Origin of the sequence: Vreelandella sp. F11 (genome assembly GCF_042466685.1) — a bacterium.
Classification (GTDB): Bacteria; Pseudomonadota; Gammaproteobacteria; order Pseudomonadales; family Halomonadaceae; genus Vreelandella.
On sequence record NZ_CP170448.1, the window covers coordinates 4,285,943 to 4,343,613 of the forward strand.

51 protein-coding genes (2 of these 51 running past the window's edge) are annotated in these 57,671 nt (G+C 56.1%); 26 read left to right on the forward strand and 25 right to left on the reverse strand.

Annotation, left to right across the window (positions count from 1 at the left end; all coding sequences use genetic code 11):
- The 4 genes in view from ACFIOZ_RS19605 to ACFIOZ_RS19620 are tightly spaced (at most 54 nt apart) and all read right to left on the reverse strand, a layout consistent with a single transcriptional unit that may run on beyond the window.
- Window positions 1-532 carry the 5' portion of a TIM barrel protein gene (locus tag ACFIOZ_RS19605; RefSeq protein WP_386080623.1) on the reverse strand. It extends 266 nt beyond the left edge of the window, so only the first 532 of its 798 coding nucleotides appear in the window; the start codon lies at window positions 530-532; its stop codon lies off the left edge, out of view.
- Between the two features lie 9 nt (window positions 533-541).
- Window positions 542-1,432, reverse strand: a complete 891-nt coding sequence (locus tag ACFIOZ_RS19610; protein WP_386080625.1) for an ATP-binding cassette domain-containing protein — start codon at window positions 1,430-1,432, stop codon at window positions 542-544.
- A gap of 1 nt (window position 1,433) precedes the next feature.
- Complete coding sequence (locus ACFIOZ_RS19615) at window positions 1,434-2,564, reverse strand: ABC transporter permease (RefSeq protein WP_386080626.1); 1,131 nt, start codon at window positions 2,562-2,564, stop codon at window positions 1,434-1,436.
- Between the two features lie 54 nt (window positions 2,565-2,618).
- Entirely contained in the window at window positions 2,619-3,569 is a 951-nt protein-coding gene (locus ACFIOZ_RS19620) for a sugar ABC transporter substrate-binding protein (protein ID WP_386080627.1), read from the reverse strand.
- A gap of 238 nt (window positions 3,570-3,807) precedes the next feature.
- On the opposite strand from ACFIOZ_RS19620, the gene ACFIOZ_RS19625 reads away from it, so the two are divergent.
- From ACFIOZ_RS19625 to ACFIOZ_RS19640, 4 genes are all read left to right on the forward strand, one after another.
- Window positions 3,808-4,677, forward strand: coding sequence for a MurR/RpiR family transcriptional regulator (locus tag ACFIOZ_RS19625; protein WP_386080628.1), 870 nt, complete (start codon window positions 3,808-3,810; stop codon window positions 4,675-4,677).
- A gap of 37 nt (window positions 4,678-4,714) precedes the next feature.
- Complete coding sequence (gene iolG, locus ACFIOZ_RS19630; RefSeq protein ID WP_386080630.1) at window positions 4,715-5,710, forward strand: inositol 2-dehydrogenase; 996 nt, start codon at window positions 4,715-4,717, stop codon at window positions 5,708-5,710.
- Between the two features lie 86 nt (window positions 5,711-5,796).
- Window positions 5,797-6,600, forward strand: a complete 804-nt coding sequence (gene iolB / locus ACFIOZ_RS19635) for a 5-deoxy-glucuronate isomerase (RefSeq protein WP_386080631.1) — start codon at window positions 5,797-5,799, stop codon at window positions 6,598-6,600.
- Window positions 6,601-6,707: 107 nt separating this feature from the next.
- A complete protein-coding gene (locus ACFIOZ_RS19640) occupies window positions 6,708-7,451 on the forward strand; it encodes a sulfite exporter TauE/SafE family protein (protein ID WP_386080632.1) in 744 nt (247 codons plus the stop codon).
- Between the two features lie 11 nt (window positions 7,452-7,462).
- Here ACFIOZ_RS19640 and ACFIOZ_RS19645 read toward each other — a convergent pair whose 3' ends face one another.
- From ACFIOZ_RS19645 to ACFIOZ_RS19655, 3 genes are all read right to left on the reverse strand, one after another.
- Window positions 7,463-8,356, reverse strand: coding sequence for an EamA family transporter (locus ACFIOZ_RS19645; protein WP_386080634.1), 894 nt, complete (start codon window positions 8,354-8,356; stop codon window positions 7,463-7,465).
- A 129-nt stretch (window positions 8,357-8,485) separates the two neighbouring features.
- Window positions 8,486-9,211, reverse strand: a complete 726-nt coding sequence (locus ACFIOZ_RS19650; RefSeq protein WP_386080636.1) for an HAD family hydrolase — start codon at window positions 9,209-9,211, stop codon at window positions 8,486-8,488.
- A gap of 130 nt (window positions 9,212-9,341) precedes the next feature.
- Window positions 9,342-12,017 carry an EAL domain-containing protein gene (locus ACFIOZ_RS19655; protein ID WP_386080638.1) on the reverse strand — a complete coding sequence of 892 codons (2,676 nt, stop codon included), beginning with the start codon at window positions 12,015-12,017 and terminating at the stop codon, window positions 9,342-9,344.
- A gap of 200 nt (window positions 12,018-12,217) precedes the next feature.
- On the opposite strand from ACFIOZ_RS19655, the gene ACFIOZ_RS19660 reads away from it, so the two are divergent.
- Window positions 12,218-13,324, forward strand: coding sequence for an HDOD domain-containing protein (locus ACFIOZ_RS19660; protein WP_386080639.1), 1,107 nt, complete (start codon window positions 12,218-12,220; stop codon window positions 13,322-13,324).
- A 73-nt stretch (window positions 13,325-13,397) separates the two neighbouring features.
- On the opposite strand, the gene ACFIOZ_RS19665 is transcribed toward ACFIOZ_RS19660, so the two are convergent.
- The 4 genes from ACFIOZ_RS19665 to ACFIOZ_RS19680 form a co-directional block, all read right to left on the reverse strand.
- Complete coding sequence (locus ACFIOZ_RS19665; RefSeq protein WP_386080641.1) at window positions 13,398-14,702, reverse strand: TRAP transporter large permease; 1,305 nt, start codon at window positions 14,700-14,702, stop codon at window positions 13,398-13,400.
- Between the two features lie 78 nt (window positions 14,703-14,780).
- On the reverse strand, window positions 14,781-15,344 hold the full coding sequence (locus tag ACFIOZ_RS19670; protein ID WP_386080643.1) for a TRAP transporter small permease: 564 nt from the start codon (window positions 15,342-15,344) through the stop codon (window positions 14,781-14,783).
- A 106-nt stretch (window positions 15,345-15,450) separates the two neighbouring features.
- Entirely contained in the window at window positions 15,451-16,434 is a 984-nt protein-coding gene (locus tag ACFIOZ_RS19675) for a TRAP transporter substrate-binding protein (protein WP_386080644.1), read from the reverse strand.
- 36 nt (window positions 16,435-16,470) lie between these two features.
- Window positions 16,471-17,454 carry a LysR family transcriptional regulator gene (locus tag ACFIOZ_RS19680; protein ID WP_386080646.1) on the reverse strand — a complete coding sequence of 328 codons (984 nt, stop codon included), beginning with the start codon at window positions 17,452-17,454 and terminating at the stop codon, window positions 16,471-16,473.
- 346 nt (window positions 17,455-17,800) lie between these two features.
- Here ACFIOZ_RS19680 and ACFIOZ_RS19685 point away from each other — a divergent pair, with 346 nt between their 5' ends.
- From ACFIOZ_RS19685 to ACFIOZ_RS19695, 3 genes are read left to right on the forward strand one after another with little or no spacing between them, the layout of a single operon-like run.
- Complete coding sequence (locus ACFIOZ_RS19685; protein ID WP_386080648.1) at window positions 17,801-18,553, forward strand: 5-oxoprolinase subunit PxpA; 753 nt, start codon at window positions 17,801-17,803, stop codon at window positions 18,551-18,553.
- Window positions 18,550-19,278 carry a 5-oxoprolinase subunit B family protein gene (locus tag ACFIOZ_RS19690; RefSeq protein ID WP_386080650.1) on the forward strand — a complete coding sequence of 243 codons (729 nt, stop codon included), beginning with the start codon at window positions 18,550-18,552 and terminating at the stop codon, window positions 19,276-19,278. Before ACFIOZ_RS19685 ends, ACFIOZ_RS19690 begins: the two co-directional genes overlap by 4 nt.
- The gene (locus ACFIOZ_RS19695) at window positions 19,275-20,225 is read left to right on the forward strand and encodes a biotin-dependent carboxyltransferase family protein (protein WP_386080651.1); all 951 of its coding nucleotides are present in this window, start codon (window positions 19,275-19,277) and stop codon (window positions 20,223-20,225) included. The genes ACFIOZ_RS19690 and ACFIOZ_RS19695 overlap by 4 nt, the downstream gene beginning before the upstream one ends.
- Before the next feature lie 53 nt (window positions 20,226-20,278).
- On the opposite strand, the gene ACFIOZ_RS19700 is transcribed toward ACFIOZ_RS19695, so the two are convergent.
- The 5 genes from ACFIOZ_RS19700 to ACFIOZ_RS19720 form a co-directional block, all read right to left on the reverse strand.
- Window positions 20,279-21,310: a leucyl aminopeptidase gene (locus ACFIOZ_RS19700; RefSeq protein WP_039857426.1), complete on the reverse strand. Its 1,032-nt coding sequence runs from the start codon at window positions 21,308-21,310 to the stop codon at window positions 20,279-20,281.
- A 128-nt stretch (window positions 21,311-21,438) separates the two neighbouring features.
- A complete protein-coding gene (locus tag ACFIOZ_RS19705; RefSeq protein WP_386080653.1) occupies window positions 21,439-22,947 on the reverse strand; it encodes a sodium:solute symporter family protein in 1,509 nt (502 codons plus the stop codon).
- Window positions 22,940-23,128, reverse strand: coding sequence for a hypothetical protein (locus ACFIOZ_RS19710; RefSeq protein ID WP_088699225.1), 189 nt, complete (start codon window positions 23,126-23,128; stop codon window positions 22,940-22,942). Before ACFIOZ_RS19710 ends, ACFIOZ_RS19705 begins: the two co-directional genes overlap by 8 nt.
- A 21-nt stretch (window positions 23,129-23,149) precedes the next feature.
- Window positions 23,150-26,161, reverse strand: a complete 3,012-nt coding sequence (locus tag ACFIOZ_RS19715; RefSeq protein WP_386080655.1) for a c-type cytochrome — start codon at window positions 26,159-26,161, stop codon at window positions 23,150-23,152.
- Complete coding sequence (locus tag ACFIOZ_RS19720) at window positions 26,154-26,642, reverse strand: (2Fe-2S)-binding protein (RefSeq protein ID WP_386080656.1); 489 nt, start codon at window positions 26,640-26,642, stop codon at window positions 26,154-26,156. The genes ACFIOZ_RS19715 and ACFIOZ_RS19720 overlap by 8 nt, the downstream gene beginning before the upstream one ends.
- A gap of 463 nt (window positions 26,643-27,105) precedes the next feature.
- Here ACFIOZ_RS19720 and ACFIOZ_RS19725 point away from each other — a divergent pair, with 463 nt between their 5' ends.
- The 4 genes from ACFIOZ_RS19725 to ACFIOZ_RS19740 are packed head-to-tail and all read left to right on the forward strand — an operon-like array spanning window position 27,106 to window position 30,571.
- Window positions 27,106-28,266, forward strand: coding sequence for an FAD-dependent monooxygenase (locus tag ACFIOZ_RS19725; RefSeq protein ID WP_386080658.1), 1,161 nt, complete (start codon window positions 27,106-27,108; stop codon window positions 28,264-28,266).
- Entirely contained in the window at window positions 28,263-29,081 is an 819-nt protein-coding gene (locus ACFIOZ_RS19730) for an alpha/beta fold hydrolase (protein WP_386080660.1), read from the forward strand. Before ACFIOZ_RS19725 ends, ACFIOZ_RS19730 begins: the two co-directional genes overlap by 4 nt.
- Before the next feature lie 15 nt (window positions 29,082-29,096).
- Window positions 29,097-29,879 carry an Asp/Glu racemase gene (locus ACFIOZ_RS19735; protein WP_386080661.1) on the forward strand — a complete coding sequence of 261 codons (783 nt, stop codon included), beginning with the start codon at window positions 29,097-29,099 and terminating at the stop codon, window positions 29,877-29,879.
- Between the two features lie 11 nt (window positions 29,880-29,890).
- Entirely contained in the window at window positions 29,891-30,571 is a 681-nt protein-coding gene (locus ACFIOZ_RS19740) for an N-carbamoylsarcosine amidohydrolase (protein WP_386080663.1), read from the forward strand.
- Window positions 30,572-30,614: 43 nt separating this feature from the next.
- Here ACFIOZ_RS19740 and ACFIOZ_RS19745 read toward each other — a convergent pair whose 3' ends face one another.
- A complete protein-coding gene (locus ACFIOZ_RS19745; protein WP_386080664.1) occupies window positions 30,615-31,097 on the reverse strand; it encodes a MarR family winged helix-turn-helix transcriptional regulator in 483 nt (160 codons plus the stop codon).
- A 209-nt stretch (window positions 31,098-31,306) separates the two neighbouring features.
- On the opposite strand from ACFIOZ_RS19745, the gene ACFIOZ_RS19750 reads away from it, so the two are divergent.
- From ACFIOZ_RS19750 to htc1, 4 genes are all read left to right on the forward strand, one after another.
- On the forward strand, window positions 31,307-33,577 hold the full coding sequence (locus ACFIOZ_RS19750) for a xanthine dehydrogenase family protein molybdopterin-binding subunit (RefSeq protein ID WP_386080666.1): 2,271 nt from the start codon (window positions 31,307-31,309) through the stop codon (window positions 33,575-33,577).
- On the forward strand, window positions 33,577-34,545 hold the full coding sequence (locus tag ACFIOZ_RS19755; protein ID WP_386080668.1) for an XdhC family protein: 969 nt from the start codon (window positions 33,577-33,579) through the stop codon (window positions 34,543-34,545). Before ACFIOZ_RS19750 ends, ACFIOZ_RS19755 begins: the two co-directional genes overlap by 1 nt.
- On the forward strand, window positions 34,535-34,990 hold the full coding sequence (locus tag ACFIOZ_RS19760; RefSeq protein ID WP_386080669.1) for an NTP transferase domain-containing protein: 456 nt from the start codon (window positions 34,535-34,537) through the stop codon (window positions 34,988-34,990). Before ACFIOZ_RS19755 ends, ACFIOZ_RS19760 begins: the two co-directional genes overlap by 11 nt.
- A 382-nt stretch (window positions 34,991-35,372) precedes the next feature.
- Window positions 35,373-37,364 (forward strand): methyl-accepting chemotaxis protein Htc1, encoded by a 1,992-nt coding sequence (gene htc1, locus ACFIOZ_RS19765; protein ID WP_386080671.1) that lies wholly within the window; start codon window positions 35,373-35,375, stop codon window positions 37,362-37,364.
- A gap of 117 nt (window positions 37,365-37,481) precedes the next feature.
- Here htc1 and katG read toward each other — a convergent pair whose 3' ends face one another.
- From katG to ACFIOZ_RS19790, 5 genes are all read right to left on the reverse strand, one after another.
- Window positions 37,482-39,635, reverse strand: coding sequence for a catalase/peroxidase HPI (gene katG, locus ACFIOZ_RS19770; RefSeq protein ID WP_386080673.1), 2,154 nt, complete (start codon window positions 39,633-39,635; stop codon window positions 37,482-37,484).
- A gap of 245 nt (window positions 39,636-39,880) precedes the next feature.
- Window positions 39,881-40,888 (reverse strand): aldo/keto reductase, encoded by a 1,008-nt coding sequence (locus tag ACFIOZ_RS19775; RefSeq protein ID WP_386080674.1) that lies wholly within the window; start codon window positions 40,886-40,888, stop codon window positions 39,881-39,883.
- A 31-nt stretch (window positions 40,889-40,919) separates the two neighbouring features.
- The gene (locus ACFIOZ_RS19780; protein WP_386080676.1) at window positions 40,920-42,683 is read right to left on the reverse strand and encodes an ABC transporter transmembrane domain-containing protein; all 1,764 of its coding nucleotides are present in this window, start codon (window positions 42,681-42,683) and stop codon (window positions 40,920-40,922) included.
- A 163-nt stretch (window positions 42,684-42,846) separates the two neighbouring features.
- The gene (locus ACFIOZ_RS19785) at window positions 42,847-44,289 is read right to left on the reverse strand and encodes an NAD(P)(+) transhydrogenase (Re/Si-specific) subunit beta (protein ID WP_386080678.1); all 1,443 of its coding nucleotides are present in this window, start codon (window positions 44,287-44,289) and stop codon (window positions 42,847-42,849) included.
- A 16-nt stretch (window positions 44,290-44,305) separates the two neighbouring features.
- Window positions 44,306-45,877: a Re/Si-specific NAD(P)(+) transhydrogenase subunit alpha gene (locus tag ACFIOZ_RS19790; RefSeq protein ID WP_386080680.1), complete on the reverse strand. Its 1,572-nt coding sequence runs from the start codon at window positions 45,875-45,877 to the stop codon at window positions 44,306-44,308.
- 395 nt (window positions 45,878-46,272) lie between these two features.
- Between ACFIOZ_RS19790 and pqqA the strand changes: the two genes are divergently transcribed.
- The 5 genes from pqqA to pqqE all read left to right on the forward strand — a co-directional run bounded on the left by pqqA (window position 46,273) and on the right by pqqE (window position 49,710).
- A complete protein-coding gene (pqqA, locus tag ACFIOZ_RS19795; RefSeq protein WP_009722990.1) occupies window positions 46,273-46,344 on the forward strand; it encodes a pyrroloquinoline quinone precursor peptide PqqA in 72 nt (23 codons plus the stop codon).
- A gap of 92 nt (window positions 46,345-46,436) precedes the next feature.
- Entirely contained in the window at window positions 46,437-47,360 is a 924-nt protein-coding gene (gene pqqB / locus ACFIOZ_RS19800) for a pyrroloquinoline quinone biosynthesis protein PqqB (RefSeq protein ID WP_386080682.1), read from the forward strand.
- Window positions 47,361-47,388: 28 nt separating this feature from the next.
- Window positions 47,389-48,177, forward strand: coding sequence for a pyrroloquinoline-quinone synthase PqqC (gene pqqC / locus ACFIOZ_RS19805; protein WP_386080683.1), 789 nt, complete (start codon window positions 47,389-47,391; stop codon window positions 48,175-48,177).
- Window positions 48,178-48,209: 32 nt separating this feature from the next.
- Window positions 48,210-48,494 carry a pyrroloquinoline quinone biosynthesis peptide chaperone PqqD gene (gene pqqD / locus ACFIOZ_RS19810; protein WP_386080685.1) on the forward strand — a complete coding sequence of 95 codons (285 nt, stop codon included), beginning with the start codon at window positions 48,210-48,212 and terminating at the stop codon, window positions 48,492-48,494.
- Window positions 48,487-49,710, forward strand: a complete 1,224-nt coding sequence (pqqE, locus tag ACFIOZ_RS19815; protein WP_386080687.1) for a pyrroloquinoline quinone biosynthesis protein PqqE — start codon at window positions 48,487-48,489, stop codon at window positions 49,708-49,710. The genes pqqD and pqqE overlap by 8 nt, the downstream gene beginning before the upstream one ends.
- A 24-nt stretch (window positions 49,711-49,734) precedes the next feature.
- Here the strand turns inward: pqqE and ACFIOZ_RS19820 are convergent, their stop codons facing one another.
- The 3 genes from ACFIOZ_RS19820 to ACFIOZ_RS19830 form a co-directional block, all read right to left on the reverse strand.
- A complete protein-coding gene (locus ACFIOZ_RS19820; RefSeq protein WP_386080689.1) occupies window positions 49,735-50,331 on the reverse strand; it encodes a rhodanese-like domain-containing protein in 597 nt (198 codons plus the stop codon).
- Window positions 50,332-50,338: 7 nt separating this feature from the next.
- Window positions 50,339-51,025, reverse strand: coding sequence for a pentapeptide repeat-containing protein (locus ACFIOZ_RS19825; RefSeq protein ID WP_386080691.1), 687 nt, complete (start codon window positions 51,023-51,025; stop codon window positions 50,339-50,341).
- Between the two features lie 72 nt (window positions 51,026-51,097).
- Window positions 51,098-52,999: a methanol/ethanol family PQQ-dependent dehydrogenase gene (locus ACFIOZ_RS19830; protein WP_386080692.1), complete on the reverse strand. Its 1,902-nt coding sequence runs from the start codon at window positions 52,997-52,999 to the stop codon at window positions 51,098-51,100.
- A gap of 374 nt (window positions 53,000-53,373) precedes the next feature.
- Between ACFIOZ_RS19830 and pedF the strand changes: the two genes are divergently transcribed.
- From pedF to ercA, 5 genes are all read left to right on the forward strand, one after another.
- The gene (gene pedF / locus ACFIOZ_RS19835; RefSeq protein ID WP_170938506.1) at window positions 53,374-53,778 is read left to right on the forward strand and encodes a cytochrome c-550 PedF; all 405 of its coding nucleotides are present in this window, start codon (window positions 53,374-53,376) and stop codon (window positions 53,776-53,778) included.
- A 19-nt stretch (window positions 53,779-53,797) separates the two neighbouring features.
- Window positions 53,798-54,625 carry a quinoprotein dehydrogenase-associated SoxYZ-like carrier gene (locus ACFIOZ_RS19840; protein WP_386080694.1) on the forward strand — a complete coding sequence of 276 codons (828 nt, stop codon included), beginning with the start codon at window positions 53,798-53,800 and terminating at the stop codon, window positions 54,623-54,625.
- Window positions 54,622-55,566, forward strand: coding sequence for a quinoprotein relay system zinc metallohydrolase 1 (locus ACFIOZ_RS19845; protein WP_386080695.1), 945 nt, complete (start codon window positions 54,622-54,624; stop codon window positions 55,564-55,566). The genes ACFIOZ_RS19840 and ACFIOZ_RS19845 overlap by 4 nt, the downstream gene beginning before the upstream one ends.
- Window positions 55,567-55,579: 13 nt before the next feature.
- A complete protein-coding gene (locus ACFIOZ_RS19850; protein ID WP_386080697.1) occupies window positions 55,580-57,355 on the forward strand; it encodes an alpha/beta hydrolase family protein in 1,776 nt (591 codons plus the stop codon).
- A 97-nt stretch (window positions 57,356-57,452) separates the two neighbouring features.
- Window positions 57,453-57,671 carry the 5' end (the start) of an alcohol dehydrogenase-like regulatory protein ErcA gene (gene ercA / locus ACFIOZ_RS19855; RefSeq protein WP_386080699.1) on the forward strand. It continues 945 nt past the right edge of the window, so 219 of the gene's 1,164 nt are visible here — the first part of the coding sequence; its start codon is at window positions 57,453-57,455; its stop codon lies off the right edge, out of view.

Below are 57,671 nucleotides of genomic sequence, written 5' to 3' on the forward strand. Positions count from 1 at the left end.
GGCTAGGCCGGTCGATACTCTCCACCAGCGCTAGTACGTCCTCCGCTCTGGCAAACGGCACGCCGGGGTGGTCAACCTCGGTATTAAGGTTTTCAAGCACGAAGGTGACACCGTGCTGCTCGCCGAGATCTGCCAGCCGATTCAGTGTGTCTCGTGCTTTGAGCCACATAGCACCGGTCATTTGTTGGCAAGTTTTCACGGGAAGGCCTTGCCCATCCAACCCCGTGCCGTGCAGGTTAAGGCGTGGAATGCCCAAGCGCTTGGCAACTTCAACCGACTCTGCAGCGGTTTGCAGTAACTCATCGGCCCCAGCGGCATCCGCCAGGGTGCCGGTGACATAGCCGGTCATAGACGAAAATGTTGCACCACTATTGGCCAGTGCCTCGATATCGTGCTTAGTCCAGTCCCAGATTTCGACCTGAAAACCTAAATCAGAAATACGCTTAACGCGTTCCAGGACGGGTAAATCACGGAACACCATTTCAGCGCATACGGCCAATGTGAATGGAGACGACGAGATTGGTCTATTCATCATGGCTCCTTAGTAGCCGCTCGCAGTTCGCGGTGAAGGTTGCTCGCTGCTGCTTGTTGCATCGGCAGGCTGAGTGTCTTGAGCGGCTAAGTTGGCCTTTTTGGCTTTATCGTCCCGCTGGAATTCCGCAAGCTCCGCATCCAGGCTTTCAAGCTCAGCGCCACCCGCCATCATATTGAGCACTTCTTCGCGGCTGACTTCTTCTTTGCGGAAGGAGCCCAAACTGCCGCCGCGTGACAGTAGAGTGAATGCATCAGCCACGGGGTAAGCGTGGTGGACGTTGTGGGTGATAAAAATGACCGCAAGGCCATCGGCGCGGGCTTTGGCGATGTAGCGCAGTACAACGGAGGCTTGCTTGACCCCTAGGGCTGATGTTGGCTCATCCAAAATCAGTACTTTGGCGCCAAAGTAGACGGCACGGGCAATGGCCACACACTGACGTTCGCCACCGGAAAGCGTGCCCACCGGCTGGCTTGGGTCGCGTACATCAATGCCGATTTTGGCCATTTCCTCTTTGGCAACCCGGTCGGCATACTTCCAATCAATCCGCTTTAAAGGCCCCCAGCCCACTGTCGGCTCGCGGCCCATAAAAAAGTTACGGGTAATCGACATCAACGGCACCATCGCCAGATCCTGAAAAACGGTGGCGATACCGGCGTCGAGTGCGTAAGCAGGGGACTTGAAACGGGCGGGTTTGCCATCCAGTAGCATCTCGCCATGGGTGGGCTGGTGAACACCAGAAAGAGTTTTAATCAATGTTGACTTGCCAGCACCGTTATCCCCCAGCAGGCACATGACCTCACCGGAATAGACCTGCATTGAGATATCACTTAAGGCGATTACACTGCCGAAGTGTTTGCTGACACTGCGCATTTCAATCATTGGCGTACGAGTGGTCATGTTATTTAGCCTCCATCGCCTTCTTGCGCATGTAATTGTTGAACAGCACGGCCACCAGCAGCATCACGCCCAGGAAGACCTGGAACCAATCGGTGTTAACACCGGTGTAAAAGATGCCCATTTGCACCATGCCGAAGATCAGCGCACCCAACGCCGCGCCAATGGCGGAACCGTAGCCACCGGTTAGCAAAGCGCCGCCAATCACCACTGCGATAATGGCCTCCAACTCTTTTAGCAGGCCACGAATGGTGTCCGCCGAACCAGTATCCATCACCTGTATGCAGGCAAAGATGGTGGCGGAGAAAGCGGTAAACATGAAAAGCGATATCTTGACGCGCTGAACGGGGACACCCGAATTTCGCGCCGCATTGGCATCGCCACCGCTGGCGAAAATCCAGTTGCCGTAAGGCGTACATAGCAGCACCCAAGTCGCTACAGCCGTTAAACCCAGCCACCAGACAATCGAGACGGGAATACCAGTGACCGTGGGGTTGCCAGCAAAGTTGGTCGCCATCCAGCCATTTTCCGCCATCCAACTAAATAGTCCCGTAGCGACTTCTCCAGAGAAAAGCGCTGCGAACCAATCGCCGGGAATATGATCCTGCACTCCCCCCACCTGAGTACGTCCCGTCAACAACCGGCTAGTACCGATAGCTAAGCCACGCAAAATAAACAGGAAACCCAGGGTCACGATAAATGATGGCAACCCCGTTTTATTGACCAGATTACCGTTAATCCAGCCCACCAGCCCCGCACAGGCGAACGCCAATAAAATGGCAGCCCACAGTGGCCAGCCATACTCCACCGCGGGGATGGCGATCAGAATGCCTGCCAAACCGATCATTGAACCAATCGAAAGATCAAACTCACCACCAATCATTAGCAGCGCAGCTGCCGTGGCGATAATGCCGAGCTGGGCGGCGACTTCAAGAAAATTGATAATGCCTGCTGGGGTAAACATTCCAGTGCCGCTAGAAGCCGCTATAAAGAAGGCAAGCACCAATACCGCACCGGCTAACGCCCCCAACTCCGGGCGATTAAGCGCTTTTTTCCAGAAAGAGACTCTCTGGATACGCTCATCTTGATCAGCCGCTGCTGGCGCAACCGATGGTTTCGTTTCAGTGGAACTCATGACGATCGACTCCCAAGGCTCGACACCGCCGAGCCTTTTCCGATTAGCTCGTTATCAACGGATGCCCTGGCTACTCAGCTCAATGACCTGTGCTGCGTTTTCCTGAGTGACAAACCCAGGGCCGGTAGCCACATCCCCTGCGGGTAGCAGTCCGTTCTTAACGAACTGATCCAGGAACATAACGGGCAAGTAGCCCTGCATGTACTGCTGTTGATCGATCGCGAAGTCCAGCTCACCCGCATCCAAGGCTTCCAGAATGCCGGGTGAAAGATCAAAGGTACCGAGGGTGAACATATCGGTAGCGCCCTGCTCGCGCATGGCTTGAATCATTGGCTCAGCGGCTAATGCTCCCAAGGTCAGCACACCACGTACATCGCTGTTCTCATTGAGGTAAGCGATAATGGCATTGCGAATATTGGTGGGGTCGTAGGTGGTCGCTAGCTGCTCAGCATTGCCGTCAAAGCCCTCGACAAAGCCATCACAGCGCTGATCAAGTCCCTGGTTGCCTTGTTCATGGTTAACGCAGACGCCTTTCTCGACGCCCATTTCTTGCATGCGTTCAGCAGCCTGCTTGCCCGCTTCGTACTCACTCTGCCCGATGTGCAACCGAGCACCATAATCTCTTGCAACGTCGCCACCGGAGTTAATGGTGATGACAGGAATGCCGTTATCGACTGCATTCTGAACCACGCTGCCCAAGGCATTTTCGTCAGTAAAAGAGAGGATTAAACCGTCGGGGTTAGAGGCTACCGCTGCCTGAACGAGTTGCTGCATCTTGGCCATATCGAAGGTAGACGGTGCACGGTATTCAAGCTCGGCACCTACAAGATCAGCGGCTGCCTCGGCGCCGTTCTTCACTACTGACCAGAAAGGATCAGAGGGGACGCCATGGGTCACCATGACAAAGCGGCTCGCGTCTTGCTGCGGTTCTTGTGCTTGTGCGGCACCTGCCATTAATGCCGTAGCGGCGGCAGAGGCTAGAAGCCATTGAGTTAGACGTGCCATAAATAATTCCTCTTAACGTTATCGTTGTTGGTAGGGAAGTGGCATTAAATGCCTTGGCGCTATGGAATATAGATTCCAAATAGCAATTACTGCAAATTATTTATTCTATACTTTGGTATAAATGGAATATTTATTCCAATCAACTAGACTGCATAACAGCCAGCCACTTTGCTTAGTGCTACTGCCCAGTCGTGCATGAGTGAATGAGTGGTACATGAGTTAACGCTAAGGAATTTGTATGCCGCAGCCACCCCAAAGCTACCGTGAGCTGGAAACGCTGATCACCGCCGAGTACGCCACTTTAAGCAAACGTTTGCAGCAAACAGCACGCTTTATGCTTGATCACCCTCAAGAAGTTGCTTTAGCGACCGTGGCTAAAATTGCCGAGCAGGCGGATGTCACTCCATCCACCTTAATTCGCTTGGCCAATAGCCTGGGCTTTAAGGGTTTTTCCGAAATGCAGCAGCTGTTTCGCAGCCGCCTGGTCGACGAACTACCTAATTACACCGAGCGCATTCGCGCGGTGCGCAGCGCTACTGGGGAAACCCCGGATAGCACCCAGCTGTTGTGGGAGTTCGCCGATGCCAATCGCGCTGTTTTGGAGCAGCTTCCCAGCCGTATCAATCCAGAGAGCCTAGAGAAGGCGCTCGATATTTTTGAGCAGGCCCATGCGATTCATGTGATGGGCGCACGACGTAGCTTCATGGTCGCCAGCTACATGACCTATGCCCTGGCGCATGTGGATAAACCTGCGCTGCTGGTCAGTGGTTTGGGGGGAATGTACGGCGAGCAACTGCGCGCGATGAGCCAACACGACGCCCTGCTGACCATCAGCTTCTCTCCCTATGCCGAAGAGAGCCAAAAAGCCTGCGAAGACGCCCATCAGCGCGGTCTACCCATTGTGGTGATTACCGATTCAAGCCTTAGCCCACTGGCGCGTTTCGCGGATGTTGCTTTCGTGGTTAACGAAGCTGAAGTGAAAAGTTTTCGCGGCTTGACCGCATCGCTCTGCTTAACCCAAGCCTTGGCAATTGCCCTGGGCGTGCGGCAAGACAAATCCCGGGACAAAGCCCTGGAAAAAGCCTCAACTAAAAAACGTAAGACATAAACACCAAGCCAACAGCAACAACAAAATAGGAGTGCTTATGAAACTCGCGCTTATCGGCGCTGGACGCATCGGCAAGGTGCATGCCCAGGCCATTTATTCACACCCCAACGTGACACTGGTTGCCGTGGCTGATTTTCATCAGCCTGCCGCAGAAGCTCTGGCCAAGCAGTACGCTAGCCGAGCAGCCTCTGTGGATGAAATCTTCGCAGATGATGAGATTGATGCCGTGTTGATCGCCTCAAGCACGCCTACTCATGCGGAGTATCTGGAGCGTGCCGCCCGTGCAGGCAAGGCGGTTCTATGCGAAAAACCTATCGCCCTGGATTTAGCGCGCACGCGCGATGCCCTGCAGGTACTTAGCGAACACCCGGTGACCTGCGCGTTAGGCTTTAACCGTCGCCACGACCCACAGTTTGCGGCATTGAAAAAAGCGATTATCGAAGGGCGTATTGGCGCACTTGAAACGCTGACGATTATTAGCCGCGACCCCTCTCCCCCGCCTGCTGAGTATGTGGCTGAGTCCGGCGGTCTGTTCCGCGACATGATGATTCATGATCTTGATATGGCTCGCTGGTTGCTTGATGAGCCTATTGAAAGTGTCTTTGCCGTCGGCAGTAGCATCATCGACCCAGCGATTGGTGAAGCAGGTGATGTGGATACCGCCATGGTCACCCTGACCACCGCCAGTGGCAAGCTGTGCCAAATCAGCAACTCACGGCGCGCCAGCTACGGCTACGATCAGCGTATCGAAGCCTTTGGCAGCCTGGGCATGCTGCAAGCTCAGAACGAGAGCGATACCCGGCTGCGTTTTACGGGTGAAGCCGGCCAAGTGGAGGATAAACCCAAGTGGTTCTTCCTGGAGCGCTACGCCCAAGCCTACCAACTTGAAATTGGCGACTTTGTCGCCGCCTGGCAAGAGAAGAGTGCGCCACTCGCAGGTGCCCAAGATGGCCTAGAGGCGTTGCGCTTAGCCGATGCAGCGGAGCGTTCACTGCGTGAAGGTCGCAAAATCCTGCTCGACGCCTCGGTCTAAACAGACGCAGACGGGTCTGTGTAGACCTTTCATATCAACAACGACTAGCTGCCAACCGAGCAGCTAGCCATCAGAAGGAGCGATATATGGCTTCACTACTGGTACGCCCCACCGCCCCAGATGCCCAAGGCACCGTGATTGACGTTACCCCTGAATCGGCTGGCTGGACGCACGTTGGCTTTCGGGTGCATAAACTCGCCAAGGGCCAGCGCCTGGAGGCCAGCAGCGATAACCAGGAAGTCTGTCTGGTGCTGCTCACCGGGCGCGCCACGGTGAGCTGCGGCGAGCACCGCTTTGATGATATCGGCGAGCGCATGGATATCTTTGAGCAAATCCCGCCCTACGCGGTTTATCTGCCCAATGGGGTTAGCTACGCGGTGGAAGCGGCAACGGATTTAGAACTAGCGGTGTGCGCCGCCCCTGGGCATGGTAATCACGCCCCCAGGCTAATCGCGCCTGACCATATTAAGCAGAGCACCCGTGGCCAGGGCACCAATACCCGCCATGTGCACGACATCCTGCCGGAGACGGAGCCCGCCGATAGCCTGCTAGTCGTCGAAGTATTCACACCCGCGGGCAACTGGTCGAGCTACCCACCCCACAAACACGATGTGGATAACTTACCCCACGAAACACTACTGGAAGAGACTTACTACCACCGCATTAACCCTGCCCAAGGTTTCGCCTTCCAGCGCGTTTACACCGATGACCGCAGCCTTGATGAAACCATGGCGGTAGAGAACGGTTGCTGTGTGTTGGTGCCCAAAGGCTACCACCCAGTGGGCGCGGCGCATGGCTACTCACTCTACTACTTAAATGTGATGGCAGGGCCCAAGCGGGCGTGGCAATTCCACAACGACCCCGACCACGAGTGGCTGATGAACGCTTGATAGATCGACACTTCGCCCGCTAACGGTTATCTAATGCTATGCTAACTGGCCCCGCTAATGCGGGGCTTTTTTGTGCATCACCTTTAATACAAGACCATAGAGGCCCTATGCTCCCCGACTACTCCGTCATCGCCTGGTTGTTAATTGCCTTTTCCGTTTACCTAACCGGCGTTTCAAAAGGTGGCTTTGCGGGTGGTTTTGGTACGCTATCGGTACCGCTAATGGCGCTGGCAATCAGCCCCGCCCAGGCAGCCGGGCTACTATTGCCACTACTATTGGTGATGGATGTGTTTGCGGTGAAGGCATGGTGGGGCAAGCAGGACGTCACTGAGGTCTGGCGCTTTGTGCCGGGACTATTTATCGGCGTAACGGTAGGGACGCTGCTGTTTGGTAGTTTGAGCGAACAGGGCTTGCGCCTAACGCTCGGCGTGATCACCCTGTTGTTCGCCGCTTACATGCTCCTCAAACCCGTTGCCAAGAAACCGATCTCCACCCGCTGGGCATTGCCAGCGGCAAGCGTATGCGGCTTTACCAGCTTTATGGCCCATGCCGGCGCGCCGCCGCTAAACGTGTATCTACTGCCGCGCAAACTATCGAAAGAGACCTTTATAGCCACCTGCGCAGTGACCTTTGCCGTAGTCAACGTCATCAAGCTAGCGCCCTATATGTGGCTTGGCGAGATCAACGTCACCAGCGCCTGGGCGTCGCTGCTGCTGGTGCCCATCGCCTGGATCGGCGTGCGCAACGGCCTCTGGCTGCAAAGCCGCGTCAACGAAACGCTGTTTTACCGTTTGGTGATACTGGCCATGTTCTTGGTCGGCTTTAATCTGATTTGGCAGGCGCTGAAATAATTATCGCTGACCTAAAGTGCCACCAGCACCAGCCCCGCCAACATCACCAGCGTGCCTAAAGCTTTCGCTCTAGAGGCTGGTTCTTTTAGCCATAGCACGCCCATCAATACACCCACCGGGATAGAGAGTTGGCGTAGTGCCACCACGTAACTCACCTCGTCGGTGAGCGCCAGGGCGATTAATACCAGGCCGTAAGTGCAGGTCATCATCAGTCCGGTGGCGACTAGCATGGCAAGTCCCTGCTGGCGCAGTGCAGGCAGGCGGCGGCGCTCTGCCGGGAGCATTGCCAACAGGGGTATCGCCCAGGTTAGCGTCATCAACGCTTGCAGCACCATGAATACCGCCCCGGCGGTTAACCCGCTATGCCCTGCTCCCTGCATCAGCCCCAGTGCCTGCTTATCGATTAGCGAATAACCCACCGTGCCCGCCGCGGCCAGCAGCGCAAACCCCATGGCCGGGGTGAGATAAGTAGAGAGCCTGCGCGCCTCTGGGTGGCTAAGCGGCAGGCAGAGGGCGCCTGCCACCACTAGCACCATGCCAAGGCCGTCCCAGCGATCCAGCACGCGGCTGCCCAAGAGCGCAATAGATACCAGCGGCACCAGCACCACCGGCAGTGCCCGGGCGATGGGGTAAAGCACACTAACGTCACCCCGCGCATAGGCCCAGGCCAGGCCGCCCATATAGAGCATTTGGCATAATCCCGAAAGCGCCAGCCAGCCCCAGAAGGCACTTGGTAACGCTGTGAGCGGCGGCCCAAGCAACACCAGCGGCAGCATCACCGCCCCGCCGGCGCCATAAGCCAAGGCAAAAGCGGCCAACGACGGCGCGTTACGCTTGCCCAACACGTTCCATCCAGCATGCATGCACACCGAGACCAGTACGAGAGCGAGAGCAGTGGAACTCAATGCGCTTCCTTGCAGGCGTTACTGTCCAGCGCCCAGCAAGGACGGCTTTCGGACGATGGTCGGAGAGTAACTTCCAAACCATCGCAAGTTTGCGAGGCGAGCTGAAACAGGGTTAACTTAATATTCACATCAGACATGCGCCGATTTTCCTGGCAGAGCGTTAGGCGACGAAGCGCTTGAGGACGTCCGCCAGTCTAAGCGCCGCCACCCTTCAACGCTAGCCACCTCGGCCAGTACCGGGTCAGGGTTAACTGCCACGGGGCAATCGACATATTGCAGTAGCGGTAAATCATTGCGGGAGTCTGAGTAGAAGGTAGTGTGGCTAGGGGTGATCTGCTGCTCGGCCAGCCACTGTTTCAAGCGCAGCACCTTACCGCCACGATAGGAAAAGATGCCTTCGCTGCCGCCGGTATAGCGCGTGTCTTCATTGATGCCGTGCTCCACGCTGAGCTCAACCGCCAGCACGTGTTCAATCCCCAGGGTGGTGGCAATCGGCTCGACCAGGTGACGCGACGAGGCGGAAATCAGCAACAGGGTATCCCCTGCCTGGCGGTGTTCTTCCAGACAGGCCCAGGCCTGTTCAAAAATACGCGGCTGCAGGTGGGTGGCGACAAACCGCTCAACCTCTTTTTGCACATCTTTCACCCGGCGCCCGCGCAGCGGCGCCAGGGTCATGGCCAGATACTCTTCAAGTTTCAGCTTGCCCGCGTGATAGGCCAGATGCATCTTTTCGGCACGAGTCACAAAGGCTTCGGCATCGCTGATCCAACCTTGCTCTATCATCCATAAATTCCAGCGGTCGCTGCAGTCTCCATCCAGGAGTGTATCGTCAAGATCAAACAGGGCCAGGCGCATTGGGCACTCCTTTCATCGCGGGTTGGCGGCGCGTAGGGTATGCCAAAGGTGATGACAAGACGATGACGCTGGTATCACGACGCGGTTCTTTTGGTACACAGCGCGATAACAGCCTAGCAATAATAGAGGACTAAGTAGTCAACCACTGCGCCGCAAACTCATCCGCCGGTAGCGGGCGGCCAAACCAGTACCCTTGGGCTTCATTACAGCCCATCTCAGCCAGTAAATTTGCTTGGTCGCGGGTTTCAACACCTTCGGCCACGGTTTTCATCTCTAGCGCTTTTGCCATGGCGATGATGGTCTGCACAATGGCACGATCATTTTTGTTTTCGAGCATTTCGCGCACAAAGGAGATATCAATTTTCAGCGCGTCGGCGGCGAAGCGCCGTAGGTAGGAGAGCGATGAGTAGCCGGTGCCAAAATCATCGATAGAGAGTGCATAGCCCGCTTGGCGCATAGTGTGGGTAATCTCAACGGCCTGATCTGGATCGCGCATAAAATCGCTTTCGGTCAGCTCAAGGGCGATAGCACTCGGTGAAACGCCCGCGGTGAGTTGCGCAATGTGGCTGGTGAGTTCTGGGTCGGCAAACTGTTGCGCGGAAATATTGATCGATAGCCTCCCAGGCAGCCCGCCTCCAGGCTGATTATGCCACTCCATTAACTGCCTAGCTGACTCCTCCAGCACCCAATCACCAAGGGCGCGAATCAAGCCGCGCTCTTCGGCCAGGGGAATAAATTCACCGGGACTCACCCAGCCCCACTCGGCGTCGTACCAACGGCACAGAGCTTCTGCGCCGGTCAACCGACCACTGGCAAGCTCCACCTGGGGCTGAAAGTAGAGCGCTAACTGGTGTTCACTGATAGCGGCGTTGAGTCGCTCCGTCATCCGTTGGCGCCGATGCAATGCATGGTGCATAGTTTGGGTATAGGGGCAGATACTTTTTTCACAACGCTTAGCGTGATGTAAGGCGATGCTGGCCGCATTAAATAGTTCGCCCGCCTCGGCCACATCCTGAGGGTAATGAGCAAAACCGATGCTGACATCAAGGTGGAAGACCCGCCGCTCCAGATCAAGTGGCGGCTTTACCGCTAAGCGTAGCTGCTCGACAAGGTGACCGATATCACTCGCGACGGGATGAACCACCAGCAGGGCAAACTCATCACCTGATAAACGCGCCAGCGAGCCGTATGATCGGCTAACCTGCTCTAGACGTTCAGCCACTTTCACCAGCAGTTGATCCCCCACCTGGTGGCCATGAAGATCATTAACTTCTTTAAAACGGCGAATATCCAATAGCAACAGCGAAAGCCCATGCGCACCTTGCTGTGCCTCTTTCCACATCTGCGCTAACAACTCCATGAAACGGACGCGGTTTGGTAAACCGGTGGTGCCGTCGGTATACGCTAGCTGATGCATGTGACGATGGTCGCGGCGGCGCTCTAGTTCTGCCGCAGCTCCGGTAGAGAGGATTTGTAGCACCGAGGTGGCGAACGCATTCGTTGTCAGTGGCTGGCGGTAAAACACCATCATTACGCCGATGGCTTCGCCATTGGCGTTATCCAAGCTCCGCCCAATCCATGCCCTGGTCGGTAGCAATGTGCCTGGCAACATCAGCGGCGGGCCGTCATGCATGACCGCTTCACGCTCCAGCACTACCTGCTCGCAGGGTGAGCCTCGCAGTGCAAAGGTATGCTTATCTCGCTGCACGCCTTCAACGACCATGCTCACGGTCGTCGCCTGCCCATAGACACTTTCATCGCCCTGGGGGGAGGTATGCAGCAGCGCAATGAAGCCAGCGTCAGCTTCCAGCACTTTCACCAAGGTAGCAATCAACTGCTGAAAATAGCCATCTCCCACCTGGGTAGTGACCGTAGAAGCCACTTCTACCACAGCGTTTTGCACCCGCTGAGACTCTTGCTGGTCGGTCACATCAGAGATAAAGCCTTCTAAGCAAACGATTTCTCCCGCCTCATCCAAAACGGCCTGGCCTTGCTCCCACATCCAGCGGTAGCCACCGTTGCGGTGGCGCAGCTGGTAGATCACACGGTAAGGGCGCCTATTGGCAATAGCCGACTGCACCTCATGAAAGAGCTTATCCTGTTCCTCAGGATGAATCAGGTCGGCAAAACTGATCAGCCGATTATCCTGCAATTCATCAGGCCGGTAGCCCGTCAGCGTTTCGGCCCCTTGGCTCACCAGTTGCATCGTCCAGTTGCGGTCATTCAGACAGCGATAGGCCATACCCGGTAGATGATTGAGCAGGGTGTCCAAGCGGCGCTCGCTTTCCCGTGCAGCCTCTTCGCTTTTTCTTAATGCCTGCTCCGCCTTTTGCCTATCCAGCTCGGCTCCCGCCTGGGCGGCGGCGATGTGGAGTATTTCATTGGCTAATCCCCCCAACTGCATGGGCGAGTTTTTGAGTACCGCCAGCAGACCTATCAGCGCGCCATCCGACGCATAGAGCGCTCGCCCCAAATAACTCTCGGCGCCCAGTTCACAAAGCAGTTTATCTTCAGGAAAGCGTGACTGAACATCACGCGCATAGAGGCAGCACTCGCGCCCCAACGCGGTCTCGCAAGGGGTACCTGTCAGCGAATAGGTAATATTGCTGAGTAAGCCCCCATTTGACCAGACAGCCAGCGTCTCAGCCCGATGCAATTGAGTGACATCGGCGACTATCACATGATCGACGCCTAATATTGTTGCTAAGCGCTCCACCAGCGTTGCATAAAAGCGGGGGCTCCCGCTGTTCCCTACACCTTCTGCCAACTGGCGAAATATATCGGCCGCGTCGTTCTTTGTGTGCATTGTTGCACTCACTTTTTTAATTCTGGAGCAGTTAGGGCACCTGCCTCTCACCTCATAAAGTATATCTAGCGACCTACATACAACGCATAAACCGCGCTTTTCCAACTATAACAACGTCAAGACTCGCTGGGTATATGGTAAAATTAGGACATCACCTCATGATGACTGGCGGCTACGCTATAAAGTGCGCAGGAGATAACGTGACTAAAACATCGACCAAGGATGAAGCACTGTATGTAATGCTAACGGAAGCACTGCCTGGTTTCCTAATCAGCGACTTTCTCAAGTGCCAGCGCTTACCTTCGCTTCCCTCAATCGCACTGCGCATCCTCAGGTTAACGCAATCTTCAAAAGCGACTATCAACGATGTTGCCGACACCATTGAGCATGATCCAGCCTTAACCGCTCGTTTAATATCGCTCGCCAATAGCGTTCACCACACACGCTCCGCCAATTCGACACAAACGTGCCTGGAGGCTATCCAGCGTTTAGGGCTAGATGCCACATTAACGGTGGTATTGAGCTTCAATCTTTTTCAGCACCCCAGCAAAGGGCCGCAGCATGCGCATATTTGGCAGCGATCGATCATGTCTGCACTCATAGCGCGCCAGCTTGCTGAACAAGTGTGTCCTCAACAGGCAGGTAGTGCGTTTACGGCAGCGCTGTTACAGGATATTGGTATATTGGCGCTGAGTGCGACATACCCTGAACAAGTAGACGAGCTATACATCGATAGTGCGATTCCACATGCCCACCTTGTTGTGGAAGAGCAGCGCTACTTTGGCTGTGACCACACTATTATAGGGGCTTGGCTAGCCGCTAAATGGGGGCTCCCGGCTACGCTGATCAACACCATACGCTTTAGTCATGCCCCCTATAGAAGCACGAGAACAAGCGATAATACCGGCGATAGTTTGATGGAAATGTGTGTCCGCCTATCCGGCCCCACGGCGGATGCCTGCCTATCAAGCACACCCGAAGAGCATCTTGCCGCCCTCTTATACGATTTGAGTACAACAGCGGACATACCCTCTCTCTCCTTTGAAAGCGTACTACAGGAAGTTCAACCCAAAATGGCGTTGATCGCCAAAACACTAATGATAGACACCCCTGCGGCTATTGACCCTAAAGAGCTGCTGGAAAATGCTCAGCAACTCTTGCTAAACCATACGCTGGTACTCAGTAGCCGAAGGGAAGCTCAATCCAAAGCACTCACAATGCTACGCAAAGGGTATAGCGCCCCGGATGGTTTCAACAAAGACATCTCTTTCAAAAAGCTCAATAAACAATCCCGTACCAAATCTTAACCCGCTGACCATGCTTGCCATTAAGCGCTCGGCCAGCGCGTTTTCCGTTTGAGCTTCCGCTTATATAAGCGCCTTAACGGGTCATTGCCTCAGGTAGATAGAGTGCGATTCCCGGGAAAATATGCATTAAGGCAATCGCTAACAGCATCAATAGAAAGAACGGTAGTGTGGCTTTGGTAATGGTCAATATGTCTTTTCCGGTCAGTCCTTGGATCACGAACAGGTTGAAGCCCACAGGCGGGGTAATCTGCGACATTTCGACCACCACGACCAGATAAATACCAAACCAAATCAGGTCGAAACCGGCAGCACTCACCAACGGCATGATAATCGCGGTGACGAGTAGAATCAGCGAGATACCGTCGAGAAAACAGCCCATCACCAGTAGCAGTAAGGTAAGTGCGATCAGCAGCATGGTGGGCGATAGCCCCATTTCACCAATCGCCTGGGCTAGCTTCATGGGCACCTGGGTAAACCCCATGGCAGAGGTCAAAAACGAGGCACCGGCGATAATAAAAGCGATCATGCAGGCGGTGCGCACGGCGGCAAACAGCGAGCTTTTAAAAATGTCGCGATCAAAGTGGCCATTAAAACGCGCAATGACAATCGACAGCACCACGCCGACCGCCGCGGCCTCGGTGGGCGACGCCAACCCGCCATAGATCGAAAAGATAATCCCGCCAATTAACAGCAGAATAGGCACTAACGACCAGGTGTTACGCAGCTTTTCGGCAAAGCTCATGCCGGATTCATCTTCGCCGGTCAGCCCTTCGCGGTTGCCTTTGAGCAACGCCCACAAAATGAGATAGCTCATAAACATGGCCAGAATCATCAGTCCCGGACCAATACCGGCCATAAACAGCCTGGAGATCGATTGCTCGGTGACTACGCCGTAGACGATCAAAACAATGGAGGGTGGTATCAAAAGCCCCAAAGTGGAGGCGCTGGCTAAAGTGCCAATCGCCATATTACTGTCATAGCCCCGCCGCTCAAGCTCTGGCAAGGTCATTTTGCCCACCGTGGCACAGGTAGCAGCCGAAGAGCCGCAAACCGCAGCAAACATGCCGCTGCCAATAATATTGGTATGTAGTAAGCGACCCGGCAGGCGGTTTAACCAGGGCGACAGGCCACGAAACATATTATCCGCTAGCCCGGAGCGAAACAGAATCTCCCCCATCCAGATAAACATGGGTAGCGCAGTGAGATCCCAACCGTAGCTGGCTCCCCAGAAATCGGAAGCTAAAATAGAGACTGGCGAGAAAGAGCTAAAGAATTCCAATGCTACCCAGGCAGTACCGATCAGCGCGAAGGCGATCCACACCCCGCTACCCAGCAGCAACACGAGGGTAAATATAGTGGCGAGACTTAGTAGCAGCACGAGGATCTCTCCGATTTAGGGGGCAGATGCGCTGTTAACAGAGATGTCGTTACAACTGATGGGGTGAAGATTGTCATATTAGTGGCCCTCGCTTTCATCTGGGGCCGTCGCTTCGCGAAAGCTCCCTGGATCACGAATGGCAATGCGAACCGCCATAAACAAGGCTTCAGCCAGCGCCAAGCACAGCAGCCCTACGCTGGTCACAAGCACAAGCTGAGGAATCCAAAGTGGAATCGACACAAACCCTGAGGAGACATCGTTATATTGCAGGCTCTCCCTCGCCAACCCGATTAGGCCGTAACTGAGCATTAGGCTGAGCGCCAGGGCGATGATGAGACAAAACACTTCAAACCACACACGGATGGCCGACGGTAGCCGGGTAATCAACAGCGTTACACGGATGTGGGCGTGATGCACAAAGGTGTAGGCCAAGCCCAGAAAGGTCGCTCCCACCAATAGATACGACGCAATTTCTGAAACGCCGGTAATACTCAGCCCCAGGCGGCTCAGGCCCACGAGCACCAGCAGGGCATCAATCAGACGAAAGGTCACCTGAAGCGCTATCAGCGCGCAAATGGCAACCATGCAGGTCGCTGCACCCCAGGCACCCAGGCGATAGAGCTTGTCGAATTTAAACGTCATGTTCGCAGCCTCACGAAGCACGTGGGAAAAAGGACATGGGAAAAAGCACGCGAGAAAAGCAGCGGAGGCGTTGCCACCCCCGCTATAAGAGCCATGACAGCAGCGTTTAGCTGTCGCGTTGCTCGCGGTAGCTTTCCAGCGCCTGTTTGGCTTCGTCGTCAGCACGCGACTGCCAATCTTCAAACAACTCATCACCGGCTGCTTGAAGCGCCGCTGAAACGGCTTCATTAGGCTCAGAAACCGAGATACCGTTCTCTTGCAGTGCAGCCAGGCTGGCATCGTTATCTTCGCGGCTCATCTCCCAACCACGTTTTTCAGCCTCAGCGGCGGCTTCCATCAGGGCTTCTTGGGTCGCTTCATCCAGGCCATCGAAACTGCGTTGGCTAATGAAGACGATATTTTTGGGCAGCCATAGGTTAGCGTCGGTGTAATCAGTCACGTAATCCCACGCCGCCATGGAGTTACCCGTGGAGCTTGAAGTGATCATGGCATCCACACGCCCTGTGCTAAATGCGGTAGGGATGTCTGACTCTTCGGTTTCGGTGGGGCTGCCGCCCAGGTTATCGACAAAACGCTGGGTATTGATGTTAGGTGCGCGAACGCGCAAGCCTTCAAACTGCTCGGGGTCGGTAAGGGGTTCCGAGGTATAGATACCTTGCGCAGGCCAAGCGACGGCATAGAGCGGAATCAGCCCTTCATAGGCAAACAGCTCGGTGATCATCGGCTTGGTGGCTTCCCACAGCGCGTAGGCGTCGTCGTAGCTGCCCGCCACACCGGGCAGGGTATCCACTTCGAAAATGGGATCATCGTTAGAAAGAACGGAGAGGAATACTTCACCCGCATCGATGGTGCCACGGCGAACCGACGGCTTGATTTCACCATGCGATACCAACGAACCACCGCTATGTACGGTAATGGTTAACTCGCCATCGGTCGCTTCGGCCACGTCCTCAGCGAACTGCTTGTTGTTTTGAGTATGAAAGCTGGCATCACCGTAAGGCGTGGCCATCGTCCATTCCGCAGCATGAGCCGTCACCGTTAAACCGCAGGCGGTCGCTAGGAGCAATGAAGTCGTTATTGTCTTGCGCATCGTGAGAACCCTCTTATTTCTATTAATAGTATGGTGCTAATAGTGTGTTGCTTCGGTGGTACCAGAGGAGGCGCTGGCGGTAACCCAGCGCCCGGAGAAAAGTGTTGTTGTCATATCGGCACGGCGCGCCTGGGCATAGCTGCAGGCACACTGCTGGGCCAAGCGGGCAACGCCGCGACAAAAGCGCGGGTGGTTAGCGTTGCGCCATATCACATCATAGTGCATGGCCGGTAACGGCACCGGTAGCGAGAGACGGTAGAGCTCCCCCCGCTGCCACTCATCCAGCACGGTGGCAACGGGCAGCGCGCCAATCCCCAGCCCTTCGGTGGTCATGCGTACAATGGTCATTAACGTACTGACGCTATGGATACGAGGATTAGCGACTCCCTGCTCTGCCAAATAACTCACCAACTCTGCATAGGGGCGAGCCTGCTTACCAAATGAAATAAACGGCAACTGCTTGCCCCAAGTGTCGGCACTCTCGCTCAGCACCTTGACGTGCCGGGGAGAGACAAACATGCCCATTTCATAAGGACTCAAGGCCTCGTACTCGATCTGCTTTTGCGGTGAATAACCATTCATCGCCAATACAATGTCCAGTTCGTTGCCCAGTAGCCGCTCATTGAGCACCGGCGAGTAATCCACTGTGAGCTCGATGGTCAAACGCGGATACCGCTCGGTTAAACGGCGCATAAATTCGGGAAACCAGCTATGGGCGATGGTTTCAATCGTGCCGAGCCGCAATGGTGCAGAAAACGCCTCTTCGTCATCGAAAAGCTTCATCGCCTCGTCACGCTGGTGCAGCATCCGCTCTGCATGTACAAAGAACTCGCGGCCTCGCATAGTCGGCTGAACAGGCCGGGCGGCACGCTCCAGCAGCAGCTCTCCTACCGTGGCTTCCAAACGCGAGATACGCTCAGACACAGAGGGCTGAGTAAGGTGTAGTCGGGTCGCCGCCTTACGGAAGGAGCCGAGCCTCACAGCCCACACGAACGCCTCAAGTTCCTTAAAATCGAGCATAGTGACTCGCCTGCCAATGACTTAATTGGGGTAAAAAAGCTGTTGTAATGACACTGACAAGGGGCCTGCCCAGTGCTAACGCTCATGCCTACTATGCAACTTTAAGACCACTTCCAGCAGCGCTATGTCACCAACGCTATTATCACGCCACGCTCTTAATGTGATAAGCGTATCGTGCCCAAGCGTCAACCCTTTTTCCAATAAATAACAACATGATAGGAGTGCCCGATAGTTAGTATCGCCAAAAACGATTGGCACTGAGCAAGCCATGTTCATATATTGGTGGTGAACGACAATTCAGCGCTAACCAATCAAAGATACCCACTGCATCGACACAGGAGTCGCTATGGCCATCCCCCTGCTTAATTGCGATATGGGCGAAAGTTTCGGCAACTGGCACCTCGGCCTGGATGCCGACGCGATGCCTTACGTCGACTGCGCCAACATCGCCTGCGGCTTCCATGCCTCCGACCCCCATGTCATGCGCCGCACCGTCAAGTTAGCGGTTCAAAATGGTGTTCGCATTGGCGCGCACCCGGGTTACCCGGATTTGATGGGCTTTGGCCGCCGCTCAATGGCCTGCTCGCCGGAAGAAGCGGAAGATATGGTGCTCTACCAAGTGGGTGCATTAGCGGGCATATGCCAAGCCGAAGGCACCCAGCTGAGCTATATCAAACCGCACGGTGCGCTGTACAACGACATGGCCGCCAATCCGGCGCTGCTGGAGGGCGTGATGCGCGCGGTGCGGGCTTACGATGCCAGCCTGCCGTTAATGATTATGTCCACCGCCGACCCCGAGCCGCACCGCGAGCTGGCCACCAAAATGGGCATTACCCTCTGGTTCGAGACCTTTGCCGATCGCGCTTATGATGGCAACGGCCACTTGGCCTCACGACGCCTGCCTAACGCTGTGCACCACGACCAGCACACCATCGTCAATCAAGCCATCAAGCTGGCCAAAGGCGAACCGCTCACTGCACTCGACGGCACAACGCTGCATTTACCCTGCGATACGCTGTGCGTTCACGGCGACAACCCCGAGTCAGTAGCCGCCGTACGCGCTATTCGCGAGGCCTTTCAGGCGCTGGAGCCGGCGTGAAAGCCACTATTGAGAGACGCACTAAAGTACGTGTTGAAACCGCCGCCATGGATGCCCTGATGGTGCGTCTGTTCGACGCCATCGACGAAACCAATATGGCCTGGGTGATTGCCGCCGATCAAAAGTTGCGCAGTGCGTTCGGTTCAGTCCTCATTGATCTAGTGCCCTCTTACACCACGCTTTTACTCCATTACGACTGCCAGCAGTTGAACCACGCTGAGGCCCTGCAACTTATTAACAAGGCGCTTTCAGGCCTTACCCCTGTGGATACTCAAGCCGGTGAACTGCACGATATTCCGGTGTGGTACGACGAAAGCGTAGGCCCCGAGTTGCCCCTGGTCGCCAAGCGCGCTGGCATCCGTGTGGAAGAGCTAATCAAGCAGCACTGCAACCACGACTACTGCGTATTCGCGCTGGGCTTTGCCCCCGGCTACGGCTTTATGGGCTTGGTAGACGAATCTCTCGCTACGCCACGCTTGAAGACCCCACGCCGCAAAGTCGCCGCCGGTAGCGTGGGCATTGCCGATCGCCAAACCGCGATTTATCCGCTGCTCTCGCCAGGAGGCTGGAATATTCTGGGTCGCACCAACGTGCCACTATTCGAGCATGCCAAACGTGGTGAGCCTCTTTTCCGCCCTGGCGATAAGGTACGCTTTAGAGCGATCTCCCGGGAAGAGTTTGAAGCCGATGGTGGCGATACCACGCCCTTGGAGGAGCGGCCATGAGCCACGTCGCGACGAAGGAAGCGCAAAAAGGCATGGTGGTTAAACAAGCAGGCCCGCTGGCACTGATCCAAGATGCCGGGCGATTCGGCGTTGGCCACTTAGGCGTTACCCAAGGAGGGGCTGCCGACTGGATCGCGTTTCGCTGGGCCAACTGGCTGCTGGGCAACGCCTTAAACAGCGCCGCGCTGGAAATCGTCATGGGCGGCGGCCTGAGCTTTGAAACCGAGTGCGAAGTGCGCCTAGCGCTAACGGGCGCCGATTTAGATGCCCAACTGGATGACAAGCCACTCACGCCCAATACCAGCTTTAAGCTACTGCCCGGCCAGCGCTTGGTGTTTCGCCAGCCGCGCCAAGGCCTGCGCGCCTATTTGGCCTTTCCAGGCGGGTTGAATGCCCCGGAAGTGCTGGGCAGCCGCGCCTGCACTGCCCGCGAGCAGTTGGGCGGCCTGCATGAAGATGGCAAGCCGTTGCAAGTCGGTGACCGCTTGACCTGGACAAGCATCGCCCCCGCGCTACGCCGTATTCCTGAAGGCCAAGGCCCGCAGATGCCCGCTTCGGGCTGTCGCTTACCTATCGTGCTCGGTTCTCAAATCGCCTCGTTTAGCGGTCGCGCGCTGTTTCAGGCATTCAACCAGCCGTGGACAGTGGATAACCGCGCTGACCGCATGGGCGTTCGGCTCACCGGCCCAGCCCTACACGGCTCACTCACAGGAATTATTTCCGAAGGGATCCCTTTTGGAGCGGTACAGGTTCCGCCAGACGGTCAACCCATCGTGCTAATGAATGACCGCCAGACCATTGGCGGTTATCCACGCTTAGGCGCCCTCACACCCACCGCCTGCGCTACGCTAGCCCAGTGTTTGCCTGGCACCAAGGTTTGGTTAACCCCTGCCAGCGCCAGCCAAGCGCAGGATGATTACCGTAAGCAGTTAATGGTTTGGCGTTAAAGTAAAAAAGCCCCGAATCTGGGGCTTTAGCAGTATCTCTTGCCTCAAGCGCGTTAGTTTCTAGCCATCTGCAGCTCTTTAACGACGATATCGCCATCAATCACGATAGGCTCGTCATCGAGAAACAGCGAGCAGTTGCGCATGGGGATATCCAGGTGGCAGGCGGTATCGTTAGACCCGCCCAGTTCGCTGTTCGGGCCGGTTGAGAACATCACATTGCCGTAGAAACTGCGCGGCTCCATCCCCATACCCCCAGGGAACTCGCCCGGCACCATACGGTGCCACTTGGCATTGGGGTTCATGCCCCAGCCCACGTGGCTCATCCCCATGCCGCGCGGGTCGTTAAAGCTATCCATATAGGATTTCACCAGCTCTGCATCCAGCCCACCCCGTATGTCAGTAATCCAGCCCTTCTCAATGGTGTAGGTAATCGGTTCTCTGACATACATGTTCTGGGGTAGCAGAATATCGCCCGGTGCCACCACGATAGTGCCATCAACACCATCGTCATCACCGCCGGTGAACACAAAGCCAGAGGGCCAGTGATCCCAGCGCCCCGGTTCGTCGGTACAGGCATATTCTGCAACCGTCTCATACGTATTCAGTTGGTAGGTGACATCCGTGCCGTGGGGCGAGGTGATGCGCATCACTTTGGCTTTTTCGAGCAGCGCGGCGGCCAGTTCGACCTTTTCCCTTAACTCCTTAGTGGGCAGCATTCTGGCCAGCAGTTCCGGCGGCTCAACCGCCGTTAGTATGCGCGTACCTGCGGCTTGAATCGCCATTTGTTCGGGAGAGAACAGCAGAAAAATACAATCGATCAGCATATCGCAGTTTTTAAGCGCTTCCACCGCATCGGGCATACTGGCAAGCCCCGTTGCCCCCACGGCCCAGCCACCTGTGGGTAGCGGAGCGGGTAAGCGCATGTGGTACATATTGGCGCCTAAACGCTGCCCCGCCGCCATAAAGGCATCCGCATAATCGAGGCGTTCGCTGCCCTGGGTCAGCACGACGAGTTTTTCGCCTTCGTGTACGCCGGACATTTTTAGCTGGTGGAGGCAAATTTCAGCAAAGCTTGCGTGGTCCATAAAGTCTCCTAACTCCCCAGGCGAAAGCACAGCCATAACGTACCGGGAAGTGTTAGCTGAGAGCGCTCGTGCTCGCCGGTGGGCACACCAAGCGCTCTATGGTGTTATCGGTCAAAGCGGAACATCAATTAGACAGCCGCCTCTTTCGTCGCTTGATCGGTGGTAGTACGGCGCTTTTTACCCAGCTCTTCAGTGATGGCGGTAAAGAAGGCGTCCGAAGAGGCTTGATGAGGTTTGGTCATAAGGCTAACGCCAACAAACAGCACACTAGCGACCACAATGCCCCATACGCCAGCGGGCAGGCCCAACAGCGAGTTACCGGTGGCATACATCAACAGCACAAAGGCGCTGGTGCCCACCACGCTGACCAGTGCACCGACGCCAGTACCGCGCTTCCAATAGAAGGCACCGATAAGCGCAGGCACCATGGCAACCAGCCCCGAAGAGGCAGCCACCGACAGCACCGCAATAAGGTCAAGCTGCAGTTCGGCAAAGGCCAGCGCCATTAGCGCTATCACTGGCACGACAAACTTACCCACCAGCAGTTGGCGCTTTTCACTAACGTTAGGTTTAACGTTGGCATAGACATCACGGGAGACCATGGAGGCCAGGGTGAGCATGATCGAATCGATAGTGGAAACGGCGGCCGCCATAATGCCGATCATCACAATCACCCCGAGTACCGGCGGCACAAACTCCGAGGCCAACAGGGTGGGCGTGGCTAAATCCGCGCGTTCAAGGCTCGGGAAAGCGGCCAAGGCGGAGAAGCCCCACAGTACTGAGACCATGGTGTAGATGAAACCAAACACCAGGAAGCCAATCAGCATATGGCGCATGGAGCGCAACGAAGAGGGCATAAACAAGCGCTGGCTCACTTGCGGATTTGAGAGGCTAAAGAAGAACCAGGGAATCGTAAGCCCTAGGAAAGTGACAAAGCTGAACAGCCCAGAACCAGGCACCGTTAGCGACTGCGGATGTTCCGTTGCCAGCGTATCGAATAGCGCGCCAAAGCCCCCCAACCCCTGGATCACCAGGAAAGCCACCAGCGTTGAGGCGACAATCATCATGATCGCCTGAAGAGAGTCGGTCCACATTACCGAACGAATACCGGCAATATAGGAGAAGAAGATAGCAATCACGGTTGCCAGCACCACACCGGTGGTAAAGGTTATCGCCCCATCGGTAATGCCTTGCAACAGGTAACCAACGCCGGCGAGCTGAACCGCTGAATAAGGAATCAGGAAGATACAGCTGGCAATGGAAACGGCCATGGCCACATGCTTGCTATTGTAGCGGTGGCCGAGCATTTCGCTTGGCGTCACAAAGCCAAATTTCTTGCCGACGGCCCAAAACTTGGGCCCGAAAATAGCCACCAGCGAAACACCGGCAAAGTAGATAATTTCAAAGCCCAGCGCACCAACGCCGCCTGCATAGGTAAGGCCTGCCAAGCCCACCATCATAAAGGCGCTATAGGTAGTGGCACTGTAACTCAGCGCCGAGACAAAGCCGTTCATTTGTCGGTTGCCCAAAAAGTAGCCGGACATGCTTTCTGAAGGGCCTTGGCGGGACATAATCGCAATTCCAATCGCGATTAATAAGTAGATGGCAATCGACCACCAGATGAGTGACTCAGTCATTGCTGTGCTCCTCAAAATCTTTAGTGATAAACACGTTCAGCGCAATGACGACTAGTCCGGCAACTGCCCAAAACAGGAAGCTGCCATACCAAAGTGTCACCCCGCTCAATAGGGTGTAAGGCACTAAATAGCTCAGCAAGACAACTGCCCATACTAGCCATATCCATTTACTGCGTTTCATAGTCCACCTCGTTTTATTCCGTCAGGGAGAAGAGTGTGAGTTGTTGTGGTGAGGCTGGCGTAAATCTTCGCTTCGTTGTTTTACTTGTTGCCAAGGCGCTTTGTCCGGTGCAAAACGCGCTCGGAGATAGGTCGCTAAATCAGCGATCTGGGTATTGCTAAAGCTGTCAGCAAAGCCCGGCATACTGCCAATGCCAGGCACATGATCTGCATGAACACCGCCAAGAATTGACTGAAGGACGTTATCGGGATGATCACTATGCAGGTTGGTATTCAACGCCAGATTGGTACTGGCACGTGAAAAACTCGGCACGCCGGTCTCCACATGACAAGCCGCACAGGCGCCCTCGAATAGTCGCTCGCCTGCTTCCATCCCCGGTGAGCTGACCGCGGCACTGGCCACTCGCTGCTCAGCGCCCGCCATGGTTGCCTCGCTATTACCCGTGGGTGCCTGCATCTGTGCAGCAACATAGTGAGCAATGGCCCGCACATCGTATTCAGGTAGCTCTGCCAGCCCCGCTACCACTGGGGCCATAGGCCCAGAGGCAACGCCGTGAAGCTCAGATTCGCCGTGGCGCAGATAGTCGTAAAGCGATGTTTCACTCCATGGGATGGGCGCACGCGACAGGTTGTTGAGCGGTGGTGCTTCCCAACCATCTACAAAGGCACCAGCAAAATACGCCTCGCCATTTTTCTCAGCCCCCATGGCATTGCGGGGGCTATGGCAGGCGCTGCAGTGGCCTAACCCTTCGGCAAGGTAGGCTCCCCGGTTATACAGCTCGCTTTGCATGGGGTCAGGCTGGAATGGCGTTGCATCGTGATAAAGCGTATTCCAGCCTGCCATTAAGCTGCGCACACTGAAGGGAAAAGTGAGCGCATTGGCTTTTTTTTCAGTCGACACGGGGGGCTGAGCCATTAAGTAGGCGTAAAGCGCCTGTAAATCAGCATCACTGGTCTTGGCAAACGCTGTGTAGGGGAACGCGGGATAAAGGTGGCTGCCATCACGGCTAATACCGTGGCGCATGGCGCGCTCAAAGGCTGCGTAAGACCACTGACCAATTCCCGTCGCCTCATCCGGCGTAATGTTAGTGCTGTAGAGCGTACCGAAAGGGGTCTCAAACCCACGCCCACCGGCATTGGTCACGCCACCTTCTGTGGTATGACACGCCGCGCAGTCACCTGCAGCCGCAACGAGTCGCCCGCGCTCAATGGTCTCGGCGGAGTAAAGATTGGCGGCTGGCCGAGAGACAGGTGCAATGGCCCCTTTCCACGGCCATGCAATGGCCGCTGTGCCCGCAATGGTGGTGAACGCTGCAGCGGCTAACCAGCGACGCTTCAGGGGTCGCGTCTGTTTAAATTTAATTGGGAGCCTGGCTTCCTCTGAGGACGAGGCTTCGAGTGCCTGGCGCACGCGCTTGGCGGTAAACGGTGGTTGGCGAAAACGCAGGCCGGTGGCATCAAAAAGCGCATTGGCTATTACCGCAACACCCGGCGATAGCTCCGCACCGGTTAATACGTCTTCACCGACGGTTTGATTAACACCTTCCTCAACAGGGCTTGGCGAAGAAGCGGTGGTTGGTAATCCTGCTGAAGATTCACTTTTAGTCAGCGTACGACTGCCGTCACCCCACTCGTCGAAACTGGGCGCCCGCCCCAAAAGGGGGCGCGCTTCACCCAAGACCCGGGCCTGTAGCGTTTGCTGAAGACGATCAGTATCCACATCAGAGCCGACGTCTTGACCAACTACCAAACGGGTAAGCTGAACATCGCCGGTAACACGATTGACCTCCACATCGGCAATCCAGGCAGAGCGCACTCCCGACTCTACGCGCTGATTCCGATCAGGCAGTTGAGAATAGGCAAAGCCCCGGCCACGCAATAGATCCTGGGGTAAAGAGTTTGCTGATGGATTGAATGCCCCTTGCCACTCGGCCCGTTTAGCAACGGACTCAATCAGCTCAATACCACGCGGATCGTCAAGATGGCGAAGTCGCAGCGCGACAGGGTCTTGATCACTCTCGCGGGCAACCTCATCTAAAAAGGATTCCCGCGCAAACGTCTGCTGTATCCCCATCAAGGTGGAATTGGTGGAGAGCGAGGCTGGCTGGGAGCGTGCAGCAAGGTATTGATCGCGAAATACATAGGGCGAGAACGGCGTTGCGCCTTGCTCGTCGACGGTGGCCTCAGCGCTAGACGTCGTTATCGTGACCCTGCCGCTTAACAACAACCCGACGGCAGCCACCTCACCCGTGAGATTGGTCTGCTGATAGTGATAACGGGCTATCTCACCACTACTGGCAATATCAGCGTTTAGGCTAATTCGCTGCGCTTGGCCCAATGCCTGAACATCCTTAGCGTAGAGGGCATCCAGCCACACGGCGACGGGGCCGCCCACAGCCCGAGACATCAAGGCTGCATCCACGGCAGCATCATCGCCGCAATGGCGCCCCAGCCCCGAGGCCTGATTTGAGGCGTGTTCACCATCGGCGCTGTAAAGCTCAATCAGGCTAATATCCAGCGAGGTTAACCGGCTTAGATCCTGTTTAAGCGCCGCTGGGGTGACGGTTTGCCCCCACACACTCAATTGTTGATCGCGGCAATCGGCAATTACCCAGCTAGGGTTATTGCCCCAGCGCATGCGACTCGGCCATCCATACGCATGGTTCGAATGCGTGTATGACGGGCTAGACTTAACAAGAGGCGATTCAAAGGGCGCTTGATCGCTATCAGGCGCTTTTTCAGGCGCTTGGTGAACGGCCTGCCACTCAACCTTCAGCTGCTTAGCGGCATCGGTCGCCAAGGCCAAACTATCGGCCACCACCCCCACAAAATTCCCTTCCACCACTACTTCAATAGATCCTGATAGTGAGGCAATGCTGCTGCTATCGACGCCAACTAAGCGATCACTCTCAAAACACTCACCATTCCACCGGTAGTAAGGAGGACGCACAACGACACCAAAACGTGCCTGCGCTAGCAGCGCGGGGATGCCGGCCTGTTTTTGCTGGCCATGGAGCATCGACCCTTCACTCATGAGAAGCCTCCTGCAACGCGGCCGCGTTAAGGATCACGGCACGCTCCGCTGCCTGCAGAATTTCAACATGGGTGCCACATCGGCAGAGGTTATGCTCTAAAGCGGTGCGAATCTGCTGCGCAGAGGGCTGAGTATTATGATTTAGCAGCGCACGCACAGTGATGATCATGCCGTTCAAACAGTAGCCACACTGGGCTGCCTGAGCATCGATAAAGGCTTGTTGTACAGGGTCAAGCTCACCGCCCTGGGAAAGACCATCAAGGGTGGTTACCTCATGGCCAACGGCAGCGGACACGGGCAGCACGCAGGTGCGTGCTGCCATGCCATCAATCAATACGCTGCATGCCCCACACTCGCCCAAACCACACCCATACTTGGGTCCATTGAGCGCCAGGTCGTTACGCAACACATTGAGCAATGGTGTCTGCGGCGGCACGGCCAGCTCGCGTTCTTGCCCATTGATAGTTAGCTTTAGCGTCATAGGGGATCATCATCGTTATTGTTAAGCCCGCCCTCTTGCTCTGAATAGGGCTTGGATATGACTTAGATATTACTAATAAACTCTGCCTGCCAAACACGCTTCGTAGCACCTTAAACCCGCCTATTTTCATCTACCTTTCACATACGGCCAATTCACTTGCACCAGCTAAGTGCAGAGCTAATGCCCATCGAGCATTAAAGGTGCGTACGCTATAAAAACAAGCCTAATAAACGTATAGCACTCAATCGATGCGTTTTTCAAGTTTTTACACAAAACCCAAAAAACAACAATAAAATCATTAAATTCATATATTTATTTAAAAATACCGCATTATTACCATTAAAAAATAATTTCAAAACTAATTCTTGACCAAAAAATAAATGGTGTATACGTTGTTTTATAGCATTCACGAACGCATTCAGAAACGAGTGATAGGCGAATAAAACAGCGAGGAAACCAGGATATGAACAACAAACCCACCATCGCCGTTATTGGCGCGGGCCTTGGCGGCGCCGCTGCAGGTGCACTACTGCAGCAAGCGGGTTACCCCACCAAGGTGTACGAACAAGCACCAGCGTTTGCGCGCCTTGGGGCAGGCATTCACCTTGGCCCCAACGTGATGAAAGTAATGCGCCGCATTGGTATCGAAGAGAAGCTCAATGCCATGGGCTCACACCCCGATTACTGGTTCAGCCGCAACGGTATGACCGGCGAGTATCAGTCACGTATCCCGCTAGGCGAGTTTGCTCGCGAAAACTATGGCGCGGCCTACATCACCGTACACCGTGGAGATCTGCACGAACTGATGGTCAGCACGCTCGACCAGGACAATCTCTTTTTCGATAAGCGCCTGGTCGATGTGGATGACAGCGGCGACAAGGTGGTCATGACCTTCGCCGATGGCTCAACCGAAGAGGCAGATTTGGTGATCGGCGCTGATGGCGTTAACTCGCGCCTACGCGAGAAGCTGCTTGGCCCTGAAGCGCCTATTTACAGTGGCTGGGTCGCTCATCGGGCGATTATCTCGGCGGAAAAACTCAAAGCATACGACCTGGATTTCGAAGCCTGCGTGAAGTGGTGGTCGGAAGACCGGCACATGATGGTGTACTTCGTGACCGGCGACGAGAAGGAGTACTACTACGTGACCGGCGTGCCTGAACCCGATTGGAGCCACGGCACTTCCTTCGTCGACAGCTCACGGGAAGAGATGCGCAAAGCATTCGAGGGGTACCACCCCACCGTACAAGCGCTAATCGACTGCACTGAAAGCGTTACCAAGTGGCCGCTGTTGGAGCGCAACCCGCTACCCCTGTGGCATGAAAACCGGCTAGTGCTGCTGGGCGATGCCTGCCACCCGATGAAGCCACATATGGCCCAGGGCGCCGCTATGGCCATTGAGGATGCTGCCATGCTAGTGCGCTGCCTGGAGGAAGTGGGCGCCGAGCACTACCAGCAGGCATTCGAACTTTACCGCACCAACCGTTTTGAACGCGCCTCGCGGGTTCAGCAGGTTTCCCACGACAATACCTGGTTACGGGAAGACGAAGACCCGGCCTGGGTATTCGCCTATGACCCCTTTGAAGTACCGCTGAAGCAACCAACCAGTCAAGGGAGCCCAGCATGAGCAGCACCTATCTCTATGGCGCCAACGTGCACGCCAATGGTATTCGTCAGCACTACCTGCGCTTTGCCGACAGCGCCGAGACTTCGCGCCAGCCGATGGTACTGATACCGGGCATTACCAGCCCGGCCATCACCTGGCGTTTTGTGGCCGAGCGGCTCGGTCAGCATTTCGACACTTATGTGTTGGATGTCCGAGGGCGCGGCTTGTCGTCTACCGGGCCCGAGCTCGATTATGACACTGACACCTGCGCCGACGATGTGATCGCCTTTATCGATGCACTGGGTCTAAGCAATGTCATCCTAGCCGGCCACTCCATGGGGGCGCGCTTTGCGCTACGCGCCATGAGTCGCGGCGCCAAGGGCATCGACAAACTGGTACTGATCGACCCACCGGTTTCAGGGCCAGGACGACGTGAGTACCCCAGCAAGCTGCCCTGGTACGTGGATTCGATTCGCGACTGCACACGGGGTGCCGATATCGAGACCATGCGCCACTACTGCCCCACCTGGAGCGACGAGCAGCTACGGCTGCGCGCCGAGTGGCTGCACACTTGCTTTGAGCCCGCCATCGTTCAGGCGTTTGAAGAGTTTCACAGCGTCGATATCCACCGGGATTTCCCAAGCATCGAGGTGCCCACGCTGCTGATGTGTGCGGGTAAGGGCGGGGTTATCCAAGACGAAGATCGCGCCGAAATACGCTCACTGCTACCGGCGATTCGCATTTCCACCGCCGAACAAGCGGGCCATATGATTCCCTGGGATGACTTCGATGGCTTTTTTGCCGCCTTTGAAGACTTCCTGGGCAGACAACTCTAACAAAGGCCAATGATCATGACCCACAGTGCTATCCCCCAAAATGCCATGACCAAGACATACCGAATCGGCCAGATCGTCCCCAGCTCCAACATCACCATGGAGACTGAGATCCCCGCGATGCTGGCAGCGCGGCAGTTAATTCGCCCAGAACGTTTTACCTTCCACTCCAGCCGTATGCGCATGAAGACCGTCAGCAAGGATGAGTTGGCGGCCATGGATGCGGAGTCTGACCGCTGTGCCTTGGAGCTATCTGACGCGGCAGTGGATGTCATGGGCTACGCCTGCCTGGTAGCCATCATGGCCATGGGCCCCGGCTACCACCGTGAATCCCAACAGCGGCTACGCAGCCGCACCAAAGAGAACGGCTGCGACACGCCGGTGGTCACCAGCGCCGGTGCCCTGGTTGATGCTCTGGGTGTGATGAAAGCCAAACGTGTGGTGGTGGTGGCCCCCTACATGAAGCCGCTGACCGAAATGGTGGTGGACTATATCCGCCAGGAAGGTGTTGAAGTACTCGACTACCGGGCGCTTGAGATTCCCAACAATCTGGACGTTGCTCGCCACGACCCCGCCAACCTCCCTGAGATTGTTGCTAGTCTCGACTTAACTAATGTCGATGCCATTGTGCTGTCAGCCTGTGTGCAAATGCCGTCGTTACCGGCTGTCGCCAAAGTCGAAGCCCTGACCGGCAAACCAGTGGTGACCGCGGCTATCGCGACCACCTACGCCATGCTTAAGGCGCTCGACCTGGAGCCTATTGTCCCAGGTGCGGGTGCACTCTTATCAGGGGCTTATTAGGAGGTAGCGCCATGACGAAACCCAGCCAGGCAACCAGCAGCAGCGGTGCTGGTGACAGCTCTTTAGATGACAGCTTAGATAACAACTACAAAGGCGTCTGGGATGGGCGCATTGGTTTTGGTAAAAAACCCGTGTTGCTGGTAGTTGATTTTATGCAGGGCTACACCACCCCCGGCTCGCCGCTATTTGCCCAGGGTGTGGTGGACGCCGTGGCCAATATGCCGCCGCTATTAAACACCGCGCGGCGTACAGGTACGCCTGTTATCCACACCAACATTCTGTATCACGCCCCGGATCAGATCGATGGCGGCATCTGGGTCAAGAAGGCACCGGTCATGCGGGCGATGGTGGCGGGCAACCCTTACGCGGAGTTCTGCCCCGAGGTGGCCCCCCGTGAAGATGAGCTGGTAATGACCAAGCAGTATGCCAGCGCCTTCTTTGGCACCTCTCTGGCTTCCACACTGGTCGCCATGGGCGTCGACACGCTGATCATTACCGGCTGCTCCACCAGCGGCTGCATTCGCGCCACCGCTGTGGATGGCCTGCAATATGGCTTTCGCGTGATGGTGATTAGAGACTGCGTGGGCGACCGCCACCCAGCTCCCCATGAAGCCAACCTGTTTGATATCGATAGCAAGTATGGTGATGTGATAGGTCTGGATGAAGCACTGAGCTACTTAGAGGAGCGCTAGCAAGCCACTTGCCATGAAAGTGGAACCCTCCACTCTCATGGCATCATCCATCCGCATTCATTTTTTCCAGCAGGTGCATCAGGGCAACGCGTTCCGCTGGATTAAGGTTCTTCATGGTCTGATCACTGATCTGCTTGGCACTGGGCACCATTTCCTCTACCAGGGCAGCACCGGACTCGGTGATCACCACCATGACTTTGCGCTGATCATTAGGATCGGTTGTTAAAGCAATCCATTCGCGTGCTTTGAGGCGCTTAATAACCCCACGGATGGTGGCAGGATCAATCGCGGTGGCATTGACGATATCGGTAAGTGAACTAGGCCCACGCTCCATCACTGTACACAGCGTGACAAACTGAATGGCGGTTAACTGCTTGTCGCTGCTGTAGCGCTGAAAAATAGCCGTATGCCGCTGATAGGCCTTGCGTAGTAGATGGCCTACCTGTTCGGAAAAATCATACCCCTGCTCTGTCGGCGTAGGGTGCTCGCCAGAAGACGAGTGATTGAGCGCACTATCCGTTGTCATTACCTATCCTTAAATATTGGCGACATCGCAAATCAAGTATGGCACTGGTTATCACGATGATGCATCAACGTATGAATTACTGCTTGCGCTGGATCAATCCAGCATGCTTTTATGGCGTATACGCTATAATTTTACCTTAATTTTGGCTCAACGATCAGCACAAATTGACACAAACACATGAAGCTCAGAGATAGCTCGGGAGGTGCATCATGGCTGTGAAATCAGACTATACAAGGCAGTCGTTGCTTCACGAGTCGGAGCTACTGGTGATCTACCGGGATCCTGTTGCGCCCCCCAAGCCTGCGCCGGGACAACCAGGTACACACTCTGATTTCACCCCACATGAACCCGAGATATTCATTGCTATACTGAGTGACGGTCATATCCTCGCATTCAACGGGCACGTGGATTTGGGCACAGGTATACGCACGGCGCTGGCGCAAATTGTCGCTGAAGAGTTGAGCGTGGCTTTCGACAACGTCACCATGGTGCTGGGCAACCCCTTTGATGTACCCAATCAAGGGCCAACAATTGCCAGCGCGACCATACAAATCACCGCTGAGCCACTGCGTAGAGCCGCGGCACAAGCTCGGGAGTACCTGCTAACGCTGAGGGCTCGCCACCTGAATGTTGAGCGCGAAACACTTCACTGCCAAGACGGGTATATACATACCAACGATAAGCATCTTCCGCCAATTAGCTATGGCGAGCTGCTCGCTGGCGCTCGGCATGCATTGAAGTTAGCTGACAGCGCGCCCCTCAAGCCCATCAGTGATTACACACTGGTGGGGCGATCTACCTCCCGTGTGGATATCCCTGACAAAACCACTGGCAAATTAACTTTTGTCCACGACTTTCGCTTACCGGGCATGCTGCACGGACGGGTAATACGTCCACCTTATGTAGGGCATGATCGCGGTAGTTTTATGGGTACCAGCTTGGTGGCCGTCGACGAAAGCTCCGTGGCGCATTTGCCAGGGGTGATTAAAGTCGTCGTCATAGGCGACTTCGTGGGCGTCGTAGCCGAGCGAGAAGAGCAGGCTGCTGAGGCTGCAAGGCAGCTTAAGGTTGAGTGGCGCCCCACCCCAGGCCTGCCCCAGCTGGATAATATCGAGAAAGCCCTGCTCGACCTGCCCAGCAAGCAGCGCATACTGCTTGAAGAGGGAGATCTAGATAGCGCCCTTGCAACAGCGAATCATCAGCTCAATCGCACCTATATATGGCCTTTCCAACTACATGGTTCCATAGGCCCCTCTTGCTCGGTCGCCAATGCCAAGAAAGACGCCGTACACCTTTGGTCAGGCACCCAGAACCCCCATAGCCTGCGAGCCGATCTCGCCCGGCTTACCGGCCTGGATGAGAGTGTCATTACGATTACCCGCATGGAGACATCAGGCTGCTATGGACGCAACTGCGCTGACGACGTTGGCGCCGATGCGGTGCTGCTTTCCCAGGCGGTAGGCCACCCGGTGCGCGTGCAATTAACCCGCGAACAGGAGCACACCTGGGAACCCAAGGGGGCAGCTCAATACATGGCTATCCAGGGCGGCTTGAATACCGATGGCAGCCCAGCAGGCTACCGCTTCAGCACGCGTTACCCCTCTAATAGTGCCCCCACCCTGGCGCTACTACTAACCGGCGCTTCTTCACCTATCGATATCCCCTTTGAGATGGGCGACCGAACATCGGTACCGCCCTACCACTACCCCCATCGGCAGATTATCTGTGAAGATGTACCTACCCTGGTGCGCGCCTCCTGGCTACGCGGTGTCTCCGCGCTGCCCAATACTTTCGCCCACGAAAGCTATATCGATGAACTTGCCTATTTAGCGGGGGAAGATCCTGTCGCCTATCGGCTGCGTTACCTAGCTGATGAGCGCGCCTGCGAGCTTGTCCAAGCACTCATCAAACGTGCGAATTGGGCGCCCTGCATTGCCAATGCCAATCCACCCAGCGATGGCGATTGGCGCTATGGCCGCGGCTTCGCTTATGCCCAATACGTGCATAGTAAATTTCCGGGCTTTGGCGCGGCACTCGCCGCTTGGGTAATTGAGCTAAAGGTCAATGTGAAGAGCGGCCGTATCGTTATCGAGCAGCTATATGTAGGCCAGGATGCCGGTCTTATGGTAAACCCTGCCGGAGTGCGCCATCAGGTACACGGCAATGTGATCCAGATGCTCAGTCGCACATTAAAGGAACGAGTCACCTTTGAGGATGGCTTGCCCACCAGCAAAGAGTGGGGCGGATACCCTATTCTGCGCTTTTCGGAGCTTCCTCCCATAGACGTTATGCTGCTTGATCGCCCCGAACTGCCACCATTAGGCGTTGGCGAATCCGCCTCGCTGCCTGGCGCTCCTGCGATTGCCAACGCCCTCTTCGATGCTACGGGGGTTCGCTTTACACACCCTCCCTTTACCCCGGAAACAGTGCGCGACGTATTAAAAGAGTATCTTAAGCAGTCGTTGGAGGCCGTCTTTTAATGCACCACCTCGACCTACAGGTGATTGAACGCGCGCTTAAATGGGCCAACCAGGGGCTGACCGTTTGGCTCTGCACTGTTCTGAAAACCTTTGGCTCATCCCCCAGAGAGCCAGGCGCCATGCTGGTCACCTGTCAATCAGGCGAATACGTTGGCTCGCTATCAGGAGGATGTGTCGAAGAAGACTTCATCGCCCGGCTCCAAAATGGGGAATTTGACGAACCGGTGGTACGGGTACGCTATGGTGGTGAAGATAGCTCAACGGCTATCCGCTTACCTTGCGGGGGCAGCCTTGAGGTACTGGTTGAGCGGCTAGCACCAAACACCGAAAACCTCACTCACTTAGAAGTGATGCATGCCACGTTACTGGGTCGCCAACCGCTAACCCGCTGTATCAAGTTGGATGGCAGCGGCAAGCGCTTTAACCCATCGAGTAACACCGAGCCCACCGTTACTTTTGATACAGCTAGCGTCAATATTCGCATAGGCCCTGCGCTAAGGCTGATCATCGCGGGGATCTCCGCGATCTCTGCGCCATGTGCCCTGTTTGCCCAAACGCTGGGCTTTGAGGTGATTGTCTGCGACCCCAGAGACGAGGCTAGGCAAAATTTTGCTGTCGCGGGCGTGGAAGTGCAGGCGGTACTGCCCTCCGTGTTTATCGCCTCTGGCGGCTGCCACGCCAATACCGCCGTTGTCGCCCTGACCCATGACCCGCGCATTGACGATTTAGCCATGATCGAAGCAGTCCGTACGGAGGCGTTTTACATTGGGGTTATGGGCTCTCAGCAAACCTCGCAACAGCGTGCCGAACGTTTGCAATGCTCCGGCGGCCTGACGGAAACCCAGTTAGCCCGAATTGTCATGCCCATTGGCCTCAACCTGGGTAGCAAAACACCCGCAGAGATCGCCCTAGCCGTGATGGCCGATATTGTTCGCCTTTACCGAGGAAAAGAGCGTCATGCCTTGTAGCGACATTATCGTTATCGTGATGGCGGCAGGCCAATCAAGCCGCTTTGGCAGCGATAAACAAATAGCGCAATTGAATAGCGGAAAAACACTCTTAAACGCCACTTTATTGGCTATTCAGAAACACTTTTCCAATATTAGGATTGTCATTAAACCTGAAGACAACCTCGAGTTTTTCGAGCTCTCTGTGGAATCTTCTACAATTGTTAGTTCGCGCAGTCATTTAGGCCTGGGTTATAGTGTTAGCGATGCATTCAGACAACTCTGCAACGATGAAAATACGCATCACTACCGAGCAGCAGCCATAAGGTTGGCCGATCTCCCCTGGGTAAGCCAAGAAACATGTTGCAAACTAACAGAGAAGGCCACACCAGAGTGCATCGTAAAACCATTACATCAAGGAAAACCTGGTCATACTGTTGTTTTTGGTAGAAATTTTTGGAAATAATTAGCACATTTAGAAAATATAAATGGCGCGAACACTGTCATCAAAAAGCATAGAAACCGTGTTATTCATGCCTCTCTCGATGATCCAGGCGTGTGCACTGATGTTGATTACCCCGATGATTTAGTCGAATCACTAAAAAAATACAAAAGATACATAAACGCCACATACCACCCAAACAAAAATTACATTAAAAGTCAGAAAAAATATTAGCTTAGCATTACTATATTAGATTAAAAATATTAAAAAAATGAAAGCAAGCGCATCATGCACCGCTAATGATTAGCGGTAGCAATATAACTCCCAGGGAACCATAAAACAGCCAGAAAATGACACTCACCCATATCCTCGTGATCTGCTTCTGGCCAACACTTCGAGGCAACAAATGAAAAAAATTTCTCGTCTCTCACTGACGCAGAAACTGCTGGTCGCGGTCGCTCTTCCTCTCTTAGCGGTAGCCATCATTTTAGGTTTTGTCGTCAATCAACAGCTTAACCAGGCCATTCCTGCGTTAATCGATAATGCCGGTAAACGGCAAGTAGAAGCACGGGCCGATGAGATCAGCCGATGGATTACAGGGTACCGCAATTGGATATCGGTGCTGGCTAAGGATGAACGCTTGGTCGAAGACGTGCCGCTTGCGTCGCACCGCGAATGGCTCGAAAAGCGCTATCCGCCGGGTGGCACCATCGAATCACTGTTCTTTACTGACGCTTCAGGCGCGACGCTAACCCACGCGGGGGTCAACTTGCAGATAGCCGAACGTCCTTATTTCAAAGCCTTAGTCACTGACGGCACCCAGGATAGCCTGCTAAGTGATCCGGTTATCTCCATGGTGAGCGGCCTGCCAACGGCTATTGTTGCTGATACGGTATTCGATGAACGCGGCAATCGAGCGGGATTGCTGGGCATGACCGTTTCCATGGCCGCGGTCTCTGATATCACCTCCGATATTAATGTGGGCGAAGGCAGCTACGGCTGGTTAATCGACAGCCAAGGGCAGGTCATTGCGCATCCGGTTGAAGAGTACCGCATGTCGCTCAATTACACCGATGCCGACCAGCAGGGCTATCAAGGGCTGGATGCGCTAAGTCAGCAGATACTCAGCGGCACGGCGGGCTCCGGTGAAATAACCATGCCCAGTGGCGAGCAGACCATGCTCATGTGGAGCCCAGTGGAAGGCACTTCCTGGGTGGTCGGAGTCACCGTGCCCATCACCGCCTTTACGACCGTGACGAACAGTCTACTGCAGTCGCTGCTGCTGGCCGGTGGGCTACTGCTGATCTTATTGTTGGTTGTGGTTGCCTATGCGGCGCGACGCTCCCTCGCACCGATCAAGCATACCGCTAGCGCCATGGCCGATATTGCCAAAGGAAAAGGCGATTTGACACGCCGATTGGAAGCCAAAACCCAGGACGAAATCGGCGATCTCGCCCACGGCTTTAATGCCTTTGTGGAGCGTATGCAGTCTACCCTTCAGGAAGTGCGCCAAAACGCTCGCACGGTACTATCCGATGCCAGCGACATGGCGGATGGTACCCATGAGCTTTCATCGCGTACCGAACAAGCGGCGGCTAATCTCCAGGAAACCTCCGCCTCAATGGAACAAATTCATTCCACGGTAGCGCATACGTCCCAGGCCTCCGAGCAGGCAAATAGTCTGGCGCTAGAAGCCGCCAGTGCCTCAGAGCGCGGCACCGAGTCCATGACTCAAATGGAAGCCAAGATGGCCGCTATCAGCGAGTCAGCCAATAAGATAAGCAACATTATTGGTTTGATTGACTCGATTGCATTTCAAACCAATATATTGGCACTCAATGCGTCAGTAGAGGCTGCCCGCGCCGGCGAGCAGGGCCGTGGCTTTGCTGTTGTAGCGAGCGAAGTTCGCACACTCGCCAGTCGCTCCGCATCCGCGGCGCATGATATTCGTGCGCTGATTGATATGTCCGTTAGCCACTCAAAAGAAGGCAGCGATATCGTCAAGGCGGCGGCTGAACGTATGAATGAGATTCGCCACAGCGTTACGCAGGTGTCGGATGTGATCGCAGAGATTGCAGCCGGTGCGCGAGAGCAAACCGCTGGCATTCAACAGGTCAACACGGCCGTGGCAGAGATGGATATGATGACCCAGCAGAATGCTGCCATGGTCAGTCAGAGCGCCACACTTGCCACGAACATGCGCGACAACGCACGCAGTCTCGATCAATTGATGAGTGAGTTTGTGCTTAATGAAGGTGGCGCTTCAGCCACCGCGCTGCCCTACACCACAACACACAAACAGCGTGCAGCAACAGGCACTGCATTACCTCAAACGCCTAGCCGCCAACCCCAGGCTGCACCGCAAAAGCATGCCGTAGCGGAGTGGGAAGAGTTCTAACTCCCCCCTAACCAATAAGGCTAAAAGGCACCCGCTTGGGTGCCTTTTAGTGAGCGCCTAATAAAAAACCCGCATCATTGATGCGGGTTTACTTGCTAGCACTATCGTGCGAGGTAGTTACGCGATGTCAAAGCGATCTGCGTTCATCACTTTAGTCCAGGCGGCAACGAAGTCTTTAACGAATTTCTCATCGTTGTCGTCCTGGGCGTAGACTTCTGCGTAGGAGCGCAACAGCGAGTTCGAGCCGAATATCAGGTCAACGCGAGAAGCAGTCCACTTAACGGCGTCGGTTTGGCGGTCGCGAATCTCATAGGTGTTACTGCCCACCGGCTTCCAGCTGTTGCCCATATCGGTCAGGTTGACGAAGAAGTCATTGGTCAACTGGCCTTCACGGTCGGTAAATACACCGTGCTTGGTGCCGCCGTAGTTGGTGCCGAGCACACGCATACCGCCCAGTAGCACGACCATTTCTGGCCCTGTCAGCCCCATCAGTTGGGCGCGATCTAGCAGCAGTTCTTCCGGCTTGACCACGTACTCCTTCTTCTGCCAGTTACGGAAACCATCCGCCAGCGGCTCTAGCGGCTCAAATGACTCACCATCAGTCATTTCGGCAGAGGCATCGCCACGCCCTTTCAGGAAAGGTACACGAACGTCATAACCTGCGGCTTTGGCGGCTTTCTCAATGGCGAAACTACCGGCCAGAACGATCACGTCGGCAAGGCTGGCGCCGGTGTCGGCAGAGATCTTCTCATACACTGCTAATACACTGGAGAGACGCGCAGGCTCGTTGCCTTCCCAATCCTTCTGGGGCGCCAAACGAATGCGGGCACCGTTGGCACCGCCGCGCATATCCGAACCACGGTAAGTACGTGCGCTGTCCCAAGCAGTGCTAACCATATCGCTGATGCTCAGGCCAGCCTCAGCGATTTTCTGCTTAACCACTTCTTCGCTGTAATCGGTGTTGCCAGCCGGAATGGGATCCTGCCAGATCAGGTCTTCAGCAGGCACTTCAGGGCCGATGTAGCGCGCTTTCGGGCCTAGGTCACGGTGGGTCAGCTTGAACCACGCTTTGGCGAAGGTTTTCTTGAAGTACTCTGGATCTGCCATGAATTTTTCACAGATCGCCCGGTAGGTTGGATCCATCTTCATGGCCATATCCGCATCGGTCATGATCGGATTATGGCGAATAGAGGGGTCGCTGGCGTCAACCGGCTTGTCCTCTTCCTTAATATCGATCGGTTCCCACTGGTGGGCACCGGCAGGGCTTTTGCGCAATTCCCACTCATGGCCAAACAGCAGGTCGAAATAGCCCATGTCGAACTTAGTGGGGTGAGTGGTCCAGGCGCCTTCAATGCCGGATGTCACCGCATTGCTCGCCTTGCCACCCATGGACGGGTTACCCCAACCGAAGCCCTGGTTTTCAACGTCAGAGGCTTCTGGTTCAGCCGCCAGTGCTGCCGCATCGCCATTACCGTGGCACTTACCTACGGTGTGGCCACCGGCGGTGAGCGCCGCGGTCTCTTCGTCGTTCATCGCCATGCGGGCGAAGGTTTCGCGTATCTGTTGTCCGGTCTTCAGCGGGTCGGGCACACCGTTAACACCTTCGGGGTTAACGTAGATAAGGCCCATCTGTACGGCTGCCAGCGGGTTTTCCATGGTTTCCGGCTTTTCAACATCGCCATAGCGCTCATCAGAAGGCGCTAGCCACTCTTTCTCATCGCCCCAGTAGATATCTTTTTCGGGTTCCCAGATATCCACACGGCCAAATGAGAATCCGTAGGCGGGTAGGCCCATGGATTCGTAGGCAACGGTACCGGCCAGGATCATTAGGTCGGCCCAGCTGATCTTGTTGCCGTACTTCTTCTTGATCGGCCACAGTAGACGACGCGCCTTATCGAGGCTGACGTTATCCGGCCAGGAGTTGAGTGGTGCAAAACGCTGGTTACCGGTACCACCGCCGCCACGACCGTCAGCAAGACGGTAGGTGCCAGCAGAGTGCCATGCCATGCGGATCATCAGCCCACCGTAGTGGCCCCAATCCGCCGGCCACCAGGACTGACTGTCGGTCATCAGCGCATGGACGTCCTGCTTGAGCGCGTCGAAATCGAGCTTTCTGACCTCTTCCCGATAGTCAAAATCAGCATCCATCGGGTTTGATTTGCGGTCTTGCTGGTGCAGGATATCCAGGTTAATCCCTTCCGGCCACCAGTCTTTATTCGACGTGCCCGTGGAGGTATTGCCACCATGCATTACAGGACATTTACCACTCATAGCTCTCTCCCTCTCACTTCATTTTGTGCTAGCTGCTTTTGTCTTGGTTGCATTCATCTTGAGCTACCAAGTCAACTGACGGTGAGCGTCCTTATCTGCGTGCTCAAACAGCCGTGCTCAAACAGCAACGTGTGAACACAGAACGCTTCTCTCACTTGGTACATTTTTAGCCCACAACCTTCATAGGCACAATTTACTTTTAGCGACCGATCTAATAGCTTTTATACATCGCTACTTTGCGTGCACTACCGTGACTCAAACTCTTCCGTATCGATGTCCGCTTGCTGCGCCTCACTGTAGCGCGCACCTGCCACTTGGCCTGGAGTCATCATGGCACTCAACTGAGACAAGGTAGTGACATCAAGGTGCAGTGTCTCTGCCGCTAAGTTTTCACGCATATGACCAGTCGAGCGGGTACCAGGAATAGGGATAATGTCCTGCCCCTGAGCCTTCAGCCACGCCAACGCAAGTTGCCCTGGCGTAACGTTCAAGGCCTGCGCCAGCACCGCCAGGCGTTCAAATAGTTTTAAATTTTGCGGGTAGTTGTCGGCACTAAAGCGCGGCATCTGTCGGCGCATATCGCCCTCTTCTAGGCGCGCCGGGTCTTTGATAGCGCCAGTTAAGAAACCACGCCCCAGCGGGCTAAACGCTACCAGAGCAACATCCAATTCTCGACACGCCTGAATCAACGCAATTTCAGGATTGCGCGTCCACAGCGAGTACTCTGACTGCACCGCAGCAATAGGGTACTCAGCCACCGCGCGGCGCAGCGTGATCGCTGATATTTCGGATAGCCCCACACCACCTATCTTGCCCTCTTCCGCCAAGCGCCCCAGCGCCCCCACGCTCTCTTCGATGGGGATTTGGCGATCCAAGCGGTGCAGGTAGTAGAGATCCAAATGGTCGGTACGCAGGCGCGCAAGGCTTGCTTCGCACTGCTTGCGCAGGGTTTCCGGGCGACCATCAATCACCCGCTTGCCCGACTCAGGATCCATGGCCATGCCACATTTACTGGCCAGAAAGAGCTGGTGCCGCTTGCCTTCCATGGCGCGCCCGACCACTTTCTCATTAGCCGTGGCGCCATACAGCGTAGCGGTGTCGAAATGGCGATAGCCCATATCAAAAGCCTCATCCAGCGCCCGTAGGGCTGCGCTTTCCGGCACGATGCTGCCGTAACCGTGGGAGAGGTTCATACAGCCCAGACCAATCGAAGGGGCGTTTACGGCGTTAAGGCGCTGAAAGAAGCTCGACATAGGGTTTCCCATCGTTAAAAGAACCGTTTTATTACGTTTCACCGCCAAACTGCAACGCTGCTAAATGACGATAGAGCGCGCTGGTGGTGATCAATTCCGCGTGGGTGCCCGCCGCGACTAGCTTCCCACCATCCAGCACCAGCAAGCGGTCAGCGGCAATAACAGTCGCCAGCCGGTGGGCGATCACGATACTGGTGCGGCCCACCATCAACCGATCAAGCGCCTGCTGTACCAGCCGCTCGCTCTCTGCATCCAAAGCACTCGTCGCTTCGTCCAACAGCAGTACAGCAGGATTTTTGAGCAGCGCTCGAGCAATAGCGAGCCGCTGACGCTGTCCACCGGAGAGCTGTACCCCTCCGGGGCCTAGGAGGGTGTCAAAGCCTTGGGGCAGTGCGTCGATAAAGTCGAGGGCACTGGCGTCCTGAGCGGCAGTGCGCAATCTATCGATATCCGCTTTCGCATCTCCGTAACGCAGATTTTCGGCCACCGAGCCACTAAACAGCACTGGCTCCTGGGCTACCAGCCCCATGGCGCCGCGCAAGGCAGCAAGATCTAGCGTACGGACATCCCTATCATCCAAGGTAATGCGCCCCTGGCTGGGGTCATAAAAGCGCAGCAACAGTGCCAAAAGCGTGCTCTTACCCGCCCCTGACGGCCCGACGATGGCCACCCGCTCCCCTGGCTGAATATGCAGATCAAATCCTTCGAGCGCTGCTGTTTCCCGCCCAGGGTAGGTAAAGGTGACGCTCTCCAGGGTAATCTCACCACGCAAAGGGTTGGGTAGGGCCTGGGGAGTCGCCGGCGACTGGATAGCGGGCTGCGTATCGAGCAGCTCCAATAAGCGCTCCGCCGCCCCTGCTGCACGCTGCACATCACCCGCGACTTCAGCCAAGGTGGCAATAGCCCCCGCCGCCAGCACGGCATAAAAAATAAATGCCGATAGCTCACCCGCACTCATGGTGCCGTCTAACACCGCCTGACCACCCTGCCAGAGCATTAAGCCCACGGCCGTAAACACCACCAGCATGGCGATACCGGTCAACCAGGCCCGCTGCTGGGTACGCTCCACGGCGCTGCTGAACGCCTGCTCCACGCGCTGGCCATAGTGGGTTTTATCCGCCGCTTCATGGGTAAACGCCTGGAGGGTTCGAATGCCGCTTAGCGCCTCCTCAGCATAGCGGCCCAGTTCGGCCACGCGATCCTGACTGGTGCGGGAAAGCCGCCGCACCCGGCGGCCGTACCACACGATAGGCAAGAGCGTGGCGGGGATACCTATCAATACCATCGCCGAGAGCCACGGCTGGGTGACCAGCATGAGCACCACGGCCCCCACCAGCATGAACAGATTACGCAGCGCCAGCGATACCGAGGAGCCAAACAGGCTCTGCAGTACGCTGGTGTCCGCTGTCAGCCGTGAGGCGATCTCCCCCGCGGCGCGGCCATCGCTGGCACTTTCGAAAAAGCTTGGCTCCAAGGTAAGTAAATGATCAAACACCCGCTGGCGCAGGTCAGCGGCCAGGCGCTCACCAATCCAGGTCACCTGGTAGTAGCGCAGCGCGGAAGCAAACGCCAGCACCGTAACCACGGCCAGCATCAAACCTAGCGATTGGGCCAGTGCCTGTTCATCCGAGGCCAAAAAGCCCTGATCAATCACCAACCGCAGCCCATTACCCAGCAGCAGTACGCTACCTGAGGCCATCAGCAACGCTAACCCCGCTAACGCTAAGCGAGTTTTGTAAGGGCGAAGCAGTCCCAACAGGCGCAGCAGCACCCGGGGGTTAGGGCGTTGATTCATGGTAGCAATTGCTCAACAGTGAAGGCGTTATCCGACCATAGCAGGAGTGCCGAAAGCATGCAGCTAGGGATAGATAGCTCCAGACAAAAAAAAGCCCGCGAATAATCGCGGGCTCAGTGCTCAATCTCTCTTAATCATTCGTCTTTAGTTAGCTTGCCCTCACCTAATCAATCAGCGGCAGCAGCGCATTTAAGCTATCCCGGGCATCGCCGTAGAACATGCGCGTGTTGTCCTTGAAGAACAGCGGATTTTCGATACCGGAGTAGCCAGTTCCCTGGCCGCGCTTGCTGACAAACACCTGCTTGGCCTCCCACACCTTCAACACCGGCATACCGGCGATGGGGCTGTTGGGGTCTTCTTCGGCCGCAGGGTTCACGATATCGTTGGAGCCAATCACGATCACCACGTCGGTGGTGGCGAAATCGTCATTGATTTCATCCATTTCCAGCACGATATCGTAAGGCACCTTAGCTTCTGCCAGTAGTACGTTCATATGCCCTGGCAAGCGGCCCGCGACCGGGTGAATACCGAAGCGCACGGTCTTGCCCGCTGCACGCAGTTTACGCACCAGATCGCTCACTGCGGTTTGCGCCTGGGCCACCGCCATGCCGTAACCCGGCACGATGATGACGCTATCCGCATCGTTCAGAGCGCTGGCTACACCACCGGCGTCGATGGCCACCTGCTCGCCTTCAATCTCTGCCGCCGGCCCTTGGCTGCCACCAAAGCCACCTAGAATCACATTGACGAAGTTGCGGTTCATCGCCTTACACATGATGTAAGAGAGAATCGCACCGGAGGAGCCCACCAACGCGCCGGTGACAATCAACAAATCGTTGGAGAGCGTGAAGCCGATAGCGGCCGCTGCCCAGCCGGAGTAGCTGTTGAGCATGGAGACCACCACGGGCATATCGGCACCGCCAATGCCCATGATCAGGTGATAGCCGATAAAGAAGGCAAGCAGAGCCAGCACAATCAGCGTCCAGAAGCCTGCACCGTTCAGGTAGAGAATCGCCAGCAGCAGCGACAGAACTGCCGCCCCGGCATTCAGCATATGCCCGCCAGGCAACTGACGTGGCTTGCCATCGACCTTGCCAGCGAGCTTGCCGAAGGCAATCACCGAGCCGGTGAACGTCACCGCACCGATAAAGATGCCCAGCACTACCTCGACTTGCAGGAACATCAGCTCATCGGGGGCTTTGGTGGCGACCAGCGCGGCAAACGCAGAAAACTCCTGCATAGCGCCATCGGCTGCTTGTGCCGCCAGTACCCGGCGGCGCTCTAAATCCGCGCTCCAGGCCACAAACACCGCGGCCAAGCCAACAAAGCTGTGCAGCGCTGCCACGAGTTGCGGCATTTCGGTCATCTCGACCTTGCCCGCCACGTAGACGCCGATACCGGCACCAATGACCATCATCGGGATCAGCCACCAGTAGCCACCGATACCCGGCCCTAATGAGGTAAAAAACACCGCCAGCGCCATACCCACAATGCCGTACCACACGGCCCGCTTGGCTTTTTCCTGGTTACTCAAGCCGCCCAGCGACAGAATAAACAGTACGCTTGCCGCGATCGCCGCGGCAGATACGAATCCTTGACCTAACATATCGTCTCTCCGCCGCTTAGGATTTTTGGAACATGGCCAGCATCCGGCGTGTCACCAGGAAGCCACCCACGATATTGATTGACGCGATAAGCACCGAGATTGATGCCAGCACGCCCACGATGGCACTGCCGGAGCCAATCTGCAGAATCGCCCCCAGAATAATGATGCCCGAAATGGCGTTAGTGACCGCCATCAGCGGTGTATGCAGCGAGTGGCTGACGTTCCAGATCACCTGGAAGCCGATAAAGCAGGCCAGCACAAAGACAATAAAGTGCTGCATAAACGACACCGGAGCCACTTGCCCCAACAGCAGCATCAGCGCGCCACCGACGGCCAATAGTCCCACCTGGCGCTTGGTTTGTGCTTTAAAGGTGGCGAGCTCAGCGGCTTTTTTCTCCTCTGGCGTGGGCTCCTTCTCTTTCTTCTTCGGCTTAGCAGCCGCAATCGCTTTGACTTTGGGCGGCGGCGGCGGGAAAGTTATTTCACCCTCGTGAGTCACCGTGGCGCCACGGATCACATCGTCTTCCATATTATGGTTGATCACCCCGTCTTTCTCGGGGGTTAGATCAGTCAACATATGGCGGATATTGGTGGCATAGAGCAGCGATGATTGCGTAGCCATGCGCGAGGGGAAGTCGGTATAGCCGACCACCACTACTCCGTTATCACTGACTACCCGCTCATCCGGTTTGGTGAGATCGCAGTTGCCGCCCTTCTCGGCAGCTAAGTCAATAACCACCGACCCTGGCTTCATGGCCTCAACCATATCTTCCAGCCACAGCTTGGGCGCAGGACGGCCAGGAATTAGCGCGGTGGTAATGACGATATCCACATCAGGGGCCTGCTCGCGGAAGCACTCAAGCTGCTTCTCACGGAACTCAGGGCTCGAAGGCGAGGCGTAACCACCGCTTTCAGAACCATCCTGGCTATCTTCGAAATCGAGAAACAGGAACTCGGCACCCATAGACTCGATCTGTTCAGAGACCTCGGGGCGTACATCAAAGGCGCGCACTACGGCGCCCAGGCTAGTGGCGGTGCCGATCGCCGCCAAGCCTGCCACCCCTGCACCGATCACCAGTACCTTCGCGGGGGGCACTTTACCTGCCGCCGTTACCTGGCCGGTAAAGAAGCGGCCAAAGTTGTTGCCCGCTTCAATCACCGCCCGGTAACCGGCGATATTGGCCATGGAGGAGAGTGCGTCCATCTTCTGCGCTCGGGAGATACGCGGCACCATATCCATGGCAATCACGGTGGCGCCCTGGGCCTTACACTTCTCCAGCAGCGCTTCGTTTTGCGCTGGCCAGAAGAAGGCAATCAGGGTTTGGCCTTTGCGCAGCCTCTCGGCTTCTGCATCAGAGGGCTCGCGGACTTTAATGACCACCTCGGCGTCGTTCCAGAGCGCATCCGCTCCTTCCACCACGGTAACGCCCGCATCACGATAAGTGTCGTCATTGAAGCCCGCCGCCAGACCAGCGCCGGATTCTACTAAGCACTCGTGGCCTAGCTTCTGGATCTGCTTGGCGCTCTCGGGGGTTAGCGCAACACGCGCTTCCCCCCGGGCACTCTCTTTCGGTGCACCTATTTTCACTCGTGTTCTCCTTTATTTTTTTCTGCTGCTGTTACCTTCCTACAGCGCCGCCATGCAGAGATTGGGCACTGCCCATTTTCGACGTTAGTCATAGCACCTGTTAGCCGTCTAGGATCTAACGGGGCGGCTACCAGATACTATTCAACCTTTGATTCAACTGGGTTGTTTAACTACAACATGGGCTGATTGAGGCTTCAAGCCCCACCAAAAAGAGCGAGAAAACTACTTCCAAAGTACCACAGGCAATTGGCTCTACCAGTGCTTTACTGAAGAAGCGGGCATGGCAATAACGCTTAACCGCTGATGGTACCCGCACCAACATGTGTAGTAGCACTTGTAACGACCGTTGCAATACCACTCACGACAACATGCTTAACAACGCAGGAGAGTGACTTATGTGGACGAAACCGACCTATCAAGATATGCGCCTTGGCTTTGAAGTAACGCTCTATATCTCTACCCGCTAACTTCTACTTACTGAGTCGTGCCCCCTGTCTATATCAACCCGCTCATACTAGGCAGGGGCTTTCACCGCAGCACCAACTTAAGAGTCCAGCCTATGCAGGTTATCGTTCTTGGGGCTGCCGCAGGTGGCGGCTTCCCCCAGTGGAATTGCAACTGCCCGAACTGCTTCCGCGCTCGCCAAGGCAGCAGCGACCATCAACCACGCACTCAATCAACCATTGCGTTAAGCATTGATGGCAAACGGTGGTTGCTCTGCAACGCCTCCCCTGACATTCGCGCCCAACTCAACGCCAACCCGGAGCTATGGCCTAACGCACTGCGTGGCAGCGGTATTCGAGGCGTACTGCTGGTGGATGCCCAGATCGACCACGTCACCGGGCTACTTTCTTTAAGAGAGGGCTGCCCACTGGATGTATGGTGCACGCCCAATGTACATAACGATTTATCTACTGGGTTTCCACTGTTTCCGATGCTCGAGCACTGGGGCGGGCTGCGCTGGCAGCCGGTTGGCTTGGAAGATCATCAGGAGGTGGTCGAGTTTTCGATTCCCTTCCTGCCGGATATCGCGCTTACTGCCTTTGCGCTACACAGCAATGCCCCACCCTATTCACCACGGCGCGGGGCTACTTCCTGTGGTGATAATTTAGGGCTGTATATTGTCGACCGCCGCAGCGGTAAGTCGCTGTGCTATGCCCCGGGGCTTGGCAATCCCACACCGCTGGCCATGCGCTTCTTACATGCCGCCGATGTGGTGATGGTGGACGGCACCTTGTGGGAAGACGACGAAATGCAGGCACTCGGCGTTGGCACTTCGACAGGCCAACAGATGGGGCACCTAGCGCTCCATGGCAATGGCGGCATGTGTGAGCTACTTAACGACCTGCCCAGCAGCACGCGGCGCATTTTGATTCATATCAACAACACCAACCCGATTTTAGACCGCTCCAGCGAGGCGGCAAAAACAGTTCAGGACGCAGGCATCGAAACAGCCTACGACGGTATGCAGCTCACGCTATAACCCTGTCGCCAATATTAGGAGATTGATCATGGCGCTAACCGCAATAACGCCCTGTGCTTCTGACACCCCGCTCAATCGGGAGGCGTTCCGTGAAGCGCTGATGAGTAAAGGGCAGTACTACCACCTTAACCACCCTTTTCAGCAGGCGATGGCCAACGGCGAACTTAGCCGAGAACAATTGCAGGGCTGGGTGGCTAACCGCTTTTACTACCAGCTAATGATTCCCCAAAAAGATGCCGCGCTACTGGCCAACTGCCCGGATGCAGCCATCCGCAGGCAATGGGTGCAGCGCCTGCTAGACCACGACGGCCACGCTGGCGATGAGGGTGGGATTGAAGCCTGGCTGGCCCTCGGTGAAGCCGTGGGATTACACCGCCATACACTGCTTTCCCAGGAGCGCGTGTTACCCGGCGTGCGCTTTGCCGTCGATGCCTACCGCCACTTCGTCGCCCGCGCGCCCTGGCAGGAGGCCGCGATCTCATCGCTTACCGAGCTGTTTGCGCCGCTTGCCCACCAAAACCGCCTGGATACCTGGCCCCAGCACTACCCGTGGATTAACGAGCAGGGCTATCGCTACTTTCGCAAGCGCCTTAGCGAAGCCCGCCGAGACGTCGAGCACGGCCTGGAAATCGCCTTAAGCGTGTGTACGACGGTGGCGCTGCAGCAACGTGCGCTGAACATCCTGCAATTCAAGCTCGATGTGCTGTGGAGCATGTTGGATGCCATGACCATGGCCTATCAGTTAGGCCGTCCGCCTTACCATACCGTTACCCGTGAAGCGGTGTATCACCGTGGGCTTGAGCACTCACTTTACTAGACCTTGATTGACGAGCGTTGGGGGAATTCAACATGGCACAGCAAGACATTTACCAACTGCGACGCGGCTGGCGGTTACAGTGGGAAGCCATTCAGGGCTGCCACGTCATTCTTTACCCCGAAGGTATGGTCAAGCTCAGCACGACTGCCGGAGCGATTCTTGAACAGGTTGATGGCCACCAATCCGTCGCCGACATTATCGCTACCCTGCAGCGGCGCTACCCAGGCGCGGAGACCCTAGCAGACGACGTCGTGCAGTTTATCGAGGAAGCACGTACCAACGGCTGGCTAGCCGCGAAGGAGGTTCACTGTGGCTGATACAAACGGGGTGAATCAAAGCACTGCTGAAGCGACCTCACCACCTTTATGGCTGCTGGCAGAACTTACCTACCGCTGCCCGCTGCAGTGCGCCTACTGCTCTAACCCGCTGGCCTTTACCCGCTACCAAAACGAGCTGGATAGCGAAGCGTGGTTTAGCGTGCTGCGCCAGGCCCGGGCCATGGGGGCGGCTCAGTTGGGTTTTTCCGGCGGCGAGCCGCTGATTCGCCAGGATCTGGAAGCGCTGGTACGCGAAGCACGCACGCTGGGCTTTTATACCAACCTGCTAACCTCCGGCGTGGGCCTTACTGCCCAGCGGGTAGACGCTCTGGCAGAAGCAGGCCTGGATCATATTCAGATTAGCCTGCAGGCTGCCGACCCCGAACTGGCCCAGGCGCTGGCCGGCTCTGCCAAGGCCCATGCCAACAAGCTGGCAATGGCAAAAGCCGTCAAAGCCGCTGGCTACCCCATGGTATTGAACGTGGTGCTGCATCGGCACAATATCGATCAAATTGGCGAGCTGATTGCCCTCTGTGATGAACTCGGTGCAGATGCTGTTGAGCTGGCCAACTGCCAGTATTACGGCTGGGCGTTTTTAAACCGTCAAGCGTTGATGCCTACCCGGGAACAGCTGGTACGTGCCGAGGCGGAAACCAACCGCTGGCGGGAAACCCTGGCGGCAAGGGGCCGCGATATGTCGTTGTTGTTTGTGGTGCCGGACTACTTTGAACAAGCGCCTAAGGCATGCATGGGCGGCTGGGGCAGCATTTTTATGACCGTTGCCCCGGATGGCGCCGTGTTGCCCTGCCATAGCGCCAGGGAACTGCCGATGGCGTTTCCCAACGTAAAAGAGACGTCGCTGCAGGATATTTGGTACCAAAGCGATGCCTTTAACCGTTTTCGCGGCACCCAGTGGATGCCCACACTCTGCCAGCAGTGCGACGAGCGCGATAAAGACCATGGCGGCTGCCGTTGCCAAGCGTATTTGTTAACCGGCGATATGAACGCTACCGACCCCGTTTGCCAGCACTCTCCCCAGCATGGGTTGCTAGAGAGCCTGATCGCAGAAAACGCCCAAAGCGCGCCAGAGCAAGCCCCCCTGATTCCCCGCAATGCCCGCCAATCAAAGCAGTTGCAAACAAAGCAGTTACAGAGCCAGGGTGGTTCAGCGGCGCCTTCGCCCCGCCAAACGCCCGAGCTGATTTATCGGCAATAAATCCATTTATCGGGAATAACCCCATTAAGGCTCGCAGGTGGCTCGCTCAGCATGGGCAGGCAGTTGCGGGCAAACAGCGGCTAATGAATGACCGCTCGCTTGCCAGCCATCCACCCCATTGGGGTACCAATAGAGCTCTTCATAGCCCATTGCCTCAGCGCGTCGGGCAGCATTCCAGGAAAGCCAGCAGTCGCTGCGGCAAAAGAACGCCAACGGCGCTGCCTCAGCGTTCTCACGCTGCGCATCGAGTGCTTGCGTGAAGTAATCACGCCACTCATCTTCCAAAGCAGGTGCACCCACGTTAGGCAGCCAAATACTGCCGGGGATCGTTAAGTGAGGCGTATCCTGCAGAAAAAGGCCGTCATGCCAGGTTAACGCGTAGACATCCACCAGGATGACCGACGACGAGTCCAGCAGCGCTTGAAAAGTATCGTCATCTAACGTGGTCACCCCAGGTAGCGGTGCAGTGACAGGGGCTTTAAATGGCGGTAACCGATAGCCTTGTTGGTTAAACGCCGCTGCAGGCACGTCAGCGCCCGCCACGCCGCTAACTATTCCACTTATCCACGCCAAACAAATGATATAGCGGCGCACAGAGTACGCCGGGTGTTGTGTCGGCATGATGGCATCACTCCCAATCAAACGGGCAGGCGGTACATCCCTCCATTTGGGCCATTTGGAAGTTACCGTAGTGGATACGCGCACCGGTCATATCGGCATCGTTAAGACGGGCAATGTTCATTTTGACTTCTTGCAGGTTAGCATCGCGCAGATCCGCCCCTATTAGGTTAACCTTATTCATCCAGGCCATTTCCAGGTTGCTGCCCATCAGCTTCGCTCCCTGCATACTGGCCCCAGACAGCCGGGCAAATTCCAAATTGGCCCCAGTCAGGTCAGCATGATCAAACGTCGCCCCCTGGGCATAAATACTCCAGCTATCCACCCCAACCAAACTGGCATGGGAAAGATCGGCACCACGCAGGTGGGTGTTGGGCATACGCGCGCGATTAAGGTTAGCGTGGCGCAGCGATGCACCTTCAAAATCGACGCTGCGTAGATTGCTATGGCGGAAATCCGAGCCGTCTAAGTTGCTGCCCGCAAAGTTAGCGCCTTGCAAATCAAGGTTAGCAAAGTCACCGCCGGATAAGTCCATATTGACGCACTGAGCGCCGGGCACCAGCTCGCAGCCGTTATGTACTGGCGGTTGGTACGCTTCAACATAGTCGTCGGCAACGACACTGCCTATCGCGCTAAGGCAGAGCAAAACCGCCGTTGTTTGGCGGCGCCATAAAGGCACACTATTACGCGTTATCATTATTGTTCTCTCCATGACCGTTATCTTGATTCAAAAAAGGGCGGCAAAGGCCGCCCAAGAGGGGTTAATAACTTAACGGTTAGCCAACTCTTTAACGAAGGACGGCAACTTGAAGACCCAGAACGAACCGCCCTGGGCAATCGGTCGCGTCAGTTCAGCCATGTCACCGCCCCAAAGCGGAACTGCGCCGCCATAACCTGCAGTGACACCGATGTACTGCTCACCGTCCATTTCCCAGGTAACCGGTGGTGAAATAATGCCGGTGCCGACCTGGAACTTCCAAAGCTCTTCCCCGGTTTCAGCATGGAAGGCTTTGAAGTAGCCATCACCCGTACCGGTAAACACCAAATCACCGTGAGTAGCTAACACGCCGGCCCATAGCGGCATAGGCTCTTTATGCTCCCAAGCGTACTCGCCGGTCACCGGGTCTATGGCGCGCAGAATACCCACATGGTCGTCGTACATACGCTTAATACGGAAGCCCATACCCAAGTAAGCGGCACCTTCCACGTACTCGACTTCTTCTGTCCAGTAGTCTTCTTTCCAGTGGTTGCCAGGTACGTAGAACAGCCCTGTATCCTGGCTATACGCCATGGGGTTCCAGTTTTTACCGCCTAAAAACGGCGGTGACACTTCAACGGGTTCAGAGCGGGTTTGCCCTTCTTCCAAACGCGGTGGACGCTGGCCTTCAGCCTCAACCGGGCGACCGGTTTCCAGATCGATATGGGTCGCCCAAGAGATGTTATCGACAAATGGGAAGGCGTTGATGAGCTCGCCGTTAGTGCGGTCAGTGACATAGAAGAAGCCATTACGGTCGGCGTGGGCACCGGCGTTGACCGTTTGGCCGTTTTCATCTTCGTATTCGAACAGCACGATCTCGTTATTGCCTGAGAAGTCCCAGGTGTCGTTGGGCGTGTGCTGATAGAACCACTTCACTTCGCCGGTCGAAGGGTCGATACCCAATTGACCAGAGGTATAGAGGCTGTCGTAGTCAGACGGGTCGCCATCTTCAGAGGTGCGTGCCCACCCGTTCCAGGGGGCCGGGTTACCCGCACCAATGATAATGGTATTGGTATCAGGGTCGAAGCTGGCGCTCTGCCATGGCGCACCGCCACCTTGGCTCCAGGCTTGTACTTTGCCGGTTTCGCTGTCTGGGTCATCGGGCCAGGAGGGCGCGCTGGCATCTCCCGTCGGAGTGCTCTCCTCACCGTTTAAACGCCCCATATGGCCTTCAACAAAGGGGCGCATCCAAATCTCTTCACCGGTATCAGGGTCACGGGCATAGAGCTTACCCACAATGCCGAACTCATCCCCTGAAGAGCCATGAATCAGCAATACGCGACCCGTTTCGCTATCTTCTACAATCGTTGGTGCGCCCGTCATGGTATAACCCGCGCGGTGGTCACCAAAGCGTTCGCGCCACACTACTTCACCGGTATCTTTATTCAGCGCCACAATCCCCGCATCCAGCGTACCGAAGAACACCTTGTCGCCGTAAATAGCCGCGCCGCGGTTCACGACGTCACAGCAGGGGCGAATATCGCTGGGCAGTCGATGATTATAAGACCACAGCCTCTTTCCAGTACGTGCATCAATGGCAAAAATACGTGAATAGGAGCCGGTAACATAGATAACGCCTTCATGGATCAGCGCCTGTGACTCCTGGCCACGCTGCATTTCATCGCCAAAGGAGTGAGACCATGCAGGGGTCAGCATCTCTACATTGTCTGCGTTAATTTGATCAAGCGGGCTGTAGCGCTGGGCTTTCACGCCCATGCCGTACATCAACACCGTTTCAGTGGTGTTATGGTCATTGAGAATATCGTCCCAGGTCACCTCGCTGGCGTGGGCTGTCAGTGCAACGCCTCCAACACCTAGGGCAGAGGCATAAGCAACGGCGGCGGTGAGGGTACGCAGGCGAAAGGGCCACGAAATTTTGCGGGCTGACGTGTTGTTATTGATAGCGTATGTCATGGGTTTTCCATCCGAGTAATGATCACAATGCAATGGCTGCAAAGCGGCCAAGCTGCTGCTTGCGTGGTGCCAGCAAGACTAAGCTCAGCTTAGAAGCCCAGATCAAAAACCCATCTACCCCTCCAGTCGCGTTCGCATCCTGAATTAGCACTACTTCCAAAGGATGAGGCTAGCGATACCTAAGGTGCTATAGGTTCGGCATGTGTGCCTGCCTATGCTCACTCAAGTGACGATACATTGATCCCCTGAGGAGCTAATCCATGACAACGCTTACAAAAACAATCTCACAAACAATCTCACAAACAATCTCAAAAGCAGGCTCAAAAACAGGCTCTACAAAAACATCCATAGGCCAAGCAGGTGCTATCGCCCTTGTGGCTTTGCTCGCTGCACCACTGGCATGGCCCCATGGCAGCGTGACCCCTCAAGCCGTTGATATTAAAGATCTTGAGCGCCTAGGTGACGAATGGCGGGAAGAGAACCCTTACCGTGATCACCCCCAACATGATCTAGCCGTGGATATTGGCGCCCGCGCTTACAACAGCAACTGCGCCGCTTGCCACGGCCTGGAAGCGAAATCCGGCGGCATCGCCCCCGACCTGCGCGAGCTGGAGAACGGCCCATGGGGCGATGAGTGGTTCAAAGAGCTGGTCACGAACGGATCCGAGCGCAACGGCCGTGTACTCATGCCGCGCATGTCCGACTACGTCAGCCAAGAAGGGCTATGGGCCATTCGCACCTGGTTAGAAACGGTCAGCATAGAAACTACCGGACAGTAAGCCCTAACTGGGAGGCACTATGGCAACCCCAACGCCCATCATCACGTTACAACGGCTCGCCGCGGCTTTCACGGCACTCCTCGCAGCGTTTATCTGGCTAATATTTATGTTGCCCTCCACCGTGTTGGCCGCCGTGAACACCGCTGAACAGGATCCGCTTGATTCCTTTATGTGGCCTGTGTACCGCGAGCGCTTTTTGGGCGACGCCCCTGTGGTGTTTGATGAGCGGGTCATCGTTAGCGCGCCAAGTTTCGCCGAAGACTCAGGCCAAGTGCCCATTGAGTTAGACGCCAGCGGATTAGAAACCAGCGGCGAGCCGATAACCGACATTATCGCCTGGGTGGATCTCAATCCTATTCCCCGCCTGTTTCACTACGCACCGATGAGCCATGGCCTAGCCAAGCTTTCGTTAAATATTCGCTTGGAACAAGCTTCCGCAGTACGCGTAGCAGTGAAGCAGGGGGATACCTGGCATGTGGGCGGCACCTACATTGAAGCAGAAGGCGGCGGCTGTACCACGCCGGGTATTGCCGGCGCCGACAACGACTGGGAAAACACCTTCGGCGAGCTGCAGGGTCGGCTGTTTGCCAATGAGAGCGAACAGCGCCTGCGGGTGCGCCTTTCTCACCCCATGGACAGCGGCTTAATCCCCAGCCAACCCGCTTTTTACGTACAGTCATTTGAGCTGCTGGATCAACAGGGTCAGCAAGTGGCCGCGCTGGAAATCGAAGCCTCGGTGAGCGCCAACCCTACCCTAGGGCTGCATATGCGCCCCTCCCCAGAGGGCTATGTGATTGGCGCCCAGGACAACAACGGCAACCGCTTCTCTATTGGTCTGCAGCCATGAAAATGCGCTTACTAGCGAGCATAGCGTCGCTACTAACCACATCGTTAGCGGCCAACGAGCCGGTTATGTTCTGCGAACGTCCGCTCACGGCCCAGCCAATTGCAGAGAACACCTGGATGGTGGAAGGCTTAAGAGAAGAGCTTTCCACCAGCAACTGCGGCCATATCGGCAACCAAGCATTTATTGCTACCCCCAACGGCACCATTCTTATTGACAGCGGCAGCACCCCACGCTTTGGCGAAGCACTCAAAACAGTGATTGCACAGCACACCTCCCACCCCGTACGCTGGGTTTTGAATACCCACCACCACCCTGATCACTTTTTCGGTAATGCCGCCTTCGGCGAGGCAGAGCACCTCACCTTAGCCAGCACTCGTAGGCTGATGGCCCGGGATCGAGAAGCACTGATCGATAACGTAGAGCGGCTGACCGGGCGCAGCTTGGCGCGCTCGCATATTGCCCTGCCCGACACGATTGAGGCAGGCGAGGTAACGCTGGGAAGCTACCCACTCACGCTATACGCCATGCGCGGCCACAGTGGTGGTGACCTGGTCATTATGGATCATTCCACCGGGGTACTGTTTTTGGGCGATATGGGCTTCTACCAGCGTGCTGCCGCTACGGCTCATAGCCCTGGCTTGCAACAGTGGCAGGCAGAGCTTAACGAGCTACGTGACCTCAACGCCCGCATCGCCGTGCCCGGCCATGGCCCCAGCGCGCCGCCCAACACTGTTTTAGAGCAAACCGCTCACTACCTCGCATGGCTAGACCAGCATCTCAGTAACGCGGCTAGCGAAGGGCTGGGAGCCAACCATGCCTTGGCCATCGAGATTCCTGACGCCTTTAACACCATTGCGCTCACTGAATATGAGTTTACCCGTAGCGTGATGCAGCTTTATCCTCACTATGAAGCACGGCTGCTGTGGGGCGCCCCACAATAAGGAGCACACACCTATGCCGCTTACCCTGGCAGATGCTGCCGAACCCACCGACCCCCTGGCCGAGCTGCATAGCGACACCCAGGCCGTTTACTGGCTGGCTCGCTGCCCGCAAACGGGCGGCATGCAGCTTTGGCGATGGACGGCTGACAGCAACGAGGCGCCGCAATGTTTGATAGAGGACGCTGTGGGCAGCCGGGTGAACCAGTACGGCGGCGGCAGCTATACGCCACTGCTAGGCGGCGTCGTATGGGTGCGCCAGCACGACCAAGCCATTATGCACCTCGACCACCATGGCGCCAGCCACTGCTGGCAGAAGCGACCACAAACAGCCTACGGAGGGCTGTGCGCAGACCCTAAGCGCCAGCGTGTATTAGCGGTTGAGGAAGATACCCATGGTCAGCGTCTGATCGCCCTCACTGCCAGCCATCGGCAGGTATTGGCAGAAGGCGCCGACTTCTACGGCGCGCCGATATTAAGCGATGACGGTAACTATTTAGCGTGGGTGAGCTGGTCACTGCCTCATATGCCCTGGCAGCGTAGCCAGTTGCATCTCGCACAGATGGCGGCTAACGGTAGGCTTGAAGCCTTTGAGCGCTGGGACTTCGGCGCAGCGCTTAGCCAACCGCAGTTTGGCCCCCATAACGCGCTGATTTGCATGAGCGATCACGCGGGTTGGTGGCAACCCTGGCAGGTTAGCTTGGCCACTTCCCTTTGTCTGAGCAGCGCCCCGGTGGATCACATCACCACACCGTGGCAGCTAGGTGAGCGCCAGCACGCTTGGCGGGACAATCGGCAGGTTTACTGCCAACTCCACCAAGGGGCGGCTCAGCTTTACCGCCGCTCCGGCGAGCAGGTGGCAGCCCTGCTACCGACCCCAGGTCGCGTGGTAAGCATCACGTTGGCAAGGCACGGCGACTACGCCATAGTGCAAAGCGCTACCAGCGGCCCCCAGCTGATACGTTTTACCGAAAGTTGTCCACACCGCTGCCTAGCGGGTAACGTTGTGGATAACGTAGCAGGTAGCCTGGTGGCCAAAAATGCCGCCACTGCGCAATGGCTGGAAGCCCCCGTTGGCAACGAAGGCGAAACAGTTCACGGTTTTTTCTATTCAGCCTCAGCTAACCACACTGCGCCGCTGATTGTACGCGCTCACGGCGGGCCAACCGCCGCCACTTACCCTGTTTACGACCCGCTGGTGGCCTACTGGCAGCAGCAGGGCTTCCATGTGCTGGATATCAACCCACGCGGCAGCGGCAACTTTGGCCGCCGTTACCGCGAGTGTTTAGCGGGCCAGTGGGGCATCAGCGATACTGACGATGTGATCGCCCTGGTTAACGCCGCCTGCGCCCGCTTTGCGATAGATACAGCGCGCTGCTTTATCCGTGGCCAAAGCGCTGGTGGGTTTACCGCCCTCAATGCCCTGGTCGCCACGCCACTGTTTGCTGCGGCCACCAGCCTGTACGGGGTAACCGATGCGTTATCGCTATCAGCAAAAACACATCGTTTTGAGTCTGGATACCTGGGCTGGCTAATCGGTGACGAGTCTCTGCTCGCCCAGCGCAGCCCGACCTATAAAGTTCCCCATTGCCAGCGCCCTTTGCGGGCACTGTTTATCCAGGGTGGCAAAGATGCCGTGGTAGTACCGGCGCAGACCCACGCCATGGCGCGGCATATCGAACAGCAGGGAGGCCAGGCGCAAACACTGCTATTCGATAACGAACGCCACGGCATTCGCCACCCTCAGGCGCGCCAAACCATGCTGGCGCGCGAGCTGTCCTTTTATCAATAAGGATGACTTGCCCCCTAACGACGGCACCAAGGTCGTAGCGCAACAATCCCCTAAGGTGCTTAAGATAATGGTTAACAATTATAAACGAGACCGCCCCATGACTTCGCCACTCACGCAACTTCGTAAGTTTGTCGCGCCTGAAATTATTTTTGGCGACGGGGCGCGCCACGCTGCAGGCAACTACGTCACTACTTTCGGGGCAGAAAAGGTACTGCTGGTCTCTGACCCGGGCGTACTGCTGGCAGGCTGGGTGAGCGATATTGAAGCCAAACTGCTGGAAGCCAACATTGCCGTTGAGCGTTTTACCGCCGTATCC

Coding starts and splice junctions, on each gene's coding strand:
- ACFIOZ_RS19730 (WP_386080660.1), top strand. CDS start 28,263: ATGAGCAGCACCTATCTCTATGGCGCCAACGTGCACGCCAATGGTATT.
- ACFIOZ_RS19615 (WP_386080626.1), bottom strand. CDS start 2,564: ATGAGTTCCACTGAAACGAAACCATCGGTTGCGCCAGCAGCGGCTGAT.
- htc1 (WP_386080671.1), top strand. CDS start 35,373: ATGAAAAAAATTTCTCGTCTCTCACTGACGCAGAAACTGCTGGTCGCG.
- ACFIOZ_RS19640 (WP_386080632.1), top strand. CDS start 6,708: ATGCTCCCCGACTACTCCGTCATCGCCTGGTTGTTAATTGCCTTTTCC.
- ACFIOZ_RS19760 (WP_386080669.1), top strand. CDS start 34,535: ATGCCTTGTAGCGACATTATCGTTATCGTGATGGCGGCAGGCCAATCA.
- ACFIOZ_RS19725 (WP_386080658.1), top strand. CDS start 27,106: ATGAACAACAAACCCACCATCGCCGTTATTGGCGCGGGCCTTGGCGGC.
- pqqC (WP_386080683.1), top strand. CDS start 47,389: ATGGCGCTAACCGCAATAACGCCCTGTGCTTCTGACACCCCGCTCAAT.
- ACFIOZ_RS19785 (WP_386080678.1), bottom strand. CDS start 44,289: ATGTTAGGTCAAGGATTCGTATCTGCCGCGGCGATCGCGGCAAGCGTA.
- iolG (WP_386080630.1), top strand. CDS start 4,715: ATGAAACTCGCGCTTATCGGCGCTGGACGCATCGGCAAGGTGCATGCC.
- ACFIOZ_RS19720 (WP_386080656.1), bottom strand. CDS start 26,642: ATGACGCTAAAGCTAACTATCAATGGGCAAGAACGCGAGCTGGCCGTG.
- pqqD (WP_386080685.1), top strand. CDS start 48,210: ATGGCACAGCAAGACATTTACCAACTGCGACGCGGCTGGCGGTTACAG.
- ACFIOZ_RS19625 (WP_386080628.1), top strand. CDS start 3,808: ATGCCGCAGCCACCCCAAAGCTACCGTGAGCTGGAAACGCTGATCACC.
- ACFIOZ_RS19700 (WP_039857426.1), bottom strand. CDS start 21,310: ATGGACCACGCAAGCTTTGCTGAAATTTGCCTCCACCAGCTAAAAATG.
- katG (WP_386080673.1), bottom strand. CDS start 39,635: ATGAGTGGTAAATGTCCTGTAATGCATGGTGGCAATACCTCCACGGGC.
- ACFIOZ_RS19715 (WP_386080655.1), bottom strand. CDS start 26,161: ATGAGTGAAGGGTCGATGCTCCATGGCCAGCAAAAACAGGCCGGCATC.
- ACFIOZ_RS19695 (WP_386080651.1), top strand. CDS start 19,275: ATGAGCCACGTCGCGACGAAGGAAGCGCAAAAAGGCATGGTGGTTAAA.
- ACFIOZ_RS19755 (WP_386080668.1), top strand. CDS start 33,577: ATGCACCACCTCGACCTACAGGTGATTGAACGCGCGCTTAAATGGGCC.
- ACFIOZ_RS19650 (WP_386080636.1), bottom strand. CDS start 9,211: ATGCGCCTGGCCCTGTTTGATCTTGACGATACACTCCTGGATGGAGAC.
- ACFIOZ_RS19680 (WP_386080646.1), bottom strand. CDS start 17,454: ATGCTCGATTTTAAGGAACTTGAGGCGTTCGTGTGGGCTGTGAGGCTC.
- ACFIOZ_RS19780 (WP_386080676.1), bottom strand. CDS start 42,683: ATGAATCAACGCCCTAACCCCCGGGTGCTGCTGCGCCTGTTGGGACTG.
- ACFIOZ_RS19655 (WP_386080638.1), bottom strand. CDS start 12,017: ATGCACACAAAGAACGACGCGGCCGATATATTTCGCCAGTTGGCAGAA.
- ACFIOZ_RS19675 (WP_386080644.1), bottom strand. CDS start 16,434: ATGCGCAAGACAATAACGACTTCATTGCTCCTAGCGACCGCCTGCGGT.
- ACFIOZ_RS19775 (WP_386080674.1), bottom strand. CDS start 40,888: ATGTCGAGCTTCTTTCAGCGCCTTAACGCCGTAAACGCCCCTTCGATT.
- iolB (WP_386080631.1), top strand. CDS start 5,797: ATGGCTTCACTACTGGTACGCCCCACCGCCCCAGATGCCCAAGGCACC.
- ACFIOZ_RS19845 (WP_386080695.1), top strand. CDS start 54,622: ATGAAAATGCGCTTACTAGCGAGCATAGCGTCGCTACTAACCACATCG.
- ACFIOZ_RS19840 (WP_386080694.1), top strand. CDS start 53,798: ATGGCAACCCCAACGCCCATCATCACGTTACAACGGCTCGCCGCGGCT.
- ACFIOZ_RS19850 (WP_386080697.1), top strand. CDS start 55,580: ATGCCGCTTACCCTGGCAGATGCTGCCGAACCCACCGACCCCCTGGCC.
- ACFIOZ_RS19740 (WP_386080663.1), top strand. CDS start 29,891: ATGACGAAACCCAGCCAGGCAACCAGCAGCAGCGGTGCTGGTGACAGC.
- ACFIOZ_RS19610 (WP_386080625.1), bottom strand. CDS start 1,432: ATGACCACTCGTACGCCAATGATTGAAATGCGCAGTGTCAGCAAACAC.
- ACFIOZ_RS19825 (WP_386080691.1), bottom strand. CDS start 51,025: ATGATAACGCGTAATAGTGTGCCTTTATGGCGCCGCCAAACAACGGCG.
- ACFIOZ_RS19830 (WP_386080692.1), bottom strand. CDS start 52,999: ATGACATACGCTATCAATAACAACACGTCAGCCCGCAAAATTTCGTGG.
- ACFIOZ_RS19820 (WP_386080689.1), bottom strand. CDS start 50,331: ATGCCGACACAACACCCGGCGTACTCTGTGCGCCGCTATATCATTTGT.
- ACFIOZ_RS19745 (WP_386080664.1), bottom strand. CDS start 31,097: ATGACAACGGATAGTGCGCTCAATCACTCGTCTTCTGGCGAGCACCCT.
- ACFIOZ_RS19735 (WP_386080661.1), top strand. CDS start 29,097: ATGACCCACAGTGCTATCCCCCAAAATGCCATGACCAAGACATACCGA.
- pqqB (WP_386080682.1), top strand. CDS start 46,437: ATGCAGGTTATCGTTCTTGGGGCTGCCGCAGGTGGCGGCTTCCCCCAG.
- ACFIOZ_RS19670 (WP_386080643.1), bottom strand. CDS start 15,344: ATGACGTTTAAATTCGACAAGCTCTATCGCCTGGGTGCCTGGGGTGCA.
- ACFIOZ_RS19620 (WP_386080627.1), bottom strand. CDS start 3,569: ATGGCACGTCTAACTCAATGGCTTCTAGCCTCTGCCGCCGCTACGGCA.
- ACFIOZ_RS19705 (WP_386080653.1), bottom strand. CDS start 22,947: ATGACTGAGTCACTCATCTGGTGGTCGATTGCCATCTACTTATTAATC.
- ACFIOZ_RS19750 (WP_386080666.1), top strand. CDS start 31,307: ATGGCTGTGAAATCAGACTATACAAGGCAGTCGTTGCTTCACGAGTCG.
- ACFIOZ_RS19710 (WP_088699225.1), bottom strand. CDS start 23,128: ATGAAACGCAGTAAATGGATATGGCTAGTATGGGCAGTTGTCTTGCTG.
- ACFIOZ_RS19685 (WP_386080648.1), top strand. CDS start 17,801: ATGGCCATCCCCCTGCTTAATTGCGATATGGGCGAAAGTTTCGGCAAC.